The 57,671-nt window shown below is 38.5% G+C and carries 45 protein-coding genes, 1 tRNA gene and 1 rRNA gene (1 of these 47 running past the window's edge); 27 read left to right on the forward strand and 20 right to left on the reverse strand.

Annotated features, from left to right (window positions below; translation table 11 throughout):
- Positions 1–915: ribosomal RNA gene (locus tag HZA77_08530) — 16S ribosomal RNA — on the reverse strand; the annotation flags it as partial.
- Positions 916–1,350: 435 nt separating this feature from the next.
- Positions 1,351–1,422: transfer RNA gene (locus HZA77_08535), tRNA-Asn, on the reverse strand.
- A gap of 114 nt (positions 1,423–1,536) precedes the next feature.
- On the opposite strand from HZA77_08535, the gene HZA77_08540 reads away from it, so the two are divergent.
- Positions 1,537–2,262 (forward strand): hypothetical protein, encoded by a 726-nt coding sequence (locus tag HZA77_08540; protein ID MBI5375468.1) that lies wholly within the window; start codon positions 1,537–1,539, stop codon positions 2,260–2,262.
- 74 nt (positions 2,263–2,336) lie between these two features.
- On the opposite strand, the gene HZA77_08545 is transcribed toward HZA77_08540, so the two are convergent.
- The gene (locus HZA77_08545; GenBank protein ID MBI5375469.1) at positions 2,337–2,810 is read right to left on the reverse strand and encodes a peroxiredoxin; all 474 of its coding nucleotides are present in this window, start codon (positions 2,808–2,810) and stop codon (positions 2,337–2,339) included.
- Between the two features lie 214 nt (positions 2,811–3,024).
- Between HZA77_08545 and HZA77_08550 the strand changes: the two genes are divergently transcribed.
- The 5 genes from HZA77_08550 to HZA77_08570 all read left to right on the forward strand — a co-directional run bounded on the left by HZA77_08550 (position 3,025) and on the right by HZA77_08570 (position 8,892).
- Positions 3,025–4,461 carry a cysteine--tRNA ligase gene (locus HZA77_08550; protein MBI5375470.1) on the forward strand — a complete coding sequence of 479 codons (1,437 nt, stop codon included), beginning with the start codon at positions 3,025–3,027 and terminating at the stop codon, positions 4,459–4,461.
- Positions 4,427–5,224 carry a 23S rRNA (guanosine(2251)-2'-O)-methyltransferase RlmB gene (rlmB, locus tag HZA77_08555; GenBank protein MBI5375471.1) on the forward strand — a complete coding sequence of 266 codons (798 nt, stop codon included), beginning with the start codon at positions 4,427–4,429 and terminating at the stop codon, positions 5,222–5,224. Before HZA77_08550 ends, rlmB begins: the two co-directional genes overlap by 35 nt.
- A gap of 136 nt (positions 5,225–5,360) precedes the next feature.
- Positions 5,361–6,641: an HD-GYP domain-containing protein gene (locus HZA77_08560; protein ID MBI5375472.1), complete on the forward strand. Its 1,281-nt coding sequence runs from the start codon at positions 5,361–5,363 to the stop codon at positions 6,639–6,641.
- A gap of 99 nt (positions 6,642–6,740) precedes the next feature.
- Positions 6,741–7,739: an undecaprenyl/decaprenyl-phosphate alpha-N-acetylglucosaminyl 1-phosphate transferase gene (locus HZA77_08565; protein MBI5375473.1), complete on the forward strand. Its 999-nt coding sequence runs from the start codon at positions 6,741–6,743 to the stop codon at positions 7,737–7,739.
- A complete protein-coding gene (locus HZA77_08570) occupies positions 7,726–8,892 on the forward strand; it encodes a glycosyltransferase family 4 protein (GenBank protein ID MBI5375474.1) in 1,167 nt (388 codons plus the stop codon). Before HZA77_08565 ends, HZA77_08570 begins: the two co-directional genes overlap by 14 nt.
- A gap of 7 nt (positions 8,893–8,899) precedes the next feature.
- Here the strand turns inward: HZA77_08570 and smc are convergent, their stop codons facing one another.
- From smc to ribD, 3 genes are all read right to left on the reverse strand, one after another.
- On the reverse strand, positions 8,900–12,550 hold the full coding sequence (smc, locus tag HZA77_08575; protein ID MBI5375475.1) for a chromosome segregation protein SMC: 3,651 nt from the start codon (positions 12,548–12,550) through the stop codon (positions 8,900–8,902).
- 172 nt (positions 12,551–12,722) lie between these two features.
- Positions 12,723–14,276 carry an L-aspartate oxidase gene (nadB, locus tag HZA77_08580; protein MBI5375476.1) on the reverse strand — a complete coding sequence of 518 codons (1,554 nt, stop codon included), beginning with the start codon at positions 14,274–14,276 and terminating at the stop codon, positions 12,723–12,725.
- Positions 14,276–15,409: a bifunctional diaminohydroxyphosphoribosylaminopyrimidine deaminase/5-amino-6-(5-phosphoribosylamino)uracil reductase RibD gene (gene ribD / locus HZA77_08585; protein ID MBI5375477.1), complete on the reverse strand. Its 1,134-nt coding sequence runs from the start codon at positions 15,407–15,409 to the stop codon at positions 14,276–14,278. The genes nadB and ribD overlap by 1 nt, the downstream gene beginning before the upstream one ends.
- A gap of 298 nt (positions 15,410–15,707) precedes the next feature.
- Between ribD and sppA the strand changes: the two genes are divergently transcribed.
- The 4 genes from sppA to rsmI are packed head-to-tail and all read left to right on the forward strand — an operon-like array spanning position 15,708 to position 18,920.
- Positions 15,708–16,703, forward strand: coding sequence for a signal peptide peptidase SppA (gene sppA / locus HZA77_08590; protein ID MBI5375478.1), 996 nt, complete (start codon positions 15,708–15,710; stop codon positions 16,701–16,703).
- A gap of 15 nt (positions 16,704–16,718) precedes the next feature.
- Positions 16,719–17,288 carry a YIP1 family protein gene (locus HZA77_08595; GenBank protein ID MBI5375479.1) on the forward strand — a complete coding sequence of 190 codons (570 nt, stop codon included), beginning with the start codon at positions 16,719–16,721 and terminating at the stop codon, positions 17,286–17,288.
- Between the two features lie 11 nt (positions 17,289–17,299).
- On the forward strand, positions 17,300–18,223 hold the full coding sequence (locus HZA77_08600) for a sugar kinase (GenBank protein MBI5375480.1): 924 nt from the start codon (positions 17,300–17,302) through the stop codon (positions 18,221–18,223).
- Positions 18,210–18,920 carry a 16S rRNA (cytidine(1402)-2'-O)-methyltransferase gene (gene rsmI, locus HZA77_08605; GenBank protein ID MBI5375481.1) on the forward strand — a complete coding sequence of 237 codons (711 nt, stop codon included), beginning with the start codon at positions 18,210–18,212 and terminating at the stop codon, positions 18,918–18,920. The genes HZA77_08600 and rsmI overlap by 14 nt, the downstream gene beginning before the upstream one ends.
- 14 nt (positions 18,921–18,934) lie before the next feature.
- Here rsmI and HZA77_08610 read toward each other — a convergent pair whose 3' ends face one another.
- Positions 18,935–19,087 carry a hypothetical protein gene (locus HZA77_08610; GenBank protein ID MBI5375482.1) on the reverse strand — a complete coding sequence of 51 codons (153 nt, stop codon included), beginning with the start codon at positions 19,085–19,087 and terminating at the stop codon, positions 18,935–18,937.
- 501 nt (positions 19,088–19,588) lie between these two features.
- Between HZA77_08610 and HZA77_08615 the strand changes: the two genes are divergently transcribed.
- On the forward strand, positions 19,589–20,266 hold the full coding sequence (locus HZA77_08615; GenBank protein ID MBI5375483.1) for a hypothetical protein: 678 nt from the start codon (positions 19,589–19,591) through the stop codon (positions 20,264–20,266).
- A gap of 37 nt (positions 20,267–20,303) precedes the next feature.
- Here the strand turns inward: HZA77_08615 and HZA77_08620 are convergent, their stop codons facing one another.
- On the reverse strand, positions 20,304–21,824 hold the full coding sequence (locus tag HZA77_08620) for a YifB family Mg chelatase-like AAA ATPase (protein ID MBI5375484.1): 1,521 nt from the start codon (positions 21,822–21,824) through the stop codon (positions 20,304–20,306).
- Between the two features lie 213 nt (positions 21,825–22,037).
- On the opposite strand from HZA77_08620, the gene feoB reads away from it, so the two are divergent.
- The gene (gene feoB / locus HZA77_08625) at positions 22,038–24,026 is read left to right on the forward strand and encodes a ferrous iron transport protein B (protein ID MBI5375485.1); all 1,989 of its coding nucleotides are present in this window, start codon (positions 22,038–22,040) and stop codon (positions 24,024–24,026) included.
- 74 nt (positions 24,027–24,100) lie between these two features.
- Positions 24,101–24,757: a FeoA domain-containing protein gene (locus HZA77_08630; GenBank protein ID MBI5375486.1), complete on the forward strand. Its 657-nt coding sequence runs from the start codon at positions 24,101–24,103 to the stop codon at positions 24,755–24,757.
- Positions 24,758–24,776: 19 nt separating this feature from the next.
- On the opposite strand, the gene HZA77_08635 is transcribed toward HZA77_08630, so the two are convergent.
- Positions 24,777–25,217 carry a C-GCAxxG-C-C family protein gene (locus HZA77_08635; protein MBI5375487.1) on the reverse strand — a complete coding sequence of 147 codons (441 nt, stop codon included), beginning with the start codon at positions 25,215–25,217 and terminating at the stop codon, positions 24,777–24,779.
- A gap of 210 nt (positions 25,218–25,427) precedes the next feature.
- Between HZA77_08635 and HZA77_08640 the strand changes: the two genes are divergently transcribed.
- The gene (locus HZA77_08640) at positions 25,428–25,895 is read left to right on the forward strand and encodes a response regulator (protein ID MBI5375488.1); all 468 of its coding nucleotides are present in this window, start codon (positions 25,428–25,430) and stop codon (positions 25,893–25,895) included.
- A gap of 9 nt (positions 25,896–25,904) precedes the next feature.
- Here the strand turns inward: HZA77_08640 and HZA77_08645 are convergent, their stop codons facing one another.
- From HZA77_08645 to HZA77_08655, 3 genes are read right to left on the reverse strand one after another with little or no spacing between them, the layout of a single operon-like run.
- Entirely contained in the window at positions 25,905–27,665 is a 1,761-nt protein-coding gene (locus HZA77_08645) for a glycosyltransferase family 39 protein (GenBank protein MBI5375489.1), read from the reverse strand.
- Positions 27,666–27,672: 7 nt separating this feature from the next.
- Complete coding sequence (locus tag HZA77_08650; GenBank protein ID MBI5375490.1) at positions 27,673–28,422, reverse strand: class I SAM-dependent methyltransferase; 750 nt, start codon at positions 28,420–28,422, stop codon at positions 27,673–27,675.
- A gap of 59 nt (positions 28,423–28,481) precedes the next feature.
- Positions 28,482–29,810, reverse strand: coding sequence for an MFS transporter (locus tag HZA77_08655; protein MBI5375491.1), 1,329 nt, complete (start codon positions 29,808–29,810; stop codon positions 28,482–28,484).
- Between the two features lie 211 nt (positions 29,811–30,021).
- On the opposite strand from HZA77_08655, the gene ndk reads away from it, so the two are divergent.
- Positions 30,022–30,444 carry a nucleoside-diphosphate kinase gene (ndk, locus tag HZA77_08660; GenBank protein MBI5375492.1) on the forward strand — a complete coding sequence of 141 codons (423 nt, stop codon included), beginning with the start codon at positions 30,022–30,024 and terminating at the stop codon, positions 30,442–30,444.
- A 36-nt stretch (positions 30,445–30,480) separates the two neighbouring features.
- Here ndk and HZA77_08665 read toward each other — a convergent pair whose 3' ends face one another.
- Together HZA77_08665 and HZA77_08670 are read right to left on the reverse strand one after the other, a co-directional pair.
- A complete protein-coding gene (locus tag HZA77_08665; GenBank protein ID MBI5375493.1) occupies positions 30,481–31,299 on the reverse strand; it encodes a menaquinone biosynthesis protein in 819 nt (272 codons plus the stop codon).
- On the reverse strand, positions 31,296–32,741 hold the full coding sequence (locus HZA77_08670; protein MBI5375494.1) for a menaquinone biosynthesis decarboxylase: 1,446 nt from the start codon (positions 32,739–32,741) through the stop codon (positions 31,296–31,298). Before HZA77_08670 ends, HZA77_08665 begins: the two co-directional genes overlap by 4 nt.
- 117 nt (positions 32,742–32,858) lie before the next feature.
- Here HZA77_08670 and HZA77_08675 point away from each other — a divergent pair, with 117 nt between their 5' ends.
- Both HZA77_08675 and HZA77_08680 read left to right on the forward strand, forming a co-directional pair.
- Positions 32,859–33,641, forward strand: a complete 783-nt coding sequence (locus HZA77_08675) for a class I SAM-dependent methyltransferase (protein ID MBI5375495.1) — start codon at positions 32,859–32,861, stop codon at positions 33,639–33,641.
- Between the two features lie 172 nt (positions 33,642–33,813).
- Entirely contained in the window at positions 33,814–34,383 is a 570-nt protein-coding gene (locus HZA77_08680) for a DUF2059 domain-containing protein (GenBank protein ID MBI5375496.1), read from the forward strand.
- 5 nt (positions 34,384–34,388) lie between these two features.
- Here HZA77_08680 and rnz read toward each other — a convergent pair whose 3' ends face one another.
- The gene (rnz, locus tag HZA77_08685; protein ID MBI5375497.1) at positions 34,389–35,315 is read right to left on the reverse strand and encodes a ribonuclease Z; all 927 of its coding nucleotides are present in this window, start codon (positions 35,313–35,315) and stop codon (positions 34,389–34,391) included.
- Positions 35,316–35,459: 144 nt separating this feature from the next.
- Between rnz and cofG the strand changes: the two genes are divergently transcribed.
- Complete coding sequence (gene cofG, locus HZA77_08690) at positions 35,460–36,449, forward strand: 7,8-didemethyl-8-hydroxy-5-deazariboflavin synthase subunit CofG (GenBank protein MBI5375498.1); 990 nt, start codon at positions 35,460–35,462, stop codon at positions 36,447–36,449.
- Here cofG and HZA77_08695 read toward each other — a convergent pair.
- The 3 genes from HZA77_08695 to carA are packed head-to-tail and all read right to left on the reverse strand — an operon-like array spanning position 36,433 to position 39,758.
- Positions 36,433–37,989 (reverse strand): hypothetical protein, encoded by a 1,557-nt coding sequence (locus HZA77_08695; protein MBI5375499.1) that lies wholly within the window; start codon positions 37,987–37,989, stop codon positions 36,433–36,435. The two genes, cofG and HZA77_08695, sit on opposite strands and share 17 nt — an antisense overlap.
- A gap of 12 nt (positions 37,990–38,001) precedes the next feature.
- Entirely contained in the window at positions 38,002–38,625 is a 624-nt protein-coding gene (locus HZA77_08700; GenBank protein MBI5375500.1) for a 1-acyl-sn-glycerol-3-phosphate acyltransferase, read from the reverse strand.
- A complete protein-coding gene (gene carA, locus HZA77_08705; GenBank protein ID MBI5375501.1) occupies positions 38,622–39,758 on the reverse strand; it encodes a glutamine-hydrolyzing carbamoyl-phosphate synthase small subunit in 1,137 nt (378 codons plus the stop codon). Before carA ends, HZA77_08700 begins: the two co-directional genes overlap by 4 nt.
- Before the next feature lie 165 nt (positions 39,759–39,923).
- Between carA and HZA77_08710 the strand changes: the two genes are divergently transcribed.
- Positions 39,924–40,439 (forward strand): hypothetical protein, encoded by a 516-nt coding sequence (locus tag HZA77_08710; GenBank protein ID MBI5375502.1) that lies wholly within the window; start codon positions 39,924–39,926, stop codon positions 40,437–40,439.
- 56 nt (positions 40,440–40,495) lie between these two features.
- On the opposite strand, the gene HZA77_08715 is transcribed toward HZA77_08710, so the two are convergent.
- Entirely contained in the window at positions 40,496–42,106 is a 1,611-nt protein-coding gene (locus tag HZA77_08715; protein MBI5375503.1) for a sensor domain-containing diguanylate cyclase, read from the reverse strand.
- Between the two features lie 220 nt (positions 42,107–42,326).
- Here HZA77_08715 and HZA77_08720 point away from each other — a divergent pair, with 220 nt between their 5' ends.
- From HZA77_08720 to cadA, 8 genes are read left to right on the forward strand one after another with little or no spacing between them, the layout of a single operon-like run.
- The gene (locus HZA77_08720; protein ID MBI5375504.1) at positions 42,327–42,785 is read left to right on the forward strand and encodes a MarR family transcriptional regulator; all 459 of its coding nucleotides are present in this window, start codon (positions 42,327–42,329) and stop codon (positions 42,783–42,785) included.
- 43 nt (positions 42,786–42,828) lie between these two features.
- Complete coding sequence (gene bchH, locus HZA77_08725; GenBank protein MBI5375505.1) at positions 42,829–46,728, forward strand: magnesium chelatase subunit H; 3,900 nt, start codon at positions 42,829–42,831, stop codon at positions 46,726–46,728.
- A gap of 25 nt (positions 46,729–46,753) precedes the next feature.
- Positions 46,754–48,181, forward strand: coding sequence for an MATE family efflux transporter (locus HZA77_08730; GenBank protein MBI5375506.1), 1,428 nt, complete (start codon positions 46,754–46,756; stop codon positions 48,179–48,181).
- 35 nt (positions 48,182–48,216) lie between these two features.
- Positions 48,217–49,302 carry an ATP-binding protein gene (locus HZA77_08735; protein ID MBI5375507.1) on the forward strand — a complete coding sequence of 362 codons (1,086 nt, stop codon included), beginning with the start codon at positions 48,217–48,219 and terminating at the stop codon, positions 49,300–49,302.
- A gap of 1 nt (position 49,303) precedes the next feature.
- A complete protein-coding gene (gene bchD, locus HZA77_08740) occupies positions 49,304–51,355 on the forward strand; it encodes a magnesium chelatase ATPase subunit D (protein MBI5375508.1) in 2,052 nt (683 codons plus the stop codon).
- A 13-nt stretch (positions 51,356–51,368) separates the two neighbouring features.
- A complete protein-coding gene (locus HZA77_08745) occupies positions 51,369–52,520 on the forward strand; it encodes an ATP-binding protein (GenBank protein MBI5375509.1) in 1,152 nt (383 codons plus the stop codon).
- 34 nt (positions 52,521–52,554) lie between these two features.
- Positions 52,555–53,409 carry a hypothetical protein gene (locus HZA77_08750; GenBank protein ID MBI5375510.1) on the forward strand — a complete coding sequence of 285 codons (855 nt, stop codon included), beginning with the start codon at positions 52,555–52,557 and terminating at the stop codon, positions 53,407–53,409.
- A 3-nt stretch (positions 53,410–53,412) separates the two neighbouring features.
- Entirely contained in the window at positions 53,413–55,350 is a 1,938-nt protein-coding gene (cadA, locus tag HZA77_08755) for a cadmium-translocating P-type ATPase (GenBank protein MBI5375511.1), read from the forward strand.
- A 19-nt stretch (positions 55,351–55,369) separates the two neighbouring features.
- Here cadA and HZA77_08760 read toward each other — a convergent pair whose 3' ends face one another.
- Positions 55,370–57,671, reverse strand: partial view of a right-handed parallel beta-helix repeat-containing protein gene (locus HZA77_08760; protein MBI5375512.1) — the 3' portion only. It continues 170 nt past the right edge of the window; the window shows 2,302 of its 2,472 coding nt (coding positions 171–2,472); its start codon lies off the right edge, out of view; the stop codon is at positions 55,370–55,372.

The raw sequence follows: 57,671 nt of genomic DNA on the forward strand, positions 1-57,671 counted from the left end.
CTTGCGGCCGTACTTCCCAGGCGGTCAACTTGACGCGTTAGCTTCGCGACAGAAAGGGTTGAAGCTTCCTACACCTAGTACCCATCGTTTACAGCGTGGACTACCGGGGTATCTAATCCCGTTTGCTCCCCACGCTTTCGCGCCTCAGCGTCAGTATCAGTCCAGAGAGTCGCCTTCGCCACCGGTGTTCCTCCCAATATCTACGCATTTCACCGCTACACTGGGAATTCCACTCTCCTCTCCTGAACTCTAGCTAAACAGTTTCATGCGCCATTCCACGGTTAAGCCGTGGGATTTCACGCCTGACTTATTCAACCGCCTACGCGCGCTTTACGCCCAATAATTCCGAACAACGCTTGCCCCCTCCGTATTACCGCGGCTGCTGGCACGGAGTTAGCCGGGGCTTTTTCTGGCGGTACCGTCAAACCATCTAAATATTTTCTAGATAGTGATTCGTCTCACCTAAAAGGAGTTTACAACCCGAAGGCCTTCATCCTCCACGCGGCGTCGCTGCGTCAGGGTTTCCCCCATTGCGCAAAATTCCCCACTGCTGCCTCCCGTAGGAGTTTGGGCCGTATCTCAGTCCCAATGTGGCCGATCACCCTCTCAGGTCGGCTAACCATCGTTGCCTTGGTAGGCCATTACCCCACCAACAAGCTAATGGTGCGCGAGCTCATCTACAAGTGATAGCTTGCAAGCCTATGCCATCTTTAACCTCTGTACTTTTGTACTGTGGTCTTATGAGGTATTAGCTTCGCTTTCGCAAAGTTATCCCTCTCTCGTAGGTAGATTACTCACGTGTTACTCACCCGTCCGCCACTTTACTCCCCAGATTGCTCCGGGTTTCTCGTTCGACTTGCATGTGTTAGGCACGCCGCCAGCGTTCGTTCTGAGCCAGGATCAAACTCTCCACTTGAAAAACTTAACCTGCATAAGCAGGTAACTACTTTTTAACGCTTTGAGTTCTCTCGCAGGCTAAAAGATCTTACAACTAGATTATCAAAGAACAGTTCGTATATATAAATTTAGATAATCATTCTTGATTTTCAAGAGTCCAAGAACAGACAGATTTACTGTGGGGAGCTATATAGAAGTATTGGATGTAATTGTCAAGAAAAAAAAACCAACAACTGATTTTTTTTCACAAATATTAATTATACTTAAAAATTAATGAGTTTCCTGTCTGTCTCTGCCAGAAAACTTTTGGAATAAAAGAAATGTTATGAGTAATATCAGCGAGTGAAATCCAATAGTCGTCTATGGTGTCAGCTAGAGCACATAATACAACAATAAAAACATTACATATTGAGAATTTCTCAGTTACTACTTAGAGAGCTTCAACAATAAAAGCTCCCCGGGCCGGACTTGAACCAGCGACGGGGTGGTTAACAGCCACCTGCTCTACCACTGAGCTACCGGGGATTGAAAAACAGGCGACATATTTATATTCAAAAAAAGATGTTGTCAAGTTGATAATTTCCAGCTACTTAATTCACTATCTAGTATATTAAATCTGAAATAAAGGAGGGGCTCGTAATGGAAAAGGGAAATTCTCATTTCAAGAAATTCTGTTATTGGATGGATCCTGAGGCTGTCGAAACTTTGAAAAAAAGTCTTTCTGCTAAAGGAATAAATCCATTAATAGCAGAAAAACTTCCCTGTGAAGCTTTGAAAGTTGACATTGGCATAGTTGCCCCGGAAGTCTGGGGAAGAAATTGCCAATATGACGCGGCTCCATGGTATAATTCTTCCGAATTCAATGGAAAATTCTTAATTGTTTCAAATTCTGCTCTGTCAGAAAATTTTGAGAAATACCTTGAGACGACAATAAGCTCTTCTGACTTCCAGCCTCAGAACTACCCTGGAAAAAATGAAATAAAAAAACTTGCATTATCAGCAAAATTCAAGAGCTGCGAACCACACGGTTGGCTTGGATTCCCTGTCGAAACAAAAGAACGTCTTGCGCAGGCTTTTAAAAACAACGTGGGAATTCCTGACACGATTGAAGAGATATTTGAGTCATGGGATGCAATTCATGCTAATTTTATGGAAGGGAAAATAGCTTTAACTGATGAAGGTAAAACTATACCTTACACTATAGCTGAAACAAACCGCACAGGCACATGTTGTGTGGAACTTTTCAATATCATCGGGGCAGAATTCAGGGAGAAACTTGTCAAGCCATGCCTTGGCGCTAAGATAATGCAAGCGCTCGAAGCTGACAGGTATTACAAAGTGGAAAGCATAAAAGGGACTAAATAGTTCATCTGACGGCTTATACTTCATCTTTTTGTAATCTCCTGGAATCTATTACCTATATTATTATCATCCATTTATCATTTGACTCCTTCTTTTTCTAACGCCTTCAATTCAGTCTTAATTTCATCCGCATGTTTTGAAACATCTACTTTATTGAATATCTTCCTAATGATACCTTTTTCATCTATAAGGAATGTTACTCTATCTGCTAATTTGAGTATCCCCGGAACATACTCTTTATAAACTCCGTATTTTTTTGAAATTTCTCCATTGTTATCCACCAGCAAAGTAAATGGCAGATTGTACTTTTCCTTGAATTTTTGATGAGATTCCTTGTTATCCAGACTTACTCCGAGAATAGTTGCTCCAGCTTTTTCAATTTCACTAAATCCATCCCTAAAGCTGCATGCTTCCTTAGTGCAACCCGGAGTATCATCTTTTGGGTAAAAATAGAGCACAACCTTTTTGCCGATAAAATCTTTAAGCGATATTATTTCTCCCGTGTCACTAACCGCACTGAATTCAGGAGCCTTATCGCCCTCCTTCAAAATAACTGCTTCATCCGCCTTACAACCCATGGGAACTGCAAATAAAAGCAGCATAAACATTGATACAATAATTAAACTTTTCATTTTTTCCCCTCCAAATAAGTCTACCTATAAATTATTTTATTTAATATTTATATCAAGTAGCTTAAGGACTGGAATCTTGACATTTGATGGCTTTTAACTTACTGATTCCCTGTTTTCTTTGGAGGAGTTTTTAATGTCCATAACGATTTACAATACATTTGCTGGAGACAAAGAGCTTTTTGTCCCTTTAAGTGAGAAAAAGGTAGGGATGTATGTGTGCGGAGTCACTGTTTATGATCTTTGCCACATAGGGCATGCAAGAAGCGCTGTAGCATTCGATATTATAAGAAGATACATGGAATACAAGGGATATGAAGTGACCTTTGTAAAAAATTTTACTGATATAGATGACAAAATAATAAATAAAGCAAAAACTGAAGGCAAAGATTACAGAGAGATATCTGAGTATTACATTGAAGAATATTATAAAGACATGAGAGCATTGGGAGTAAGAGATGCCACAGTAGAACCAAGGGCGACGAAATACATCGCAGGTATGATCCAAATGGTAGCGGGGCTCATAAATAAGGGTGCCGCTTATGAACTGGATGGCAGTGTCTACTTCGAAGTTTCCAAATGCGAAGGTTACGGGAAGCTTTCAGGTAAGCAGATAGCTGATTTAAAAGCTGGTGCAAGAGTTGACATTAATGAAATGAAAAAAGATCCTCTTGATTTTGCCCTCTGGAAGAAATCTGGAGATGATGAACCTGGATGGGAATCCCCATGGGGAAAAGGAAGGCCTGGCTGGCATATAGAATGTTCTGTAATGGCTATGGATCTTTTAGGAGAATCCATAGACATACATGGAGGGGGGAAAGATTTAGTATTCCCGCATCACGAAAATGAAATAGCACAGTCTGAAACTTTCAGCGGAAAGCCATTTGTGCATTATTGGATGCACAATGGATTCGTAAATATAAATGATGAGAAGATGTCAAAATCTCTCGGAAATTTTTTTACCATCAGAGAAATACTTGCCAAATATCATCCTGAAGCAGTAAGACTTTTTCTGCTTACAACACATTACAGGAGTCCCATAAGTTTTTCAGAAGAAAACATAATAAATGCCTCCATAAGCTTGGACAGGATTTATAATACGCTCAAACTTCTTAAAGAGATTGGAATAAATAGTGAAAGTCAGCCTGACAGGAGTAAACATCCTGCCATACAGGAATTTAGGAAAGAATTTGATGAAGCCATGGATGATGATTTCAACACAGCTATGGCATCAGGACGATTTTTTGAGTTTATTAAAGAAGTTAATAAAGTAGCGACAAATTTTGATACCAGGGGAAAATATTTCCTTGAAGATGCGTTTAAGGAAATACTGTTCGTTAGCAGCATATTCGGTATCTGTTGCAATGACCCTTTCGAATGGTTTAAACACAAACGCATAGCAACATCTGATAGCTCTATATCCGAAGATGAAGTTGAACAACTAATATCAGAAAGAAACAAAGCTCGTTCATTAAAAGACTGGGCAGCTTCAGACAAGATAAGAGATGAACTTAAAGAAAAAGGAATAATACTACAAGATGGACCGCAAGGAACAACGTGGAAAAGGGCTTAAAGCATCTATAAGGGATGCAGAGGTCATTTATGGCACAAACCCTGTAAAAGAGATTCTAAAGGCAGGGCGGCGTGAGATTAAATGTATCTATTTACTTGAAAACAGACGCGATCTAATAAAAGAAATCCAAAATCTTTCCAGCAATTTCAGAGTAAAGATAATACATGCTGACAGGGCAACGCTTGACAGGGTCTGTTCAACATCTTTACACCAGGGGATAGCAGCAGTAGTCGCACCTTATACATTTTTCCATATCGATTCACTCATATCTAATTGCAAGCATAAAAAAAACTCTATACTTCTTATGCTTGATGAAATTACGGACCCAATGAATTTTGGATCTATAATCAGAAGCTCTCTTCTTTTTGGTGTTGATGGAATAATAGTTCAGGAAAAACATAGCTGTCCTGTTTCTGCTGTTGTATGCCGGGCTTCGGCTGGTGCAGTAGAGCATACAGATATAGTTAGAACTGTAAATCTGGTAAATACAGTTAAGAAATTAAAGGAGGATGGATTTTGGATTTATGGGGCAGAGTCAACAGCCTCAGATAGTTTTAGCAATATCGATTTTTCGGAAAAAGCAGTCATAGTTATGGGAAGCGAGGGGAAGGGAATAAGTAGGCTCTTAAGAGAAAACTGCGATGTCTTAATTAAAATTCCGACTACAGACATAATAGACTCACTTAACGTATCAGTCGCAACAGGGATAATCCTGTTCAATTGCTTTATGAAAGTCAAATCTACATCATCATTATCAAACTAATTTTTTATTTTTCCCGATCTAAACATGTAGCGTCAAAAATCCTTCTAAATGATTTTGCACTTATAACGAATAACATAATGCACATATTTGATTAAATGAACTTTAATAGCACTTTTCTAAACAATCTTTGAGAGAAATGATAAAAAAAGTAAGAGTTGAAGAACTTGAAACAGGGATGTTCATAGTAGATATAAACGCCCCATGGTGCTATCATCCTTTTTTTACAAACAAAATAAGGGTCAAGGGCACAAAGGAAATAGACAAATTAAAAAAATATCAAATCAATGAAGTTTATATTGATACTGATTTAGGAAAGGATAGTAAGCAAACTGTTCCAATAGAAAAAGCAAACAAAACTATAGAGACTAAAATAAAACTTACTTTTTCTGCGCTATCAGAAAAACCTGCAACAATAGAAAAAGCCATAACAAAAGAAAAAGCACATCCCAATAATGATGAATTGGAATTTGCAAAAGAAACTTATGAAAAAACAAAAAAAACAATAACAGATGAATTACAAAAAATAAGATTAGAGAAATTAGTAACTCCAGAGCATATTGAGCAATCAATTACATTGATCGTTGATTCAATAACACAAAATCCTGAGCCAATGCTTATCATGACGAATTTACAAACAAATGATGAATACACTTTCAAGCATTCAATAAATGTTGCAGTTCTATCAATTCTTTTTGGTACCCACCTGAATTTTTCAAAAAAAGATCTCGAAATAATTGGGATTGGCGGACTTCTTCATGACTGCGGGAAAATGAAAATTCCTCAGGAAATATTGAATAAACCGGGATTGCTCAGCCCTGATGAATTCCTAGAAATAAAGAAACACCCTGATTTTGGGGCCGACTTTCTTGAATCAACCGGTCTTTTTGATAGAAGGTCTGTTTTAGTAGCACTTCAACACCATGAAAAATATTCTGGTGGTGGATATCCTACCGGCAACAGCGGGGACAGAATAAGTATATTTGGCATGATGGTCGCTATTGCCGACGTCTACGACGCACTAACAAGCGATAAGCCATATAAAAAATCCATTTTGCCATTTGAAGCATTAAAAAAATTGTATGAATGGAAAGATGATCATTTTAACCCATCATTGGTTGAACATTTCATCAAAGCTCTAGGAATATATCCTATAGGAAGTCTTGTTAAGCTGAATAACAGATATATGGGGATAGTAATTTCTAACAAAAAGACACCTCTTTTGCAGCCTGAAATACTTTTAGTTTCTGATAACAACAACAGGTTTCTTTCTAATAAAAAAATTATCAATAGAGAAGAACAGGCAAATGATCAACCTGATAACTGGGAAATCTCAGAAGTGTTAAACCCGAATGATTATGGAATAGATATAGATTACTTTTTGAACAACTTAAAAAATATTTTAGGAACTGCTGTTTGACAGAAATTTAATCACTTTAAAATCTTCAAACATTTTAATCTTTTTAAGAGCAATATGCATTGTATTGACACGCATAGGCAAATCAAATAAAAAAGAAAAATGGTTCTTTATTTCTTACTTACCTTCGTTCTCTCGTTTCTACTTTCCATTTATGGCACCCCGGTAGCAATGAAGGCTGCCACAAAATTTGGGATTATAGACAAACCTGATGGGAAGCTAAAAACCCAGGGCAAACCAGTGCCATATTTGGGAGGGTTATCCGTTTACCTTTCTTTTCTCCTTTCCATTGGAATGACACTTGGATTTTCACGAGAGGTGCTTGGGATGGTTCTTTCAGGGACGATAGTTCTGCTGCTGGGATTGATCGACGACTTAGGCGCTCTAAGTCCCGGAGTAAAATTCATTGGCCAGCTCATAGCAATCTTTGTGTTAATTAAATCAGGAGTCATGATATCCGTTGTTATTCTTCCTTATTGGCTTTGTGTTTTGTTTACAATCCTATGGATAGTAGGGATAACAAATGGATTTAATTTAATTGATATTATGGATGGTTTATCAGCAGGAACAGCATTCTTCGCATCGATCTTTTTTTTCATAATCTCAATCATCAATAACAATCTTTCGACTGCAACCATCAGTGCAGCGCTTGCCGGAAGCCTTCTTGGATTTCTTTATTTCAACTTTGAACCCGCAAGAATTTATCTCGGAGACACGGGAAGTATGTTTATAGGATTAACTTTAGGAACTCTGGCAATGACAGGAAAATACAGCACTCACAATCAAGTGGGATTTCTTGCTCCTCTAATTGCACTGGGAGTTCCAATTTTCGACACCTTCTTAGTCAGCTATATCAGAGCACTCAGGAGAAGATCTATTTTTATAGGGAGCAGAGACCATTTTGCTATAAGGCTAAGACACTGGGCATTATCAGTTAAATCTACGGTCCTACTGAGCTATGGCGTAGCCGTAATCCTTGGGATCATTGGGATTTTGATTACATACACTGACAACATGACATCACTGTCCATAGTTTCAGTTATTTTGCTTGCATTTATCCTAATAACTTACTGGTTAAAAAAAATAGATGTCGAAAATTGACCAGAGAATAAAGATAATTCATATAATAACCAAACTCGAATTAGGCGGTGCTCAATTAAATACCATATATACACTTCAGCATTTAGATAGGGGATTGTTCGAACCTATACTGATAACAGGAGCTGAAGGGAAGCTCCTGCCCGAAGCTTTTAACATTAATGCACTTAATATTCACATTATTGATGATCTTGTCAGGGAATTAAAGCCTGTTAAAGATTTCAAGGCCTTCATTAGTATAATGAAGATATTAAGAAATATTGTAAAAACATCTGATGGAAAGAAAGTCATTGTCCATACACACAGTTCAAAAGCCGGTATTATAGGAAGATGGGCTGCTTGTTTTTCCGCAGCAACAATTATTATTCATACTTTTCACGGCTTTGGCTTCAATGATTACCAAAATTATTGTAAAAGAAAATTATTCATATATCTCGAAAGAATTTCTGCTAAAATTTCAGACAAACTTATTGTAGTAAGCAAAGCAAATATGATTAAAGCTCTAAAGCTTAGGATAGGAATGGAAAATCAATATACTCTAATAAGGAGCGGGATAAAAATTATAGATTTTTCAGAAGCTAAAGTGAGCAAGCAAGAAGCCAGAAAAAGTATTAATGTGACTGATGAATCACCATTGATTGGATGTATTTCATGCTTCAAACCTCAAAAGAACCTTATAAGCTTCATTCAAATAGCAAAAGAAGTTAATAAAAAACTCCCGGACACTAAATTTGTTCTTGTCGGTGATGGAGAACAACGTGGACAAATTGAATATGAAATAAAAAAACTTGGACTCGAAAATTCATTTCTTCTTCTTGGGTGGAGAAAGGATATTCCAATGATAATGCGCGCAATAGATATGCTTGTGCATACTTCTTTATGGGAAGGACTACCTAGGGTTTTCCCTGAAGCTATGGCGAGCGGTGTGCCTATAATAGCAACCAGAGTTGACGGCGCTGAAGAAGCTATAGAAAATGGGAAAAACGGATATCTTTTCTTACCAGAAGAAAAAATAATAATGGCAGAAAAAATTGTTGAACTAATTAATCATCCTGAACTGCTTCATGAACTTGGCAATGCAGGTAGAAACATGGTACATAAGTTTTGCATCGATGCTATGGTTAGAGAACAGGAACAGCTGTACCTTTCTTTTTAAACCCAAATCAAGCTAATGCCCCTTCTGTTGTCCCGTAGTTCATATCCATAGTTGTATCAATATCTTCTTCTATTTTATTCAAGTTTGTTTCTGCTCCTTTCAGTTTGACAGAAACCAATCTTGATACACCAGCCTCTTCCATAGTCACACCATAAAGAATGTCAGCAACTTCCATAGTTCTTGTTGCATGAGTGATAACCAAGAATTGTGTATTGTTAGACATCTTTTTTAGGAATTTCCCTAATCTCATGACATTTGCTTCATCAAGAGGAGCATCAACTTCATCAAGAAGGCAGAACGGGCTGGGTTTAACAAGAAAAACCGCAAAAAGAAGTGAAATAAATGTCATAGCCTTTTCTCCGCCAGACAACAGATTTACATTCTGCAGCCTTCTTCCAGGGGGTCTCGCAATTATCTCAATCCCAGCTTCAAGAGATTCTGTTTCATCAACCATTCTCATTTCAGCGTGACCACCGGAAAAGAACTCGTTGAATACTTCGTTGAATTTTTCATTGACCTTGTCAAAGGTCTCCTTAAATTTTTCTCTCGAAACTTTATTTAATTTTTTGAGATTATTGGATAATGACTCAATTGAATCAACAATATCCTTCTTCTGTTTTTCAAGAAACTCAAGTCTTTCACTCTCTTTCTGATAAGCATCCAATGCTTCAAGATTAACAAGGCCAATCTTCTCAACCTTTACCCTGGTTTTCTCAAGTTCTGCTTTCAAATCATCAACTTCAGCTTCTGCAATCGTGTCAAGCAGTTCCATTAATGGGATATTACATCTGCTATTGAAATTAGTTATCTGATTTTCGTATCTGGCATCAAGTTCTGTCTTACGTCTGTCAAGCAGTGTAACCTTTTCGCTAACATTTTCAAAAACAGCTTTTATTTCTTTTCTCTTATGGTCTGACTCGGTTATGATGTAATTCTTATCATTGATTTCCTTGTTTTTTCTCTCTACAAGCTCTTGCTGATAAACTTTCTTTTCATCAAGAGATTTTATTTTTTCAACAGTTTCTTCTATCTCTTTTTTTCTCTCATCAAGCAAGGCTGATGACTTAGCAACGATATTTTTTTCTGAATCCAACCTGGATAGAAGTTCACTTATTGTAGCCCGGTGACTTTCGGCCTGAAATTCAAGTCGTTTTTTCTCCTCCTGTCGTTTGGCAAATTCTATTTTTCTTTCAGTCAACACAGCCTGAGTCTCATTGAGAATTTCCTCAAGCCCTCCCATTTCTTCTCTATATAAAAGTATTGCATGTTCTATTTCAGCTTGGATTTTGCTCATTTCTGCAACCTTTTGCTCATATTGCTCCATCTTCCCGGCTATTTCTTGACTCTCATATTCAAGTTGTTCAATTTCAAACTTAACTTCTTCAACTTTCTCTGCCATTCTCTTCATTTCTTCAACTTTTATGGCAAATTCTTTGTCAAGATTGATTTCCCTTTCTTTTGCCTCGGACTCAGATGCAATAAGAATGTCTATGTCTGATTTTTTATTAGAAATATTTTTTAAAATATCATCTATCTGCTGTTTTTTGGCATCTATCTTATTCTCTATATCCTTAATCTCTTCTTTAAGTTCCTTTATACGTGTTTTCTTTAGAAGAAGACCACTACCTGATTGAGAGGAAGATCCACCTCTTACAATACCTTCCGGTGTTATAATATCCCCGTCCAGATCCACCAATGTAAACTTATGACCATTTTCTCTATGAATCTGTATTCCACGTTGAAAATTATCCACAAGAATTACATCTTTAAGCAAGTAAGACAAAAGAACCTTATACTGCTCGTCAAAAGAAACAAAATCAACTGCTCTTCCAAGGACTCCATCTTTTGACAGGATATTTTCTACCATACTTTCTGATTCATCCCTGTATTCTTTAATATGAATTGGGAGAAATACACATCTACCTGAATTTTCTAACTTTAAATATTCAACACCTTCAATCGTAGCTTCTATAGAAGGAACCACAACAGCATCAATATTTTCTTTCAGAACAGACTCTATTGCAGTCTCGTAACCCGGTCTCGCATCAAGGGTTTCTGATAAAGACAGAAAAGCCGGGGTATAGCTTTCCTGTTCGCTTCCTCTGCGGAGAATATTTCTCGGACCATCTGTCAGGCCTTCATGATTTTTATAAAAATCCTCAAGAGAGGTAAATTCAGACTTTGCATATGCAAGTTTTTCCTTAAGGTTTTTTTGCTCTTCACCTTCTATCTCAAATTCTTTTTCAAGATTTTTGAGCTCTTCATTTTTCCTGCCTCTTTCTCCTCTTAATACATTTATTTTTTCTCTGATTTCAGAAAGCAACAATTCAAGCTCTTCTACTCTCTTTCCCAAATTGTCTTTTCTGCTTAAAGCTTCTTCCTTCTCTGCATTTAACCCTTCAATCTTCTTCTGCATCCAATCTAATCTAATTTTCCCTTCCTGTATTAGGTTATTAAGAGTCAGAAGCTCTGATTGGCAGGATTTAAGTTTTGAATTTTGTTCATCAATACGAAACATCTTTCCGGAAAGTTCATCTTTCAGGCGTTCAACTTCTTTTTCTTTCTCCAACATTTCCACGTGCATATTATCTATGGAATTATCAAAACTATGGATTTCTGCTATTGCCTCACTTAATCTTTTTTCACACTCCTGTTTCTGTACCTCTATGATTGTAAGATTCTGAAATGATCTTTCCTTTGAACCTGTAATATGACTTATTTCATTCTCCAATAATTCAACACGGCTATGCAGGTTGTTTACGTCATTTTCTATACCGTAAAGCTCATTCCTCTCATCTTTTAACACACTTTCTTCACTTGACACCGCAAACCGTAGGTTTTCTAGATCGCTTTCTATGGTAGCAAGCTCTGCAGTCACTTTAAGTTTTTCATCAATTGCTAAAGTCAATTCTTCCTGAAGAGGTTCTTTTTCACTCTTTATATTTTTTATTTCTAAAGCAAGAATTTTGCCTTCAAGATCATTAAATAATTGCTTAAGTTTATTGTAAACTTTGGTTTTGGCAGCTTGTCTTTTTAATGAATTTACCTGTTTTCTTACTTCACCAATAATATCTTCAACTCTCTCAAGATTGAGTTGAGTATTCTCCAATTTTTTTTCTATATCTTTTTTCTGTACCTGGAATTTTTCAATACCGGCGGCTTCCTCAATAAGCCGTCTTCTTTGCTCTGGCTGCGATGTCAGCAGTTCGTTTACCTCTCCCTGTTTAATAATAGAACATGCTTTCACCCCCAGGCCTGTATCCAAAAACAGATCGTATATATCCTTTAGTCTGCAGGGAACTTTATTTATAAAGTATTCACTCTCACCTGAACGGAATAACCTGCGTGTTATCATTAGCTGCTTCACATCTCTATAATGTTCACTCAATGATCCATTGTCATTTGAAATAAGGAGATTAACTTCTGCCATTCCCAATGGCTTCCTCTCATCGCTACCATTGAAAATCATGTCTTCCATTTTCTTGCCGCGCAGATGTTTGGAGCTTTGTTCACCCAATACCCAGCTAATTGCATCAGAAATATTGCTTTTCCCGCACCCATTTGGTCCTACTACAGCTGTAATACCGGGTTGAAAAACAACTTCTGCTCTTTCGGCAAATGATTTAAAGCCTATGGCTTCAAGCCTTTCGATCCTCAATTTTAGTCTCCTTATTATAATTACGAGATATGGCAATAGTATAAACAGGTAAAATGGATCGTGTCAAGAAAGAAAACTATATATTGATATTAATTAAGCAGTCGTATACTTTATATTGTGGTTCTAAGGCAAAAGATGAGATGTGAGGTTTCTCTTAAAAAAAGCAGCAATCTCAATCAGTCCGATAATGGCAACCTCTGCTTTTACGGTTAGATCTTGCTGCTGAAAGTATAACCATGGCAGACTGTATCCCATTGCGTAGACCGATAAGTTCATCTGAAAGTATGGCATATCTGTAAAATTCTTCTATTTCGTTGTTGAGTTCAGAAAGAATTTTTTCAGCACGAGCTAATCGTTTACTTGACCTTACAAGGCCAACATAATTCCACATTGTATGCCTTATAGTAAGCCAGTCCTGCATGACAAGAGCAGGATCTACCTGTTCATTTTCATATTTCCATCCCTCCACTCGCGGGAAATCATATTTTTCTTTTTTGCCAGCAATTTTAGTAGATGTATCTTTTCCCGCTAAATAGCCCCATACAAGCCCCTCAAGGAGAGAACTGCTTGCAAGCCTGTTAGCACCATGAATACCAGTACATGAAACTTCTCCCACTGCCTTGAGTCTCCGGATCGATGTCTGGGCATTTTCATCCACAACTATTCCGCCACATAAATAATGAGCAGCTGGGACAACAGGAATAGGCTGTTTGCTTATATCAATATTAAAGGATGCACATTTTTCATAAATGTTGGGAAACCTTTTTTTAATCCAGTCAGGGTTTTTATTTGAAATGTCAAGATACACACACTCGCTGTCATCACGAATCATCTGCTCGTGTATTGCTCGTGCCACAATGTCCCGTGGTGCAAGGGAACCAAGCTTGTGGTACTTATGCATAAAAGGTTCACCTTTCTTGTTTATAAGCTCCGCCCCCTCACCTCGCAGAGACTCTGAAATCAGAAAACGCTCCCCTTCAGGATGATAGAGGGCTGTGGGATGAAATTGAACATACTCCATATTTAAAATTAGGGCTCCAGCCCTGCGCGCCATAGCAATTCCGTCTCCCCTGGCTCCCTTCGGATTTGTAGTATGGAGATACAAAGCACCTATACCACCTGTTGCAATAACAGTTTCCTTTGCTATTAAGGGAATGACTTTTCGCTGTTTCTGGTCAAAGGCATAAGCACCAAAACACTCTGGAGATCTGTAAATATCGAGCGGATCCTTTGAATGATGCGAAAAAGTAAGAAGATCAGTAGCAGTACATCCTGTTTTAACTGTAATATTCTTGCAATCTTTTAGTTTGGCAAGAAGTGCAAGCTCTATGCTTCTTCCTGTCAGGTCTCTTGAATGGATTATTCTTTTTACAGAATGTGCTGCTTCATCAGTTATATGGTACTTTCCAGATTCAGTCTTATCAAACTCTACGTGGAGCTCGTTCATTAAAATATTCTCAATACACCATGGCCCAAGCTTTGAAATAACATCAAGCGCCTTTAAGTTTGAAAGCCCTGCACCTGCTCTGAAAAGATCTTTTTTTAATTTTTCAGGAGAATCACCATTCCCTTTATAAATGATTCCTCCCTGCGCATAGTAGGTATTGCTTTCACGAACTTCCTGACCGTTAGTAATTACTGTAACATTTATACCTTTTTTTGAGGCCACTATGGCAGTAGTTAACCCTGCTATGCCACTGCCAATAACAAGTAAATCTGTCTGCATTACATTCCTCTCTTTTTGGGTTTTCTGCCTATTAAGAGAATATCCCTATTAACCCTTCTAACATTTTCAATTTCGATTTGATAAGCTGATTTAATATTTTCGATCCCCTCTCCTCCAATAATCCCCTTTGCCTTTTCTCCACCAAATAACATTGGAGCGAAAAAGAAATAAAACTTATCTACTATGTCACTTTTTATAGCATCTGCATTTATACTCGACCCACCTTCAATTAGAACAGATGTTATCTCTCTTTTGCCCAACACCCGCATCAATTGGAAAAGACTGACATGTTTGCGGTCATCACCTTTAAAAAAAAGCAATTCAGCACCAAGGTTTTCAAAAAGAATCCCTTTCCTTCTGTTATCACTATTATCAATAGTGGCAATTATAACTTTTCTTTTTCCTTTAGTTTTAAAAATTTCAGATTCAGTGGGAACCGACAGTTTGTTATCTACTATTATTACAGCAGGGTCGCGTTTAGCTGAAACAAGTCTGCAGGTAAGTTGCGGATTATCTTTAATAACAGTATTTGAACCGACAAGGACTGCATCAAAAGTTGCTCTTAATCTGTGGACTATTTTTCTGGAATTTTCAGAAGTAATCCACTTCGATTCTCCATTGTTTGTTGCTATCCTGCCATCAAGGCTTGCAGCTGTTTTTAATACGGTAAAAGGCAACCTCGTAGTGATATATTTAAAAAAAATCTCATTTAAAACCTGTGCTTCTTCTTCTAAAACGCCTTCAGTAACTTTAAGTCCCGATTCTTTCAGTTTCTTGAATCCTTTTCCGCGTACAAGAGGATTTGGATCTTTGGTAGCTGCAACAACTCTAGTTATTCCTGCGTCTTTAATAACATCACAGCATGGTCCTGTTCGTCCACGATGAACGCAAGGCTCAAGATTCACATAAAGAGTTGAACCTTTCGCTCGTTCCCCCGCTTTTTTAATCGCAATAATCTCAGCGTGGTAACTACCAGCCATCTTATGATAGCCAGATGATATTATTTTCCTGTCTTTAACCAGAATAGCACCTACCATAGGATTAGGACTTACTGTCCCGGCCCCTTTTTTAGCAATAGAAAGGACTTTCTTCATGAAATGAATATCATCTTCATTAATAGGCTTTTTCTGCATATATTCTTATGGTAAATAAATGCAATTTTCTCTATACGTAAAAACATTAAAAGTCAATCCAATGAAGCTTGTAGAAATCACATTGAAGTTCTTTCCGGCAGGAGTTGGGGGATTTCAATATATAATTTTTATCATTTTATTATATTTGCTCGCTAATCACTATAGAGGACTCTACGGATTGACTGACTGATTGTATTTACTTTCTATGATGGATTGTAATCATATTTTCCGTTGACATCAATGTGTGATAAACATATGAATATGTCTACAAAACATTGGAGAGGAAATCCTAATAATAATGAACCGTGAGAAATTTATAGCAATTATAATTGTGCTGTTATGCATAATCTCTATTATTATTGGTATATTTCTTCTTACAAAAGAGAAGGTATTGACAAAACCTTGGGATTCGCCGGGTGTTACATCAATTATGGCAGAAGCCAGCGATGCAATAGGAGTTGTCGATCTATATGGGGAGATAGACTTCCAACCTTCTTCATTAGCTTTCGGAGCAAGTTCGGGAGCAGACAGTATAGTTGAAAAAATAAACCGTTTTGTGAAAAACTCCAGAGTTAAGGCAATAATTATAAGGATTAACAGCCCCGGAGGAACTGTCGGTGCGACTCAGGAAATATACGACTCAATTATTCGAGCAAGAAAAAAAGGGATAAAAGTAGTAGCCTCTTTAGGCGACATTGCAGCATCAGGAGGTTATTATGTTGCCTCAGCAAGCGATAAAATTGTAGCCAACCGCGGAACAATTACGGGTAGCATTGGTGTTCTTATAACTTCTCCTAATTTAAAAGATCTATTTGAAAAATATGGGATAAAATACAATGTTATTAAAAGTGGGAAACATAAAGACATACTAGCTTTTTGGAGGGACCTTTCAACAGAAGAACAAGAACTTCTTCAAATTACAATAAACAATGTTTATGAACAATTTGTAAAAGCTGTTTCTGAGGGAAGAAAAATTAAGGTGGAAAAGATTAAGGAAATTGCTGACGGAAGAATTTTCAGTGGAGAACAGGCTTTTGAAATAGGTCTTATTGATGATCTTGGAGGTTTCGAAGAAGCAAAAGACTTAGCCGCACGATTAGCACATATTAAAGGAGAACCTGTAATTTTAAAGGATATCCCCTCACCTTTTGAGAAAATATTTAAGTTGTTAAATACAGAAACAGGAAACAAAATTAGGAATGTCGATATTTTAGATAAAACTCCTTTAAAGTATCTTTATCCTGGAAGTTTAAAACTTGTTGAAAGTTTGATTAATAACAATATTGGGAATTAAGGAAAAGAGAAACTGATGGAGTTGTTTTATAATTTTATCTTTCATCCGCAAAGAGCAGTTAACCAGGGAAAAGAAGATGGTAATATTTTAACTTCTATTTTTCTTCTAATATTTTCAATTTTAAGTCTGGAGATTTCTAATTCATTAATTTTTTCTGCTCAGTCAGGGCTGAGAGAAATACTTTTCTCAACAATATTTTTATTATTATTTACTTTATTTACCATTATTCTTTCTTCCATAGTCATAAACTTTTCAGCTGAAATATTCGGCAAAAGGAAAACAGCTACAAAGCTAATTAAATTAATGATTTTAAGCACCATACCATTGGTATTCCTAACTCCAACAGCAATAATATTAACTGCAATTGGAGGAAATAAAATTTATTTCTTAGTTAAAATGATAATAACAATATGGACCGTTTCGTTACAAGTATACATTTTGAGGGAATATTATGATACGTCATTGATTAAAGCATTCTTAATGTACATATCACCAGTAGCTGCAGGATTTTTTCTAATCGCTCTCATTGGGATACTATTCACATTTTTTATATTTACACAATTAGGTTTTAATTTTTTTATATAAGGGATGAGAAAGTGAATATATTAACTGTAGGCTCAGTAGCACTAGATTCAATAGAAACTCCGGCAGGGACAGTTACAGATGTTTTAGGTGGAAGTGCAGTATATTTTTCAATAGCGGCATCCTATTTTACAAAAGTCAACTTGGTTGCCGTTGCCGGAAAAGATTTTCCAGACAAACATATAAATCTTTTAAGAGACAAGCAGATAGGAATTGAAGGACTTGAAATAGACAACAGAGGAGAAACTTTTAGATGGAAAGGGAAATACGGGGAAAATCTTAATGAAGCATTAACATTAGAAACAAATCTAAACGTTTTTGAAAATTTCATTCCTAAAATTCCATCTTCATATAATGATGCAAAGAATCTTTTTTTAGGGAATATTGACCCTGACTTACAGCTTCATGTCCTTGAACAAGTGAAATCACCAGCAGTAATTGGACTAGACACAATGAATTTCTGGATCAATGGTAAAAACAATGCATTAAAAAAAGTAATACGTAAGGTACATATAGTTCTATTAAACGATAAAGAATCAAAGCTCCTCGCAGAAAGAAACAACATACTTGAAGCAGCAAAAGAAATACTTTCCATGGGGCCGCAATACGTTGTAATAAAAAGGGGAGAATATGGTGCTGTTTTAATTTCAAAAAATAGTCGTTTCTGGGCACCTGCTTACCCAGTCGATATAGTAATTGATCCCACTGGAGCGGGAGACAGCTTTGCAGGAGGATTTATGGGCTGCATAGCATGGAAAAACAAACTTGAAGACGAAATATTAAGACAGGCAGTTATATGTGGAACAGTTATGGCTTCATTTGCTGTCGAAGATTTCAGTATAAGAAAAACTTCTCAACTGAAAAATGAAGATATAAGAAAAAGATACAGAGAGATCAGAACTATTACAGATTTTAAAACTCCTGATGAATTTGCATGATTTCAAAGACCATCAGCAAGAGGGAATTCTATATATTGTATCAACGCCAATCGGGAATCTTGAGGACATTACAATACGAGCTCTTAAAGTTCTTCGAAAAGTTGACATGATTGCCTGTGAAGACACTCGAAAATCATTACGTCTTTTAAATCATTTTAAGATAAAAAAACCGCTTACAAGTTTTTTTTCAGGCAACCAAAGTTACAAGGGCACAAAAATTATAAAATTATTAAAAGAAGGTAAAAATATTGCCCTTGTGTCTGAAGCAGGAACTCCAGGTATTTCCGATCCGGGAACCTCTTTAATAGCAGAAGCTATTCGTAACGATATAAAAATATTCCCTATTGGAGGTGTTTCAGCAGCAATAATAGCACTTTCAAACAGCGGATTTGACACATCAAAGTTTTGTTTTATAGGATTTCTACCCAGGAAAAAAGGTAAAAAAAAGAAAATATTATTAAACTTCAAAGACCGAGATGAAACACTTATTCTTTTTGAATCTCCTCACAGAATTATAGAATTACTTCAGGATTTGCTTGCACTATTTGGTAATCGCGAAATTACTCTTTGTCGTGAAATGACTAAACTTCACGAACAAACCATTCACTCTTCCCTTGAAGATATATTAAAATCAACTGATTCTATCAATTTTCGCGGAGAAATAACTCTCGTTGTTCGAGGCAACAATCAACCATAAAAAAAATATAACATTTAAGCGGCTTGAGAGTTTGCCTTCTTTCTGTTTTCTAAAATAATACCATCAATTATTGTCCCGCAGTTAACACATCTCCACCCTTCAAAACTATAATACCTGTCAAAGAAACGTTGGAGTACCATGATTCCACTACATTTTGGACACCTCATTGGCACCTCCTTTTTTAAAAAGGCTAAATAAATCATACACATAAAAAGATTACGCAAAAATTGTACCAACTTAGAACACATATTATTCAAAACCTATAACATATTGAATTATATTAATATAATAGAAGTGAAAATTAGTTGACAAATGCAATATTTAGGAAATTGGCTTTATAACTTATTAAAAAAACAAGAATTGTTTGTTTGATAAATTTTTTACACTTATTATTCAATATGTTACAATAATAAGGTGAGTCATTAAAATGACATATTTAATGTCGAAAATATGACACATATCCTATTAACATACTGATCTTAAAGTAAATATTACAGCTATTTATTTTAGGAAACACTGCTAGCATTTTTTTCCATATTAATCACCCCGAATTTACATTGTATTAAAAATGCCGATAGACTTTTATAGTAATAATCAATAGAATCAAAATATCAAAACTATAAAAACTTCAAAAAAATCAGTCAGTGAATCTATTAAGTTATGATTTGATGTTAAAGGCTATCAAGCCACGGGCTTTCTGCGTAAGCTATTTTATTTTATATTTTTTCTTAACTTCCTTATTTGAGTTTACAGTTTCTAATCCTAAAGGTTTTCATGCTTGGGGAATAACTTCTTTCGCATCTCTTTTGTTTTTTGCTTTTATATTAATATTTTTTTTACATATAGAAAAACCTGGGAATAAAAAGTTTCTTTCCCTTTTTCTTTCTTTTATTCCTAATTCAACAATTGTATTAATTTTTCTACTTTTAGAAAAGATGCAGGTTGTAAGCCAAACAGATGTAATGTGGCCTTTAGGAACGCTCGGAGGAGCATTTTTTTTAAAATCCGATGATATTTACATACCAATTATATTGATTTTAATATTTTGGGCTCAACAGGAGTTCAATTTTAAAATATCAGAAAAAAACCTCTTACTCCCCCAGATGGCATTTTGGTCATTTTGCTCTTATTGGTTTACAACAGACCTAATGCGTTTCGGAGTACTTAATTACGGGGTAAAATCTGATGGAAGCTGGGCTGTTTCTATATTATTATTTTTTCTAACATCTGTTGCATTTGGAGGAATGCTCTCCTCTAAATATAAAGAAAATGGTATTTTCTGGTCTATAACACTTGCGCATTCTGCATATAGCACCTTTCATTTGATTTACCTGAATACTCAATAAGAAGTTAGCAACTATCTGTAAAAAATATTTTTAGAAATTATTTATCAAGATATCTGTATTGAATGGCTTCAGAAACATGCTCTACCATTATTTTTGGTGAACATTCAAGATCTGCTATTGTTCTTGAAATTTTAAGAATTCGATCATATGAACGTGCTGAAAGAGAAAATTTCTTTATTGCACTACCTAACAAAGTTTTTGAGTCTTCATCAAGCCTGCAAAATTTTTTTATCTCCGATTGTCCCATCATTGCATTAAAATAAATGTTACTACTTGAAAATCTTTCACTTTGAACTTGCCTTGCTTTGTCTACTCTTTTTTTTATCGTATGAGAACTCTCATTCTCAGTATCACTAGTCAACGTGTTAAAGTTTAAGGCAGGAACTTCCATATGAATATCTATCCTGTCGAGAAGAGGACCTGATAACCGAGATAGATATCGCTGAACCTGAAAAGATGAACATACGCATTGTTTTGCTTCGTCGAAGCGGTAACCACATGGACATGGATTCATGGCTGCAACAAGCATAAAACTGGCAGGAAATGCAATTGATCCCGTTACCCTTGATATTATGATTTTCCCATCTTCAATCGGTTGGCGTAGTGTTTCTATAACATTCCTTTTGAATTCTGGTAACTCATCTAAAAATAGAACTCCGTTATGAGCAAGACTAACCTCTCCTGGCATGGGAATTGTACCTCCTCCAATTAGTCCTGCATCAGAGATGGAATGATGTGGATTTCTGAAAGGTCTTTCTGAAATAAAAGGAACTGAGGAATTAACAAATCCCATTACCGAATGAATACGTGTCGTTTCAATTTTTTCATCAAAGCTCATTTCAGGTAAAATAGATGGAAGCCTCTTCGCAAGCATTGTTTTCCCTGCTCCAGGGGAACCAACCATAAGTATATTGTGCCTGCCGGCAGCTGCTATCTCAAGAGCTCTTTTTGCATGCTCTTGACCCTTTACTTCTGAGAAGTCCAATCTATGTAGTTTATTGTTTTCTACAGATGTCGCAATTTCTTCTTTATATGGAGTTATTGTTATATTACCACTTAGAAAAGATGTAGCATCTGAAAGTTTAAAAACAGGGATTATGTCAATTTCACCAACTAGCGAGGCTTCTAAACTGTTTTGAAAGGGGACAATAAATCCCTTCTTCCCAGCTTTTTTACCAGCAATAACCATCGGTAGAATTCCCCTTACCGGACGAACAGTTCCGTCGAGTGAGAGCTCCCCAACTGTAATGTAATCGCTAGATTTTTGAAGTGAACACGCACCGATAGCAGAAATGATACCAAGAGCTATAGGAAGGTCAAAAATAGGTCCCTCTTTCTTCATGTCTGCTGGGGCAAGGTTAACTGTAATCCTGCTAGGAGGGAATGTAAAACCTGAATTAACTATCGCAGCTTTAACCCTTTCTCTGCTCTCCCGAACCGCAGTGTCAGGAAGTCCAACGGTATTATATGATGGCAACCCTCGAGCTACATGCACTTCAACATCGATTATGTGACCATCAATTCCGACAGTCGTGCAACTCGTTATTCTAGAAAGCATTTACAGATCCTGCCATTACTTATTAATATATTTTATTTGCTATTTTTAAATTTATTTATAACTATTGTCAACAAACTTAAGCGAACCCTTCTCATAATTTTTCAATAAGTTAATTGAACAAAAAACTTCATCTTTAGAAACACCTTGACAAACGTTCAACCACATGTATAAATGAGAATGATTCTCAATTTTATTTAATAAGGAAACACCTCCATGACGTCAAACGCCATTTTAAAGTCAAAAGAAGAGACTCCTTGTATTATTCTTGTTGGAAATGCCAATGTTGGAAAGAGTGTTATATTTGGTTCACTAACAGGAACTTATGCTGATGTTTCAAATTATCCTGGAACAACGATTGATATAACTGAAGGAGAAATTCGTTTTACCAATTTGAGTAAGACAGGTTTTGATAAAGCAAGATTAATAGATAGCCCTGGGATAAACAGTCTTATTCCCAAATCAGAAGATGAAAGAGTGACACGTGATCTCCTTATGGAAGAAAATCCCACAGGGATAATTCAGGTAGCTGATGCCAAGAATCTAAAGAGGTCGCTTTTAATAACTTCCCAGCTTGCTGAAATGGGACTTCCCATTCTTCTGGTTTTAAATATGTTTGACGAAGCCATGGAACGCGGAGTTTTAATAGATATCGAAAAACTTTCTTCAATTCTTGGCATCAAAGCTATTCCATCAGTCGCAACTGAAAAAGTAGGAATTACGGAATTAAAAAAAGGTCTTACAGAGTTTTCCGTCCCAGCAATATCGATCATCTATGATAAAGAAATAGAAAGAGGAATAGAAGAAATAATCACATATCTGCCAATAGATATATCAATCTCAAAGCGTTCCATAGCAATAATGCTCATCGCCGGCGACACAATGTTATTGTCCAAATTAACAAAGTTAATGCCATCTTTAAATCAGGAAGCAATAAAAAAAATAATTGAAAAAACAGCTCATAAATTCAGAGCCCCATTAAATTTTGTAATAAACAGGGAACGATACAGGATTGTAAATGAAATATATGACCGCTGTGTAACTACACAAAAAACTTCTGCGGAACATTTCAGAGATAAAATAGGCAATGTAATGATTCATCCTCTTCTCGGACTACCCATTGTAGTGTTTGTTTTATTTATAATGTATGAACTTGTTGGTGTCTTGGGAGCAGGAGTTGTAGTAAATTTCTTAGAAAAAACTGTCTTCGGAAAATATATAATACCATGGTTCCATAACATTCTGCAAACAATAGGCACTCCTGAAATAGTAATGCAGATGCTTACAGGACCCTATGGATTATTCAGCATGGGATTAACCTATGCAGTAGCTATTGTTTTTCCTATTGTAGGTTTCTTCTTTATATTTTTTGGGATATTGGAAGATTCAGGTTATTTACCAAGACTTACAATAATATCAAACAAGCTCTTTAAAAAAATAGGCCTTCAGGGACGAGCTGTATTGCCAATGGTTTTAGGCCTTGGATGCGATACCATGGCAACACTCACTACCAGGATACTCGAAACAAAAAGGGAAAGGATAATAGCTACCTTGCTTCTTGCGCTCGGAGTACCATGCTCAGCACAACTTGGAGTAATTATGGGAATTCTTGGCGGAATTTCAATTAAAGCCCTACTCATTGTGGTCGTAACGGTTATCCTTCAGCTAATCATAGTCGGCTATCTGGCAGCAAAAGTTATACCTGGTAAATCTTCAGATTTCTTAAGCGAAATCCCACCAATAAGAATTCCAAAAATTTACAATATACTCATTAAAACCTATAACCGGGTTATATGGTTTATGAAAGAAGCTGTCCCGCTTTTTATGCTTGGCACATTTTGCCTTTTCCTGCTCGATAAAAGTGGTTTTTTGGTACACATTGAAAATGCTGCAAAACCCATTCTCACCGGAATTCTTAGCCTTCCTCCTGAAACAGCTGAAGCATTTATAGTTGGCTTCTTAAGAAGGGATTTCGGAGCAGCAGGGTTGTTCAGACTCGCAAATAAAGGATATCTGAACATCACCCAGATTACAGTAGCAGTAACTGTAATGGTCCTTTTTATTCCATGTATAGCTCATCTATTTGTTATGATAAAAGAACATGGAATTAAGGTAGCTATGGCAATAGCAGTTTTTGTAATAGTTTATGCTACACTTACAGGAGCAGTTTTAAACATTATATTGAGTGAATTAAATGTGTTTTAATCAATTCATTTGCTGTCATTCCAAGTGATGAACAAAATAAAGTATTTATTACTTTCTAAAATAATGAGGGATTTATGACAAACAATCAGTACGTGGAAGAGATATTACAATTAATTGAAACAATCTCAGAGAGCGCAAAAGTAAAGATTGAAGACCTGAAGAAATATCTTGGAGATACAGAAATAGATGACATATTAAAACAACTGATCGAAGATGAAACAATTCTTATTGATTCAACTAACAATATTTCTCTTACTGTAAAAGGGAAAAAGGAAGCTAGCGAAATAATTAGACGTCACAGACTTGCAGAACGACTCCTCTTTGATGTTCTTGACGTTAAGAATGAAGAGAAAGCAGAAAAACAAGCCTGTGATTTTGAGCATATACTTGACAAAGAAGTAACTGACAACATTTGCACTCTTTTAGGGCACCCAAAATTTTGCCCAGACGGCAAGCCGATTCCACCAGGCGAATGCTGTTCTCAGGGAAGAAAACATATTAGTAGGATAGTTTCACCTCTAAGCGCTTTGTCGGTAGGCGAAAAGGGAAAGATAGCATATATGCTATCAGGCGAACATCAACGTCTTGACAGACTTTTTTCCATGGGATTATTGCCAGGAACAACAGTTCGGATTCACCAAAAAACCCCAAGCTTAGTTATTTGTTTTGAAGAAACAACTCTCGCTATGGATGACGAAATTGCCCATGATATATTTGTGAGGAAAATATAAACATAAAAGAATTTATATTTTAGTTTTTTTGAACCCCCTTATTTTCTTTTATAATCTCATCCAATATAATCGCTGCCTCACCAATTATACTAGAACAAAGTTCCTTATGCCCAGCGCTTTTCCATTCTACTCCTGAAGTTATGTCGCGGCAAATGGCAGTGTTAATTTTTTTTTCAAAACGTTCATAAAATGTTTTTGCCATTTTATATACTTCCGTTGAATTTTCTTCTGGAGTTTCTCTTCCGAATAGTGCGCCCAATACGAGTATCGCACCATTTAGTGCACCACACAAACTTTTGGAACCTCCAATACCACCACCCATGGCTGTTGCCATTCTTTGATTAATATTTAAAGAATACTTCCAGCTAAAAAGAGTAACAATAGCTTCTGCACAGTTGTACCCTTTAAAATAAGTAGAACGCGCTAATTCTCTTAAATTCGAAGAACCTGTGTCATCCATAGCATTACTCCTTAAATCTTCAAAAATTATTTGACGTTGTTTGTCTTCCGGATTTGCAAAAAATCAGGAATTAAGGTAGTAAAATAATATGAAGATTTAAATTATGTCAAGGAGTTAGAGTATTAAAAGTTAATATTGACATTTGTGCTTTTTATACATTAAGTAGTTCAAAAAAAAGAAATAGATTCCTTCAGTATAAGGAGAATAAGCATGAAAGAAGTAAAATCAGTTCTCGTTGTAGATGATGATGAGGTTGCGAGAGAGACGATATGTAATTCACTGGAAGATACCGAATATGAAATAACGACAGCATGTAATGGTACTGAAGCACTGGAAAAGATAGCAACGCATGAGTTTGCTGCAGTTGTATGTGATATCAAAATGCCAGGTATTGATGGGTTTACAGTACTTAGGAAAGCCCGTAAAACTAGGAATATACCATTTATATTCGTAACAGGTTATCCTGGAGATACAGATGAGAACGTTATAATCAATGAGTTGAGGCCATTTGGTTTCCTCAGCAAACCCTTTGATCACAAAGAATTAATTTTGTTAGTAAAAAATGCTGTTGATCATTATAATCTGACAAAGAAAAGAGAATCGTTCATGAAAGAAATGGAAAAGATCTCTGACGCACATATAAAAGAGCTTACCGAGAAGTTGAAATATATTATATAATTAATATCCTCACCGCGAAGGTGAAGTAAGAATATTCGAATTATTATTTAATTCGTAAATTTGCAGTAAAGGCCCGGGATTGGCTATACCTTCAAATCCTTCAAAAGGCAAATAAAATGCATCAAGAGGGTCAAAATAGGACTCCTTTGCCACCTTATTGTAATTGTTGTACGGGCTAAACTCCTTAACAAGATGGAACTTCTTTTTAAGCAGTGGCCTGATCATAAAATTCTGTCCGGAATAATAATCCACAAAATAATCTCCGGTCACAATGTACTTAATATTTTGTTTATCAATATAATTATTGGTAACATCTGTACCAATAAAAACATCAAATGATTTAGTCATTGGGATAATTCTCTTTTCTAAAAGATAGCTATAACTCATAAAATACAGGCTTGAATGGCTTGAAGGAGCATATGCCATAGATTTTTTTAAATATTCCATATCATTGTCAATGGATACTCTCGAGAAATTAAGCTCGGGAAAATAGTATTTGTAGTACCCGAAAAGATATATTGCTGTGCCCGGAGCGACATTTGTTTCAATCCATCTTTTAGCAATAAGCCTGGTATCTTCTTTTGAAATAAGACTATCAAACTTCAAACTTTTCCACAAAGATGGCATAACAATAAAAATAATTACCACAACATAAAGAAATTTTTTATAACTCATTCCTTCGCTGAATTTTGAAAAAAACTTTGCTGCGATTCTCCCCGCAAAAATACAAAAGAAAGGTATTACGGGTATTGCATAGCGCACGAATACACCATAGTTATCCCACATATGGAAATAATAACAGAGAGGAAAACTTAAAATTAGTACATCATCATCAGTATGCTTAATGCAGGCATAGAAAACTCCTATAATTGATAAACAAAAAAGAGGAAACCCCATTCCTATAGGAAGAAGAATCTTAAGAAAATAAGTACGTCCAGGTTCAGGGTTAAAACCATTATATTCTCTTAAGAAATTACTCATAAATATTAATCTTTTCATAAAAGTAGCAAACTCCAAAAAAAGACCTGGAGATGTGATTATAAATGCAAAAATCATAATTACTCCGGAAAGGAGAAGTTTCTTTATATTTATTATTCCCTTCATCCATCCATTTTTTCTGATATTGTAGATAACATGCGCAACTATTATTGGAATGACAAGTATGGCACCATTATATTTTATGCCGGTTGCCAGTCCTGCTAACAGTCCAGAGAGTATGTAACCATTCCCCTCTTTCATTATCTTTCTTATGGCAATTAATGATATTATAACTGCCATTGTAAGAATAATGTCTGTGGTGCCAAAATGCGAATCCCTTACATGGAGGTAGGAAACAGATATGAAAAGCGCTGAGAACAACCCTGCATTTTTCCCATAACAACGAGTGCCAAGCAGATAGACTGCCAATATTGTCAATGTTCCTGCAATAGCAGATAGCACCCTCGGGACAATAAAAAAAATTGAAGGATCAAGAAGATAGTTTTGAATAAAATCAAACGTATTCCCGTAAATTCCTCCAATCCTTCCTGCACAGTAGATCATGAGGTAAACAAAGTAATTCAAATATATAAAAGCATGTGGATAGTAATAAAAATGAGGGTTAAAATCACCTGTAAAAAAATACAAAGCTGCCTCAACAATGCCTTCCTCATCAGGTCTTGCATATTTTAAAGGAAGTCCGAAATCTATCCCCCATAAACGGATGAGAAGACCCCCTACAAAAAGAATAACAAGATAGACTTTTTGATAATTGGTTCTCTCATTATTCATCGCATCATCATTCCTCTTTATGTGCTATAAGGACATAATGAATTGACAGATAATTCATGATACTCTCAGGGAATATATCAAGGATATTTATTATGAAGTTAGAGAAATAGCCTGTAAAGGTCACCTGAAATGTTGTAGGATAATAATCAACTCCATTGAATTTCCCTTTAAGCTTCGACTGTAGCTTCTTTCTAGTGAGTTTCAGGATACCCCGCTCATGTTTCTTCCACGACAGGAAAAGAAACATCGCAGGGTTTAGAATATTAGGCTCAACTACTATGCACCTCCCACCTGGCTTTAATACTCTATATATCTCGTCTATGGATCCTTCTATGTCATCAATATGGTGGAATACTGCAAAAACAAGAACGGAATCAAAAGATGATTCTTTGAAAGGGATCTGACCTGAGAGACTGAGATTGAAATATACGTTTTCAAGTTTTTCTTCCCGCACAAGCTCTACTGCTTTTTTAAGATAAAGCTCGCTTATCTCCGTCGCAAAGATCTTTTGAACGTAGTTCTTTAGTATTTTAAAATAAAATCCGGTCCCGCAGCCTATATCAAGAATGGAATGGCATTTTTTATCAAATATGAGGTTGAAGAGGGACGTAAAACGTTCTCTTACTATCTTCTTCTGGGCTATGAGGCTAGGATGATAACGCTTTGAGAATTCTCCCGTTGCTTCAGAGAACATTTGCTCAAAACATTTTCTTTGAAACTGCCACGAAGTATAGCGGTTTTCTTTTTTTTTAGCCAAAATTATTTATGAAGGCATTTATCTTTGTTATTTTCGTAAAAAGCAATTTGGATATCCACTTATGCAACTCTCTTTTCTCCATACTTAAAGTAAACAACCAGACACCACACCGTTACCACAATATTAACCAAACCTGCAATCAGGAATGGACTTGTATGTCCAAAAGCATCAAAAACTATTCCACCCACTGATGTAAGAACAAAAATACCCAAAGCACCGAATGTGTTAAAACCGCCAAGCACAGAACCAAGAACTTTTTTTGGAGAAAGGTCGGTGGCTAGTGTCATTGATGCAGTCATTGCACCAAACTGCCCTGCACCAATAAAGATAATAAATATTTTCATCAGGCCTCCAAATGGATTGATAATCAGTGTTAACAGCAGGTACCCAATCCCTGTAAAGGCAAGACTCAAAGCAGTGGTCCTCATTCTCCCCCATCTGTCGGTCAATATACCCCAAAGCGGAGCAGTAATCATTCCAAAAATACCTGACAATCCGACTGCCATTCCCCCCAAGGCCAGAGCTTCTCCTGTAGTATGTCCATACTCTTGGGCAACTTTTGCTGTCCATATCATCATCATAGTACCAAGTACGCCAACATTAGCACGGGAAATAAATGCCGCACCATAGCACATCTTTAGAGGTGCGCTGTCTTTCACTATCTGCCATGCTTCCATAAGCAGTTCAAGTTCTCCCTTGCTGTGCTCGCTTTTTTCCCTAACCTTCATCCTGTCAACCACTCCAAAATGTGAAACAGCAGCACTGATGAGTATAATAATACCGCATGTAACAAATGCCGCTAGTACACCGAACTTCTTTGGTATCTGAGATATTACTCCAAAAGCCAACAAAGCTCCAATGGCAGAAGTAAGTCCAATAGCAGCCATTCCCTTCCCACGGCTTGATGCATAAGTATAGTCGCCAATTATAGTAAAAACATGGGGCCATGCGAACTGCAGAAAAATCACAAACAGAGCCCGAAGAATAAAAACAGCGATAATAGGTTCAATACCGGAAAAGTCTGCAATGCTTTTTGAATAGCCAAATATTATATATGTTATACCGCTTGTAACTAACCCAAAAGTCATGATCTTCCGTCTGCCGTATCTGTCAGAAAGAACCCCTACGTATCCTATAAGAAGTATTGATGCCACTTCATTTATCACAACAAGAGCCGTGCTAATTTTCCCGAAGTTCTGCGGAGCTATTCCAATAACATCCTTTAAAAATATTGGTTGTATAACGCTTCCCGATGTAATGGCCATAAGCATAACCATTGAACACCAGAAAAGAGCATAGAAATTATATTTTTTCAGGTCAGGTGGGATCTCAATTCCTGCAATTTTTCCCTTAATCTCATGTTTTTCTTCTGTTACTATCTCTGTCATATCTATTATCCTTTTTTATTGAAAATGCTTTATTACTTTTATAATGCGGCCAAGGAGGAAATCCCCAATTAACAGCATCCTAATAGCAATCACCTTTTTTAATTATGGAATAGATGTAAAACTTTTGTAAAAAACAATAAAGTATTGTAGCTTGACAATGAATAATTAATCAAGTATTGAATGCCGTTTTCAAAAATTAGGGAGGATAAAGATGCCGATTGAAAGAACACTTGTTATGATAAAACCTGACGCTGTGTCTAAAAATGCCATAGGCAACATTGTTGGAAGATTTGAAAAAGCAGGGTTTACTATTCTTGCCCTGAAAGTTAAAAAGCTTTCTATTGACGAGGCAAAGAACTTTTATTTTGTACACCGCGAACGACCATTTTATGACAGCCTTACAAAATTCATGTCATCTGGAAAGATGGTAGCAATCGCTCTTGAAGGGGAGAATGCAATCCCAAGAGTACGGGATATGATGGGGCCAACTGATTCAAAGAAAGCCGCACCCGGTTCAATACGAGGAGATCTTGGAACAGATATCGAGAAGAATGCTGTCCACGGTTCCGATTCTCCTGAATCAGCAAATATAGAGCTGCCATTCTTTTTCAGCGGATTGGAACTTGTAAAATAAAAAGCTTAAAGCCACAAAGTGCTTTGAGAAGAAAAATCAACCCATTGCACCCTGTGGCTTAATATAAATTAATTCTCTTTTTTCCTTTAACCCGCCAATCTCAACAGCTAATTGCTGGAATTTTTGGAACCCCTGAAGTTCTTTTTTCCTAAGACTATAAATTATTTTCTTGCTAAGATAATCATAAGCTTCGCTTTCTCTTATCGCGCAAGATTTATGTTCTTTTCCCGCTATTTCACCTATCAGTTTCATCCCTTTTTTTTTCGACTCATCAAGAAAGTCTAATACTTCCTTAGGCACGATCTTTCCCCTTGAAGCAATTACGGCAAACACAAAAGGAAGCTTTGTCAGCTTGTACCATTCGTAGGACAGGTCAAGATAATATTTATTATCCTCTTCTCTTTTACCGTAGCTTATATGGAGCGCTTCATCTCCTATAAGAAGCCGCGCATCTGCAATAGAGTTTTTTTTCACAGCATCAACAAGCTTTGGTTTTATTCCATATTGCTTTTCAAGGATAATCCTTAAGAGAATAACAGATGTTCTTGAACGCTCATCTACCTGCACAGTTTTAATTTTTTCAATTTTTTTGTCAGTAAGCAAGAGGACACTCATTACTTCTTTGAAGGATGAAATTGAAAATCCGGGAAGCAGAAAAAGATTTTGATTACGTAAAAACTCTATAGAAGGGATAAATCCTATATCAATTTTACCTTTTGAAAGTTCCCCCGCTATTTCAGCCGGTGTACCAAGTACTATTTCAAAGGGAAGATTTTCCGGTTTGATGTTGAGGAGATGTTGAATAAGCGGCCTTGCATTCAAGAATGAATGACAGCCGAATTTCAGCTTTTTCATCTGAAGCCATATTCCTTCCAGCGCTTCGTTACTTTTTCAATGATATCAGCAGACATAATACATTCTTCTGGCCATTCTCTGTCAAAACCTTCTTCCTTCCATTTTCGTGTTGCATCTATCCCCATTTTGGAGCCAAAGGTATGAGCTTCGGAAGCATGATCCAGCGTCTCTGTAGGACCTATAACAAATTCAACATCCCTTTTAGGCGCCATGTTGCTTAATACTTTCCATATTACTTCTTTCGGGTCACGCAGATTCACATTATCTTCAGTTACGACAATAACCTTTGTGTACATCATCTGTCCAAGCCCCCAGAGCCCATGCATAATCTTTCTCGCATGACCGGGATACTTTTTCTTTATTGATACAAGGAGCAGGTTGTGAAAAACTCCCTCAAAAGGAAGGTGCATATCAATGATCTCAGGGAACTGTTTTTTTATCAGAGGAAGGAAAAGACGTTCTATAGCTGTACCCATGTAACAGTCCTCCATAGGAGGCCGACCTACAACTATCGTGCTGTATATGGGATCTTTCCTCATCGTAATAGCAGTAAGATGAAACACCGGATAATCTCCTGCAAGGGAATAAAAACCAGTATGGTCGCCGAATGGTCCCTCTCTCCTTATCTCAGAAGGATCAACATAACCTTCAAGGACTATTTCAGAGCACGCAGGCACCTCAACATTTATTGTCTCGCACTTTACCATCTCAACCGGCGATTTCCTTATGAACCCAGCAAGGATCATCTCATCTATCCCTTCAGGGAGTGGTGTAGTAGCGGCAAATGTCACAGCCGGGTCAGTACCTATACTCACTGCAACCTCCATCTTCTCTCCCCTATCCTTGTATTTCCTGTAAACCGACGCACCATCTTTATGAACATGTATATGCATACCGGTTGTTTTACTGTCATAGACCTGCATTCTGTACATACCGCAATTTCTTCTGCCATTATCAGGGTCACGGACAAATACACAGGGAAGAGTAATAAATTTCCCTGCATCTTCAGGCCAGCATTTAAGAACCGGAAGTTTATCAAGAGATGGACTGTCTTTTATAATTATCTCTTTGCACGGTGCACTGCTCACAGTGCGCGGAAAGAAATCAGCAATTTGCTTCAGCTTGGGAATCATCTTTATTTTTTCAAAAAAACTTTCCGGGGTTTTTATCTCAAGGATATCCGTTATCTCAGAGGCAAGTGAATCTATGGAATCGGTCTCAAGAGCAAGGTTCATCCTATGCTCTGAACTGAAAGCATTAATAAATACTGGCATGTCATAACCTGGCACATTTTCAAATAAAAGTGCCTTTCCTCCGCTCTTACAAACACGGTCTGCTATTTCGCATATTTCAAGTTCAGGAGAAACAGGAGCTGTTATACTGTGAAGTTCCCCTTCCCTTTTCAATCGTGCTATAAATTCTCTTAAGTCTTTGTATGCCATTAGTTATCCTATCTCTCAAATTAGAAATTTTAAATCAATATCAAAATAAATAATGCAAACATACATATTGTTGATAAACTTAGATTACTATTTATCATTAAAATAATCTTATCATTCATGGAAAAGAACGAAAAGTTAAAAAACGTTAAGTCCATCTGGGAAAAAATATCTGAAGATTTGTCTCCGGATGAGTATTTTGCAAGAACGAAAACGAGAAGTTGTGAACTTATAAGCCAATTTATTGAGCAGATTCCGCCTGGCAATTCACCTATTCTCGAGATCGGCTCATATACGGGTTATAATGTGATTGTCCTTAAAGAATTGGGTTATCAAATTCATGCTATTGATTTGCCAGAAGTTGTAGCAAAAGCATCAATAAAAAAAAATTACGATCGCTATCATATTCCTTTTAACCCCTATAGGGTTTCAAAGGAAGAAAAAATCCCTTATCCTGATGGTTTCTTTTCTGCGATCCTCCTTATCGAAGTACTGGAGCACCTTACAGTCAATCCCATTTATCTGCTGAGCGAAATGAAACGGGTACTAAAACCCGGAGGGAAAATCCTGCTTACAACCCCAAACCAGCTAAGATTAAGAGGCCGTATTAAGGTTTTTTTGGGTAAAAGCATGAATGATGATCCTGCGAGGTTTGTACAAAGTTTTCAAAAACAGGGTGACACCGACGATAGCGGCTATCACTGGAAACTTTATACTGCCAAAGAAATAAAGGTTCTCTCATCTGCAACCGGACTTTTACTTAACAATATGAGTTACCGCTGGGTATCCTGTCCTGCACCTGACAACTTTATGGAAAAGATTTGCAGAACATTAGAAAGAACACTTGGGATTTTCTTTCCTTCCTGCAGGGATTGGCTCATATTTTGGTTGCAAAAAAAGTAAAAATGCTTCAACTAAGCTAACAAAATGGGAAAGTATAAGATACTTCTCATATGCTTATTAACTCGAATTGAAGGCTTTTAGTGAATCATTATCAGAAATCGATTAAAGATCCCCTCAGCAGGAGTTTAGAATATTCAGTAAAATATATTTACTAACAATTGAAGGAGAAAAGATGAAAAAAATTTGTATTTCTTTTATTGTTTTATTTTTCAGTTTTATACAAATCGTGAGGTCAGATGAAGCAAATCATCGCAAGCTTGCAGAAGAGCTTCTTGAATTAATGAATGTTAAAAAGCAGTTAACTCAGTCAGTTGAACAGATAAAACAGGTTCAAATCTCAAAAATAAACAAGATGCCTGCAGCTGAAAAATATAAAGATAAAATACCGGAACTCCAAAATCAGATTACTGATTATCTGGCAAAAGAATTAAACTGGGACAGCGTAAAAAATGATTTTCTAACACCCTGCTCTGACACCTTTACAGAAGATGAATTAAAAGAACTGATTGCGTTCTATAATACCCCGATCGGCAAAAAAGTATTAGAGAAATTTCCGGAAATGATGAAAAAAACTTTTACTCTCAGCCAAAAACGAGTATCCGAAGTATTCCCAAAGGCCCAGCAAATGATAAAAGACTGGATTGACAAGCAGGAAAAAGCTGAGCAAAAAGAAACAGCTGCACCGGATTCAGCAGTTCCTGTTACCGGCACAGTAACACCCGAATCTCCAGCTAAGAAATAAGAAACCTAAAACAAAGGAATATCTCTGCTGGAAGGCACATCAACTTCCATCAGGTCGTGTGCGACAATTGTTTTTTCAAATATAGATTTTGCTTCTAAAGCCAATGGTTCGCTTGAGGTATAGCGAGGGCTTATATGGGTCAGAATAAGATTTTTCACCCCAGCTTTGACTCCTACCTGTGCTGCCATTGCTGCGGTTGAATGCCCGCGTTTTAATGCCTCTTCCTTAAGCTCGTTTGAAAACATCCCATCATGGATTAAAAGATCTGCCCCCTTTGAATACTCTGCAACACTATCCAAAGGTCTTGTGTCTATGGAATAGATTACCTTTCTTCCCGGTGTAGGTAAACCTACTACATCATTAGACCTTACAATTTTACCATCAGAAAGCGTTATATCCTCTCCATTTTTAAGCCGTTTAAGGAGAGGCCCGACCGGAACTCCGAGAGCATTGGTTTTGTCAATATCAAGCTTCCCTGGCTTATCATCTTCCATATATCGGAAGCCGAGCGTATAAGTAGTGTGATCCAGAAGAAATGTATCTATCTTATAACCTGCTCCCGCTATGGATGCACCAGCTTCAAGCTCAATTACCTCAATCCTGTAGCCTGCATAAAAATTAAGAATTTTCTTGTTGGAAAATACATAGCTTTTTATACCTGCCGGACCATATATCTCCAGTGGTCTTTCCCTTGATGCATGATTAAGAAGCATCAAAAGCCCGGGAAGCCCTGTTACATGGTCTCCGTGAAGATGAGAGATAAATATCCTTTCTAGTTTCCCAATTCTGATGGAAGCCTTTATTATCTGAATCTGCGTATACTCCCCACAGTCAAAAAGAAGAACACTCCCATCATGAACAAGGGCTACAGACGGAAGATTCCTGTATAGAGTGGGGATAGCACCACTTGTTCCTAGAAATATCACTTTCATATTTTTCTATTTTATCCAAGTATAAGGAAATGCTGCTATTGCCATTATGAAAAATATGATTTACTTATTTGATGATGAACGGGCAAGTCAAGAAGTTTCTCCCTTATACGCCCTGAAAAGATAGACATAGTGAGATTATAAAAAATGCGCAAAACGGTTACATACTCCAAATCATACACTCTTATCTTAACCACCTACTGCTCTAACAACTGTTCCTACTGCGGTTTTAAAAATAACGACAATGGGTTGATAACTGATTCAAAAGTTAAAAAACTCCTTATCTTTGCAAAATCAACCGGTCATTGGGAAATACTAGTCATGTCAGGAGAAAATGCCGGATCTTCTCTAACAATAAAAAAACAACTGCTTGAAAGAGGATACAGTGATTACGTTGATTTTGCTTCTTCTATGTGCAAACTCATATTGGACCATGGTCTTTTGCCGCACACAAACATAGGAGTATTAAAATACGACGAATTGGAAAGACTTCATAATGTTAATGCGTCGATGGGACTCATGCTTGAAGATATAAATAAAGAATTAGGAAGACGTATTCATCCGGGAAAAAATATCGCGGAAAGATTAAGAGTAATTGAAGATGCCGGAAAACTCAAAATACCATTTACTTCGGGAATAATAATGGGATTGGGTGAAACACAGAAGGACAGGATGGAATCGATTAAAGCCTTATTAAGACTTCACGCCAGATACAATCATATCCAGGAAATAATACTTCAGAATTTTGTCCCTAACAGAAATTCAAAAATGAAGCAGACTGCTACTGTTTCAATTGATGATTATAATGAGTTGATAGAGCTTATCAGTAAGAATTCTGACATTGCAGTACAAATACCTCAGAATCTCAATTCATGCTTCAAAGATCTGATGTTAAAAGGTGCAAACGATCTTGGCGGCATCAGCAAAGGCAAAGACCAGATAAACCCGCAAAAAACATGGGGAAATATTCCCTCACTTAAGAGGGAACTGAAATCTTCCGGTATATCTTTGCAACCAAGACTTCCAATCTACTCTAAATATATAAAAATGGGATGGTATACACCGGCGATCGAACCGGTTCTGATGAAGTTACTTTCGCTAAAAATATTTTCACATAACATCATTGCCAGGAATTGAGATAATGATCATACATCCCAATATTCATCTTCAAAATCTCAATCAGCCTCTTTGAATCAAAAAGCCTGCCACGTATGATGATAGATAGTTTGTCATAGAAAGCAGCAAGTTTTTCGTCTTTTATTCTATTCTCTCCTGACTCAAGTGTTTCAAGATAACCTTCAGGTATTTTTCTTTCAAAATGACCTATCCGCCAGACCGAGTCTTTTTTTATTGGGAGCCTTGACCTTAGAGGATCTGCAATGCTCCATAAATCTACAACATACACCCTTGGGCCAGCATAAAAGCCATTAATACCTATAGTGTTCCTTTTAACAACCACCGAAGACTCTTCTCCATTCCATTTTTTCCCGGAATCCCCATAATCTTTAGATAAGCCAGATTCATCCCACCATAATTTTCTGTGAGCAACGAATAATCCTGTACTGTCATAATAATAACCTCTTTCATCTGTGATACCATTTTCATCTTCAAGATCAGTCCATCCGATCCCGTAATCAGCACCGCTGAAGGCTGGAGAATGAGGAGAAATAAAGCCTATAAGCAGTACAGTAAAAAGGACAGGCGCCCAAAATTTTTTTTCACAAATTAAAAAGTTCCTTGCAATGATTATCACTGCACAGATCAAAGGAGCGGTAATAAAACGCCCGCTCATAAAATCACCACCGATTTTGATTATATATAGAAGATACAAAACAATACCGCCTATAACAGGCATGCTTACCATGTCCTTAGCAAGTATGCTGAAGACAATCGACTCTATAATTATTAAAATAGTCAAAGGATCGGTGACAAGGGAGTTTAACAGATAATGGAGCCCTTGCATGGCTAAATCAGATGTTTCGATTCCTGTATTTAACTTTGCATAGGCTGTATTTGGAAAGGCAAATCCATAATAAAAGAGAGAAAAACATTCCCACATGACAAAAGGAATAAACCCCAACAATACTATAAATATTCCCTTTGTTTTATCCTGATGTTTCCACAATGCGTACGACAGAGTTGGCAAAAACAAAAGGGCGGTATCCATTCTGTTAAATACCCCCAAAGAAGCTGTCATTGAGAGTAAAAAAAGCCATTTGCAGCTTAATTGCCTCTTAAAATAGACAATAAAAAAAAGCACTAAGATTAAATGCGTAAGTGGATTTTCAAGACCGGAAGTTGAATAGTCAATAAACGCCTTTGAAAATATCAGGATAGTAATGCCAAGTATGGCAGATGCCGTAGACCTTGCAATATAAAACGAGACTAATAATACTGTTATTAACGAAATAGCTATTGAGAGAAATATACTTGAATAATACATTTCTCTGGACAAATAATAAAGCGCAGAGAGAAGCAACATCCAGAGCGGATTGCTATAAACTTGCACCCTTTCCGCAGTATTCCAGGTCAGGCCATAGCCATTTGTAAAATTATATACTGTTCTGAAAGTTATGTATGCATCATCGCTTAACCATGCGCATCTTACCACAACAGTTGCAAATAATACGACGAAACTTAAGACAATCAACCCGTTATATTTACCTTTGACAAGCATTAAACTAGTTCATCAATCCTTTTTTAACATTTGCGCTATTCTTTCCATTATAACTTTTGTTATCTCTTCTCCCTGTTGTTTTTTTGACCTTCCATCTTCTAAAACAAATTTCAAAGGCTCTCCAAATATAACCTTAATTTTTTTTGGTCTGGGAAAAAGGTAATGTGCCGGATAAGATTCAAAAGTGCCTTTTATAGCAGTTGGAACTACCGGTACACCGGTAATTATGGCAAGCAGGCCTGTACCACTTTTGGGCTCCATAAGTTTACCGTCTCTGGATCGTCCGCCTTCTGGAAAGATACAGAGTACATTTCCGTTACGGAGGTATTTTATTGCTGATTTTATTCCACCCGGTCCAGTCATCTCTTCTGAAACAGGAATGCAGTAAGTTAACCCGGCAAACCAGTGTATGAGAGGCTTATAATAAAACATATCAATTATAACATAACCTACTTTACGATTTATTGCTGCAGCAATGAGAAGAGGATCAATGAAGCTTGCATGGTTCGGAACTATTATAACAGGACCTTGTGCGGGTATATTCTCTGAACCCGATTTCTCAAACCTGAAATATAATTTAAAAAGTAAATTACCAAAAAACTTAAAGAACCAATAAAGGGGAGAGAAGCTTTTCATTTCTCATTTTTTTTAAACTCGATCATCATCTTCCTGAAATCCTGAAAAAGGTAACTCGAATCATGAGGACCTGGAGAAGCCTCCGGATGATACTGCACAGAAAACACCGGGTAATTATTGCACCTGAACCCCTCAACGGTTTGATCATTAAGATTTACATGAGTAAGTGTCACATCCTTCAGTGAATCAATATCAACCGCAAAGCCATGGTTTTGTGATGTGATTTCTACTTTCCCGCTTTCAACCTCTTTTACAGGATGATTAGCTCCATGGTGACCAAATTTCAGCTTATATGTTTTACCACCAAGTGCCAGAGACAGTATCTGATGTCCAAGACAAATGCCAAAAATCGGCTTTTGTCCAATTAAGGTTTTTACTGTATTTATAGCATATGGGACTCCTTCAGGATCACCGGGACCATTCGAAAGAAATATACCATCAGGTTCTTCAGCAAGAATCTCATCAGCTGTTACTGAGGCTGGAAAAACTTTTACTGCACAACCGGACTGAATAAGCATTCTAAGTATATTTGCCTTTATGCCAAAATCCAAAGCTGCCACCTTTAAAATTCCTTCCTTGATTAATGGAATCCCGTGAGAATAACCTGAGGAAAGTGTCCATTCACCTTCTTCCCACTCATAGGATTGATTGCATGTAACCCCATGAACGAGATCTCTTCCAACAAGACCCGGTGCTGACTTCAGTTTTTTCAAAAGATTTTCCACATCGAAATCTGACGTAGATATAATCCCCTGCTGAGCGCCTTTGTCTCTAAGCTTCCTTGTTAGTGCACGAGTATCTATACTGTGGATACCTACAACATTGTTGGATTTCAGATATTCCCCAAGAGTTAAACTTGAACGGAAATTACTGGGATAATCAGAGCACTCTTTAACTATAAAACCTGAAAGGAATATTTTACGCGATTCAACATCCTCTATATTTATTCCATAATTTCCTATTAAAGGATAGGTCATGCAAACAATCTGCCCGAAATAGGAAGGGTCTGTTAATATTTCCTGATATCCAGTCATGCTTGTATTAAAAACTACTTCCCCTACTCCTTCTCCTGCAGCACCGAAGTTTTCACCGGGAAATGATGACCCGTCTTCGAGAACTAAAATTGCCTTCATTATGTTTCTCCTTTTAACTTCGATTATTTACCTCATTTCAATGGCAAGTCAAATCAAAAAGCTGTTATCTATGTGCTATAATTCAAAAAAGCTTGCATGAGTTACTCTTTTATGTCAAAAAATCACATTGTTTTATTTATAACAGCCTAATATTAGGGGAAAAACTTGGAAGGGAAAATCAAGGTTTTGAAAAAAGAGCTTATAAAATTTATTGTTTTTTTTATTATTTCCATTCTTTGTGCATGTTCCCCACATATAATGGTATATGAGAATACTGACCAGGGAGAAGTTTTTATTTCAGAAGCTTCACTTTATGATGCTGTGCCACCTTTTCAACATCCTGTAAAAATTCCAAAAGACACAATAGTAAAAATGATGCGGCAGATGAAATGTGAAAGTTACGATATATTCACAGAACCCGAAATAAAGAATTTTGCCGGTGAAATATCAGCTGGACTGAAAAAAGCACGTAAAAATTCTTTTGTAAGTTTCTACATTTCGGAGCAGATGCTTCGCTATATATCTGGTGGTGAAATATACGTTAAGGACAGTAATGTAATATGGTTCTTCTATCCGGCAAGCGAACTCTATCAGAGAAGCCCTGTGGTAAGTGACAGGGTTAAATGTCTTTCGAACAAAAAATATACCTTCACGCTTACGGGTGAGCAAGTAATTCCTTAATTACATTACTTCTGTATGAAATGATCATGAATTAAAGGTAAAAAGTTTACGGAAAGTTACTTGTCAAAAGAAAGGAATTTTTCTGCAATATATAATTGGGATTTATCTTTGCCTGTTTTTTTAGCATAATAGAGTGCCTGATCAGCTTTTTCCACCAACTCATTACAGGACAATCCATCTTTGGGAAACTCAACAATCCCTGCACTTAGTGTGATAATAGCAGGGATATTAGCACCATTCAGAAAAAATTCTCTATTGCGTGTTACCTCCAGAATTCTGTCTGTTAAAATCAGTGCTTGGGAGCTGTCCGTCCTTGGAAGAAGAAGAGCAAATTCTTCTCCACCGTACCGTGCTACAAAGTCCGATTCTCTGCAATGTTTCTTGAGAATATTGGAAACAGCTATCAACACACGGTCACCAGCTTTATGCCCATATTTGTCATTGACGCTTTTAAAACAATCTATATCAAACATTACAATTGAAAATTTTTGATTATGCCTTTTTGAAACTGATATTTCCTGCTTTAGCCGCTGGTAAAAGAACCTGTGATTATAGGATTCGGTAAGCCCGTCAACACTGCTCATATTTCTAAGCTTCTCAACATACTTTGCATTCTGGAGCGCCACAGAAAAATGTATGGCAAGATCAGATAAAAGTTTCAAATCGTCATCAGTAAAATAATTTACAGCAGGGTCATTCGCGCTAATCACTCCCAGAATTTTGCTTTCAGAAATAATTGGAACGCATAAAAACGATTTAATGTCACGGCATAGTCCACCATAATAAGTGAATCCATCTACTTCTGATACATCCCCTACTAATACGGGTTTACCGGTAGTTGCAACGTTGCCGGATATTCCTTCGCCAAGATTAATTATGACCTTTTTTTCTATTCCTTTAGGAAAACCAACTGCCGTCTTTATTTCCAGTTGAGAAGTCTCTTCATTAACCAAAAAAATGCAAAACCTCTTAAATCCCAGCATCCTCGATATGGTAGAATTAATTTTATTAAAAAACTCATTTAAATCTACGCCGGCACTGCCAATATTCCCTACTTCATTAAGTATTTTCAGCTCGTCCGTTTTAATGGTTAATTCTTTTTTTATTTTATTATATACATCTTTTTCCCTCTCAAGCTTTCTTTCAAGATTGTTTATGTATTTAATGTACTTGTTCTGCCCAACAGATATTTTGCTCATGAAAAAGGGAATTGAAAGAAAAAAACCAATCCTTATGATTATATGAGGTAAATCTATTTCACCACTTGGCTTGTACAGACAGACAGAGCCATAAAGCATCGAATCAAGCAGAGATATCAACATGGCAGTTTTAAAATCAAATGATAACGTACATAATCCAATATAAAAGTAATAAACAAGATATATCTGGCTATTGCCCTTCCCTGTGAAGAATACAAGCAATGTTATGAACAGGCTATCCAGAATAAGAAAAAAAATAGATATGATGATAATCTTTTCCTTGGACTTACAATCCTTCAACATTACGTTTAAGACACTGCTATAAAAAACAAAAGCAACAATAAGCAGTAATTGCTTAGAATAATCACTGATAGAATCTAAAAGAGTGAGAGGCAATAAGGCTATTACTGCAAAAATACGACCTTTTAATGAAAAAATATATTTTGAGCTATTTATCGCTATGTTCATGGTTTTTTTCTGGCATACTTAATCAAAGAAATCAGACAGTTATATATTACTAGTGATTTATCATATCGTTGTCAACTAGGCAAGTCTTAAGAATTACTTTTATTAACATAAACAAGAGAGTTTTAGTAACAGGTAAAAAACGCTTGACAATTAAATTTATAAATCTAATATTTAGGTTATGAAATATTTTTATACCTAAATATAAGGCAATAGAAAAAATATGAAAACTGAAAAAACAGATGAACTGGGAGAACACATTCTCAAGGTTAAGGATTTTTTCATAGAGTTTACCAAGAAGGTCATTTCTCTGGATGGTGCAAAATTGAGCTTTGAACTCAATCTTTCAGAACTCAAAGCACTTACTGCATTCACAGATGATAAAAAGAAGTGCACAATGAGCGAGCTTGCAAGAAACGCCGGTGTAACAATGCCCAGTATGACAGAAGTAATAGACAGTCTAGTTAAAGAGAACATTGTAGAAAGGCAAAGGGATGAAAATGACCGCAGAGTAGTTCTCGTTGAATTAACTGAAAAGGGTAAAAGGATGAGAAAAGAATTTATGGACAGGAGGAGGCTGGAGCTAATAAATATTTTTAACCGTCTTGATAGAAACGAGCGGAAGGAGTTTGTTGAGTCTCTTGAAAAAGTCAGATCCATACTCCAAAAATTAAATATTTAACTAATCTTCTCTTTCAAACAATAAATAATGTGGAGGCGCACAAATGCACTTTACCGCAATAATCGGTGATTATACCTATAGCAAATCTCTGGCCGAAGCATCAGATCTTCTCAAAAAGAAATTTGGAGGGAAGGTAACTTTAGACTATTTCTTCTGTCTTCGTCACCAGAAATTTGAGCGCCGGCAGCTCAGTGAAATTGAAGAAAACGTTAAAAAGGCAGACACCGTAATCGTCAACATGATTTTTGATGATGAAATCATAGAAATTTTGGAAAGGCATAAAAGTGACAATAAAAACTATTTAATACTGGCTTCCATGCCGCGGGGATTAGTACTTACAAAGATCGGTAAATTCAGCCTTTCAAGTATCTCCATGCCTGATAAATCATCAATGCTCGGTAAGGCATTGGGTGTATTGCGGGGACTCATGAGTTCAAGCAAAAGCACTATGGAGGTAAGAAAGCTTCTTGTAATGGCTGATACGATATTGAAAGTATTAAGGTTCGGGAAATGGAAGGATGCAGCAAATTATATAAGAGTATGGAAATATTTTTATGCCGGAGGAATGAACAATATTAAAAACCTTTTTCTCTTCCTCCTTTCAGAATACTACGGATTCAAAACAGAATATGATTTGCCTGAAGAAATTCCACAGGGTGCCATATATCATCCTAAGGCCGGCAAGATCTATGATGACGTAGAAGAGTACCTAAAATGGTACAAAAATTCAGGCCTTCTAAGGACCAACGGCTTCAAGAAAACTCCATATGTGGGGATTTTGTTCTACATGCAGCGTTATCAGACGCAGGACATAAACGATCTCCTTGCAGTTATAGAATCACTCGAAAAGCACGGCGTTGGAGCCATGCCGATTCTTACATCAGGTTCTGAAAACATGAAGAATATGGAGCGTCATTTCACTGTAAAGGGAAAATCACGGGTTGAAGCCATTATAAGTTTCCTCTTCTTCAGGATCGAGGGCGGACCCTTAGGCGGAGACTATGAAGCGTTTATAAACCTTGCAAAGAAGATTAATGTACCGCTGATTAAATATATGAATATGGGTTATACCACTATCGAAGAATGGAAACAAAGGAGCGAAGGAATGGCTCCGCTTGAAACTACCATTACAACAATACTACCTGAGCTCGATGGGCTTATCGAAGGGGTTTTGGTTGCAGGTCATGTAGATTCTACGGAAGACAAAGGAAAAATTATCAGGACAATGGAACCTATCCCGGACAGGGTTGAACGTGCTGTTGAGAGGACAACACGCTGGATAAAGCTGAGGCAGACGGAGAATAAAGACAAGAAGGTCGCTTTTGTACTTTTTAACTATCCTCCAGGAAAAGACAACATTGGAAACGCGGGAAACCTCGACACATTTGAAAGCATAATCCGGTTATTCGACGCCATGAGGAAAGAAGGGTACGATGTCTCAGGCTATCCTAAAACGCGTCAGGAATTCGTAAGACTCATGGTAAAGAAAAATCTCGTTAATCTTAGCGACTGGACAGGTATGCAGAAGATAAAGGAAAATGCTTTTAAAGTGCCTTTATCAACATATCGTAAATGGTTTGAAGAGATTCCAAAGGAAAATCAGGAAGAAGTATCCAAAATGTGGGGAGATATCCCGGGGAAAATCCTGGCTGATGACGAATCTCTCCTTGTCCCCGGCATTACATTTGGTAATATTTTTCTAGGGTTTCAGCCGCCAAGGGGATATTTTGAGGATCCTTCAAAAACCTATCATGACAGCGGGATAGTTCCCCATCACCAGTACCTTGCTTACTACATGTGGCTGCAAAATGAATTCAAGGCAGACCTCCTCGTACACTTTGGAACCCACGGCACACTTGAATTTCTTCCCGGAAAACAGGTTGCCCTCTCACAAAACTGCTATCCGAGCATCCTGATAGGAAACATGCCACACGTTTATTACTATACCTGCTCAAATCCTTCGGAATCGTCAATAGCAAGAAGGAGAAGCCAGGCTACAATGGTCGATTACATGACCCCTCCGATGATAGTATCAGACCTATATGGCAGGCTTGCAGAGCTTGAAAGCGAGATAAACAACTATTTCCAGCAAAAAGACCAGAGCCCTGCCCAGTTAGGAATGATAAAAGAACGCATACTGAACATGGCCAAGGATGAGAACCTTATTGATATTATGGCAGAGGATGTTGATGTAAGCACACTCTATGATTCCCTTATTGAAATGAAGGGAAGTCTTATGACAAAAGGAATTCACGTACTTGGAAATTCCTTAAAGGGAAAAGAGCTTATTGATTATGTCATGGGCATAGTCAGATTCGACAAAGGCGATGTTGTATCTTTATTCAGAATTGTTGCTGCCACTTACGGTATTGACTGGGAAGAAGCGAGGGAAACTCCCTCAAAGATTCATAGCGACGGAAGACCGCTGGGAATTATCCTGAAAGAGACAGAGGAAAAGGGATACCGCATTCTCACCGATTACCTTGAATCATCTTATCCCAATGTTAAGAAGATTGCAGGTAAAGTACTCAATGGAAATCTCAGCTCAGACGACTTGAAGAATCTTGAGAAGACATTGCAGTTTGCAAAGATTGTTGCTGGCAATCTATCCAAGAATACTGAGATAGAAAGTCTCATAGCATCATTTTCAGGAAAATATATAGAGCCTGGCGTTGGCGGCGACCCGGTTAGAAGCCCGAGCGTCATACCAACAGGCAGGAACATTTACCAGTTCAATCCTGACCTCATACCAACCCTTGCTGCTGTCCAGAGAGGTGTCACTGTGGCTGAACAGGTAATCACCGGTTATAAAGAGGAAAACGAAGGCACCACCCCTGAAACAGTCGGAGTAATCCTTTGGGGATTTGAAACAATGAAAACTCAGGGAGAAACTGTGGCGGAAATCTTTCAGTATCTTGGGGTCGAACCAAGATGGTCAGGAACCGGAGATTTTGTCGGGGTAAAGCCTATACCACTTGAAAAACTCGGAAGACCCAGGCTTGATGTAGCAGTCGAAATCTGCGGCATATTCCGTGACACATTCCCTCTGCTCTTGAAGCTCATTGACAGGGCATTCAACATTGTGGCAGACCTCGATGAACCGCATGACAAGAATTACGTACGCAAACATTCAGAGGAAATTTGCAGAACATTAATTGAAAAAGAAGTCCCCAAGGATCAGGCATTGGCACTTTCAAGGGCAAGGATTTTCGGCCCTTCATCAACGAACTACGGAACTGACGTAACGCAGCTCATAGAAACATCCGGCTGGGAGAATTCTGACGAAATAGCCAACCTGCATATTGCAAAAATGTCGCACATATATGGCGACACATTTCACGCTGTTGCAAGCGCAGATACCTTTAAGGCTGTGCTCGACAAAGTTGATGTCGTAGCCCAGGTAAGAAGCAGCGATGAATACGGCATGGCAGATCTTGATCACTATTACGAATTTCTGGGCGGCATGGCAAAGTCCGTTGAAAGTGTAAAAAAGAAAAGTGGCCCTGGCAGGAAAAAAACTAAGCCTACAATACTGGTAGCAGACACCACTAAAGATAACATCAAGACCAAAAACATAAAGACAACCCTCGAATACGAGGCAAAGACAAAGCTATTTAACCCGGAATGGATCAAGGGACAGGTTGACAGCGGCTATCGCGGAGTAAAGAACATAAGCCAGAGAGTTGAACATCTAATTGGCTGGTCGGCAACAGCAGAATCAGTTGATAACTGGGTATGGAGCCAGGTGGCAGAGAAATATCTCTTCGATGAAGCTGTACGAAAGAGCATGATGAAGGAGAACATCTGGGCAGTGGAACACCAGCTCAATCGTCTCATGGAGGCCTTTAACCGGGGAATCTGGGATGCATCAGAAGAAGAAATAGAAAAGCTAAAGAAAATCTATCTCGAGATTGAGTCTGAAATAGAAGAGATGGAAGAATAACATCCTGAAAGGAAACTCACAACAAATGCAAGGATCAAAAAACCAGCAGGGAGAGTCAGAGAACAAAAGTCACGGGCATAGCCACTCTCACGGTCATCCTCATGGAAAGATTTCAATAGATCTCACTGAAGGGAATATATCAAAAAATCTCTGGTCACTGGCATCACCTATGATTATAAGCCAGATAGTACAGACCGTATTCTATATCGCTGACCTCATATTCGTTGGAATGGTCGGTTCAACCGCCATAGCATCGGTATCAATTGCAACTATATTCATGATGACACTTTCAACCGCGGCTCATGGACTCTCTATCGGAACAACCGCCATAATCGCCAGATTAGTAGGGCAAAGAAAGGATGATGAAGCTGCATTTATAGCCGGTCAGTCAATAATGTTATGTTTCCTGCTTGGGGCAGCAATTGGTATACCTGCATATTTCAAAGGAGAAGCCCTTTTCGGTTTTCTTGGCGCAAATGAAGAACTTGTAAAGGTAGGAGTAGGCTATTTCAAGATATCACTGCTTGGCATATTTGCCCTTTTTCTGCAGTTTATAACAAGCTCTATATTCAGGGCAACCGGGGAGGCAAGGATATCCATGCTTCTTACCCTCATGGCAACAGCACTTCACTTTATCTTTGATCCGCTTCTCATATTCGGCATAGGTCCTTTCCCCAAACTTGGCGTGAACGGTGCTGCGTACGCATCAATAATAGCACTGGTCATATCTTCAGCCACCGGTACCATAATGCTTCTTAGCGGATCATACAGGATTAAGGTTGTTGCCAAAGACTTTACTATAAATCTCTCCGCACTATGGAGGATATTTAAAATAGCCATACCTGCAGCTTCAAGAAGACTGATACGCGATGCAGCCAGAATGGTAATGATGAAAATAGTGGCCATCTATGGAACAAGCGCAATCGCCGCCTATGGCATAGGGATGAGACTTGACATGATAGCAATGCTCCCCGGGATGGGTCTCTCTGCTGCAACGTCAACACTGGTAGGACAAAACCTTGGCGCAGGGAAACCGGAAAACTCCGAAAAAAGCACATGGATATCAGTAAAACATCTTAGCCTCATTATGTCAGTGTTCGCGGTGATATTTTTTGTATTTGCTCCTTATATTATTTCAATGTTTGACAGGGCTTCCAATGTAATCTCTGCAGGTACTGAATATATGCATTATATTTCGATATCATACATTTTCGTTGCAATAATAATGGTTATTGGAGGAGCATTTAATGGTGCAGGCGACGCCATGTCCCCTCTTGTGATTTCAGGATCAGCAGCATGGATATTGCAACTTCCTCTGGCAGGTTTACTTGCAACAAAAATGAGTTTCGGCCCTGCGGGAATATGGGGAGCGATCCTGCTCAGTGCAATAATAGAGTCAGCCGCCTTTCTCATCTGGTTTAAGCAGGGCAACTGGAAATTAAAAAAAGTTTAATATCTATTAATATCTAACAGAGCCTGGAGAGATATATGAGTGAAAAAAAGGAAAAAGTAAAAAGGACTCTCTATCCATTTATTTCAATAGTGGGACAGGAGGAAATGAAGCTTGCCCTTGAGCTTAATGCCGTTAATCCTTCTATAGGCGGAGTGCTTATCAGAGGAGAAAAAGGGACTGGAAAATCAACAGCAGTAAGAGCACTTGCCGAGATTCTTCCAGACGTAGCAGTTATAAAGGGATGCCCCTTCAACTGTTCTCCCGACAGCGGAGCATCGCTATGCCCCTATTGCAGGGAAAACTTAGATAAAGCGGATGGGGACATGACAAAGCTTCCGGTTGAACACAGGAAGATGAAGGTTGTTGACCTTCCCCTGGGAGTAACGGAAGACAGATTGCTTGGAAGCCTTGATATAGAAAAGGCAATAAAGGAAGGAAAGAGAGAACTCGAGCCCGGGATACTCGCTGAGGTTAACGGCGGTATTCTTTACGTTGACGAGATAAACCTCCTTGATGACCATGTTGTTGACGTTCTCCTCGATGCTGCAACCTCAGGTGTAAATGTCGTGGAAAGGGAGGGGATATCATTCTCCCATCCTTCAAAATTCATACTCGTAGGAACAATGAACCCGGAAGAAGGGGAACTTCGCCCGCAGCTTCTTGACAGGATTGCAATACACGTCAACGTTGAAGGGCTTCAAAACGTAGATGACAGGGTGAACATAACCCTGCTCAGGAATGAATTTGAAATGGACCCGGTCAAGTTCAACGATAAATACAGGAAGGAGAGCGAAAATCTCTGTAAAAAAATAATTAACGCCGGCAAGCTCATCGACAGCGTGGAAATATCAGAAAAAGCGCTTGGACTTATATGCCGCATATGCCAGGAGCTTTCCGTTGAAGGACACAGGCCTGACTCAATGGTCGCAAAAGCCGCAACAACTCTTGCTGCTTTCAGGGGAAGAAAAAAAGTAACCATTGCAGACATTAAAACAGCTGTTAAATACATCCTCACATTCCGTATCAAACGGGTACCATTCAAATCTGAAGAACATCACGTAACATTCCTTGACGAAGTTGTGGTGAGACTGTCTAAGGAAAAGGGGCTGGAGGTAAACTAATATGGCTATGAACAAGCAAATTAAAGCCTCCCGAGTTCTCTATCCTTTTTCTGCCATGGTCGGGCAGGAAAACATGAAGCTTGCCCTCATCCTGAATGCAATCAACCCCCAGATAGGCGGGGTACTGATAAGAGGTGAGAAAGGGACCGGGAAATCAACCCTGGTCAGAGCCCTTGCAGAAATACTGCCATCCATTGATGTAGTCGAAGGATGCGCCTTTAACTGTAATCCTCACATCTTCACTGAGCTATGCCCCAAATGCCGTACAGATGTTCTCGAGGGGAAAGGCCTCAGGATAAAAAAAACGCAGGTCAAAGTTGTTGACCTTCCACTGGGCTCTACTGAGGACAGGCTCGTAGGCTCCCTCGACATAGAGCAGGCGGTAAAATTCGGCAAAAAAGTTCTTGAACCCGGTATACTTGCAGATGCAAACCAGGGAATACTCTACGTTGACGAGATAAACCTGCTCGACGATCATGTGATAGATGTTCTGCTTGATGTAGCAGCTTCCGGAGTTAACACAGTTGAAAGGGAGGGGATATCATTTTCCCATCCATCAAGATTTATTCTCGTGGGCACCATGAATCCAGAGGAAGGGGAGTTGAGGCACCAGCTCTTAGACCGGATCGCTCTGCATGTTGAGGTTAAAGCCCTTGACTCAATAGATGACCGTGTTTCAGTGACACAGCTCCGCAACCAGTTCGAGAGTACCCCAGATGCTTTCAGGAAAAAATATTCAGTCAAAAGCAGCGATCTTAAAAAGAAAATTGTAGATTCACAGGATTTACTGAAAGAGATAGATATCCCGGACAGGACAATGATGCTTGTATGTAAAATGTGCAGAGAGCTTGACGTTGAAGGCCACAGACCTGATGTGATGATTCTTAAGACGGCTTCTACCATAGCAGCTTACGAAGGACGAAAGGAAATGACGCAGGAGGACGTGAAGAAAGCAGGCGAGCTTATACTCCCCTGCCGTATCCGTTCCCTTCCTTATGGTGAAGAATCTTCAACTGATGAGTTGATAGACCAGCTTGTTGACGAGCTCTCACAAGAGATGGAAGAATTCATGCCTCCCTCTGATAGTGACGCAGAGCTTGAATCAACTGACGAACAGGAAGAAAAAATTGAAGGGCAGATACACCGGATCGGGACCCCTGTTGAAATACCCAAGCAGATGACAAAGAAAAAGGCTGACCGCAAAATGCGTTCAGGCTCAGGAAAAAGAATAAAGTCTATTTCGTCCGGAAGAAAGGGAAGATACATTAAACACAGCATCCCCCAGGATGACATCATTGACATAGCCTTTGATGCGACAGTCCGCGCTGCTGCACCTCACCAGAGAAGCAGAAGGGAAAAGGAACCATCCAAACATGCCCTGTTAATAAAAAAAGATGACATCAGGAGAAAGATACGCCAGAGCAAGGTTTCATCCCTTATCGTTCTTCTTGTTGATGCAAGCGGGACAATGGGAGCACTTGACAGGATGGAATGCGCAAAGGGAGCAGTATTCTCGCTCCTCATGGATGCTTACCAGAGCAGGGACAAGGTAGCAATGGTTGCATTCAGAGGAAATGACGCGCAGGTAATACTTCCGCCGACTAACGGGGTCGAGCTTGCAAGGAAACTCCTCACTGACCTCCCCACAGGAGGGAAAACCCCTCTCGCGCTGGGGATGATGAAGGCATTAAACCTTATAAAAACTGAGAAGAAAAAGGATGACACAATTGTACCGCTCCTCGTTCTTCTCACAGACGGAAGAGCGAACATATCCATAGTAGCGGATGCAGACCCGATGGAGGAGATAAAAAAGTTATCAGAGATGATCGCCTCTGAAGACATATACACAGTAATGATTGACACTGAAGTGACAAAGAAAATGAGGTTCCTGAATTTCTCCTACGGATTTGCAAAGGATATCGCTGAAGCATTGGGAGCAAAATACTACCGAATAGACCAGCTCGACTACCAGAGTCTTGGCTCACTTATTACGATGGAAAAGAAGATGGCATTCGACCAGGTGGAAAGACAACCAACAGTCTCTTTAAGATAAAGGATGATGTGAAATGGCAAAAAAACAAAAACAGACCAAAACAGAAAGCAGTGCCTTTACAACCGGAAGGACTAACTTTCCCTTTGCAGCAATAGTTGGACAGGAAAAGATGAAGATGGCATTAATCCTCAATGCAATCAATCCGCAGATAGGAGGAGTGCTCATAAGGGGAGAAAGAGGGACCGCAAAGACTACCGCAGTAAGAGGACTGGCAGAGATACTCCCCGGAATAGATGTAGTTGACGGGTGCAAGTTCCGCTGTAATCCCTTTGAACCGGGAAAGATGTGTTCCTCCTGCCGTGACGAATACGACAAAAAGAAAAAACTTCCCCATGTAAAACAGAAGATGCACATAGCGGAGCTTCCTGTGGGAGCAACCGAGGACAGGGTCGTAGGAACGCTCAACCTTGAAACAGCAATAAAGGAAGGAATAAAAGCCCTTGAAACAGGAATCCTCGCAGATGCAAACCGTGGGATACTTTACATAGACAACATCAATCTCCTTGATGACCATATTATGGATGTACTTCTTGATTCTGCTGCCATGGGGGTAAACGTGATTGAAAGAGAAGGTGTGTCTGTCTCTCATCCCGCACACTTCATTCTTGTAGGCACAATGAATCCGGAAGAAGGAGAGTTACGGCCGCAGCTTCACGACAGACTCGCCTTCCATGTGGAAGTAAAAGGGATGTCAGACCTTAACTCAAGGGTGCAGATAGCAAAAAGGATAAGGGAGTTTGAAAAAGATCCAATCCTTTTCAAGTCACGCTTTGAAGCACAGAGCAGGGAAATTACTGAAAAGATAATCAGGGCAAGGGACATGATTAACAATGTTAAAATATCAGAATATTTCCTACGAATAATCGCCCGCATGTGCATTGAGCTTGATGTCGACGGCCATCGTCCTGATATTATTATCGCAAGGGGTGCAAAGACCAAAGCAGCATATGATGGAAGACATGAAGTGGTGGAAGAAGATGTAAGGCTTGCAAGCGAATTGACTTTAGGCTTCAGGATGAGGAGAACGCCATTCGAGGATGCAGCCCTTGCTACAGGGAAGTTCCAGCAGGTTCTTGACTATGCAAAACAGATGGAAGATAACGCAGCCAAAGAAAAGAAAAAAGGAAAAAGTAAACAAAAGGCTGACACAGCACCTGCATCCTAAGTACAATAAATCAGTTTTTTAAGGAGCGATTCCAATGCACGACATTAACCGTGATAAATTCTTCGAAAAGATTTCAGCGGAAAAGAAAAAGGGACGCAGCAAACCACAGGGTGGCGAATCCCATACATCATCTCACGGGCACAGCCATGATGATCATGATGAAGAAAAAAATCATACACACGGCAAACATGAACATAGGCACAACGAGCACGAAACAAAGCATTCTCACCAGCATGATGAAGATAATCACCATGAACATGACAAAGACAATGAACATGATCATCACGAACACGATGAACACAAGCACGACGAGCATGACCATGACAAAGCTCACGGGCACCGCCACGACCATGATGAACATGATGAAGACAATGACGAACATTACGGGCATGAACACGACCACGACGAAGATGACCTTGAAGGCCATTCTCATGACGACCACACACATGGCCATGATCACGGCTCATTCGTAGACCGCGCCTATGTGCATGTCCATGGCCATTCCCACAGGATAAAGCATGATCACACCCATGCGCATAGCCCTGAAGGAGAAAGTGTAATACACAAGATTTTCAACAATCCGTTGAGAGACTGGTTTGCACTGATTTTCATGTGTGCACTTTTAGCGGCAAGCCAGCAGTTTGCCATGAGCGACACTCTAAAAGATGGACTATTGATAATAGTAACCGTAACAGGGCTTTTCCCTCTTGTAAAAAACGCATTGCTTCAGGGTCTGATGAAGAAAAAGCTGACCCCTGAATTGCCGGCAGCCCTGTTGCTGATTTTGCTTCTTGCAAATGAAAGATTTTTCATCGCAGCCTTAGCGGCTCTTCTCTTATTTCTGGGAAGTTTCCTTAACCTTGATTTCTCATGGGGAGAAAAGGACTAAAACATGCATGATATAAGCAGAGAATCTATACTACCGGGAAGTGTCGCCGCATCAGTTGGTGAGCACGATCATCATCTGTCAACATTCAATATAGAAAAGGTTGAGACTTTTTTTTCTCCTGTTGTCTCCATAATTCTTATTCTTTCTTCTTTCTTTTCAGGCGGGGATAAAACAAGGCTCGGCATTTACCTTTCCCTTTCAGCATGTGTTTTAAGCGGTTTGCCAATAGTAAAAAATTCGATTCGGGCAATATTTGTGGACGTAAGACTTAACGCCGAGTTCTTAGTCACCTGCGCGCTCACAGCCTCAATATGGGTCGGAGAATACATGGCAGGCGCCATCGTAGTCCTTATGATGAATGTTGGAGAGCTCCTTGAAGACCTGACCATTGCAAAGACCGGCGAGGCAATAAGGAAGTTAATTGCCATCACTCCCCAATCTGCGACAGTCATAAGATACGGAATGGAAGAAAGGGTTGACATAGAAGATGTTATGAAGAACGACCGTGTCCTTGTAAAGCCCGGGGAAAAGATACCTGTTGATGGTTACATCGAGACAGGAAAAGCAGAAATCGAAGAGGCGACTATTACTGGCGAGCCTCTTCCAGTAACAAAAGAGGAAGGGGATAGCGTTTTTGGCGGAACAATAAACAGGAACGGCGTACTTATAATAAGAGCAACAAGGGTCGGCAGGGAAACAACTCTTTCAAAGATAGTGGAAATGGTAAAAAAGGCTCAGGCTGAAAAGCCTCCCATAGAAAGAATAGCAGACCGTTTTTCAAGCTGGTTCACCCCGGCAATTCTGATTTTCAGCGGCGCTGTTTATTTTTTTACAGGCGAGATAATCCGCTCTGTATCCGTACTCGTTGTTGCATGCCCATGTGCTTTAGTAATCGCCACACCAACAGCGGTAGTTGCCGGTATAGGCAACGCTGCCCGGAAAGGGATACTGATTAAAGGTGGGGCTGTCTTAGAAACAATGGGACGTATCACGTCATTCGTATTTGATAAGACAGGCACTCTAACATTCGGAAAACCTATGGTAGAGGAGATTCTCCCTCTCGAAGGTTTTAGCGACAAAGCTGTAATAGAACTCGCCGCAATGGCTGAGAAAAGGTCAATCCATTCCCTTGCGCATGCCATTCTTGAAAAAGCTCAGGAAATGGGGCTTACAATACCGGCACCGGACAATAGTGAAACCATTGTGGGCAGAGGAATCAAGGCAGAGATAGGCGGGGACAAGATAATCTTAGGGAATAAGAAAATATTCACGGATGAGGGAATCCATATCCCTGAGGATTGCCATATTTTCATAGACGGTCATTCCCGGAACGGGAACACTTCAATAATAGTAGGGCTTAATGGAAAGATTGCAGGCATTGTGGCAGTGTCAGACAGGATAAGGGAAGAAGTTGGAGAAACTATCAGTGATCTCAGAAAACTTGGGGCAAAAAACATAGTCATGCTTACAGGTGACAGAAAGGAATCTGCAACAAAGGCTACAGAGGGAATAGACTTTGACAGGATAGAAGCTGAACTTCTCCCCGAAGACAAGGTCATCCATATAACTAGGATGAAGAATTCTGGTGAAAAAGTTGCAATGGTGGGAGACGGGATAAATGATGCCCCTGCCCTTGCCCTTGCTGATGTGGGCATTGCAATGGGAGGAGGCGGAACGGACATAGCCATAGAGTCGGCTGATATCGCCCTAATCTCCGATGATATTTCAAAAATCCCTGAAGGGATTGCCCTTGGAAAGAAAACGATTCAGATCATAAAACAAAGCTTGTTGATGTCTGTGATAATAAATGCGGGAGCGCTGTTCTTTGCCTCCACAGGATATCTAGGTCCTATAGGCGGAGCCATAGTCCACAACATCGGTTCCATATTAGTCGTCGGCAACTCCTCAAGGCTCATCACATACGGGTACAGGAAGAGGTAATTGTATTATTTTTTTTTATCTATGGAGAAGCGGTGGCAGCGGCTTTGCAATCTTTACCGTAAACTACACCTGTCAGGTTGAGTGCGCCGCCGGCCTCAATATCTCCGCTATCATTGCCGCACACATCTCCCTGATTTGCTGTAAGGTCGCCTGAGATTTTTAATCCCTTCCCCTGATTCTTGTTAATCTGGATGTTTGCGAGCACAGCTACCTCACCTTCGCCTGTCACAGTAATACCATGTCTCCCATTTCTACTAACCTCAAGAGAGTCAACGCTGCCTGCAAGAACACTGCTTTCACACCAGATACCTTCTTTTTTGTTATTATTGATTTTAGCCTGCTTGTTAATAACAACCGATGCCGTCGTATAGATTCCCCGTCCTTTGTTATTAAGCATCTCAATGCCGTCAATCTCAATACCACGTCCATCAGTAACTGCGCCGATATTGGAAATTCCTGTTCCTCTATTGGAGCTTATTTCATTCGATATACCGTAGATTGTGAGGCTGCCATCCATCGTGATACCATTTCCTTTGTTCTTATTTACCTTGGCATTCTCCAAAGTAACAACACTGCCTTTAGACTGAACCTTAATACCTATACCTTTATTCCCAATGACCTCAAGAAAATCAACGCCTCCGGCAAGAACACTGCTACCGCACCAGATACCCTCCTTTTTGTTCTCGTTGATTTTAGCTTGTTTGTTGATGACAACCGAAGCTGTTGAATAGATTCCTCTGCCTTTGTTGTTAAGCATCTCAATTCCGTAAATCTCTATTCCACGCCCATCAGTGACTGCACCTATATTGGAAATTCCTGTCCCGCCATTATTGCTGACCTGATTTGCCGTTCCATAAATTGTGAGGGCACCATCCATAGTAATCCCATTCCCTTTGTTCTTGTTAATCTTCACATTCTCAAGAGTAACAACACTCCCCTTATTTTTGGACCAAATACCTGCGCCACCGTTCTTCACTACCTCAAGAGACTGGATTGAGGCTGCAAGGATGCTCCCATGTTGCGTGAAAATGCCTCCATCTTCGTTATGGTTGATCTTGGCACTCGTGAAAATATCTATTGTATTCACTGCATTGATACCAAAACCATTGTTATCAAGTATCTCCACATCTTCAACAGTTATTTCACCTGCACTATATATGCCGTCACCGGAAAAGTTTTTTATTATCATTCCTTTTACTGCTCCATCTATCCCGGAAAAACTTACACCGGTGGCGATCCCTGCATTTATGCCGTCCAGTTCCACTTTACCGCCGGGTTGCATGGTAGCATCTATTGTCTCTGCCTCTTTAAGTACAGGAAGTTTCTTTTTCGGACGAATAACAGGTGCGATAGAACTTGCTTTAGAAGTAGTTCCTCCGCTTATAAAGAAAGTAATTGTATCCTCTCCAACTCGGGCATTTGCTTCCTCCATTGCCGCACGAAGAGTACATTCCGGATCACCACCGGCAGTTGTCTTGCCTGTGTTGCAAGCGCCATCTGTTACATCAGTATCAGAACTATCACCTGTGGAATTGACCACCAATCCGGTTTTCGTCTCTGCCGTGACTGATATATGCACCGGTATCAAATCTATCAGCGGCACACATGCCGAAGGGTTTTCATTGCTGTAATTAGTGACTAGTGGGTTTTGAATCGTAAGATAATAATCACCGTTACTGCCTAAAGACATTGCAAAGTCTTCATATCCCGCATAGGAGTCAGAAATTATTTCTACAGTGCCGTTGTCTTTGTAATTGATTTTCCCAAGAGAGATTCTAGGATTATAATATATCTGTCCTGAATAGTTTTCCGGATTGGTTATTGATGCCTTTACGGTAACCTTGTCCCCTTTTTTTCCGGAAAACTTATAACGAACTATGTCTTTGTCCAAACTTACTGAATAAAAATTCACATCTTTTTCCAGCCCCTTTGACAGCAAAAATTCTTCATCGTATGAATTCAGCATATCATATATTCTGTATTTTATATTTGCGGGAAGAGAATTACATATAGGGCAATATTGCGAAGAGCCGGCGTTATAGTTAACCTCAGGATAGACTTTTAAAATCAATGAAAAATCATTAATATCGTTGGAAGTTGAAGATACCGTCCAATCATAACCACCCGCTTGTGACACGGTAGAAAAATACCCACCGTAATCTAATGTGCAATCAGTACAATCATTTGCCGGCTCTATATATCCATAAATATTTGTTGGTTGTTCAGCGGACAGGAAAATTCCGTATCTTCCTTCAGATTTGTTATCAAGCAGACTTTTAATCCCTACCTCAATGGTAAATGGCACTGTTGCAACAGGCAGG

This window comes from Candidatus Schekmanbacteria bacterium (assembly GCA_016219965.1).
Taxonomy (GTDB): domain Bacteria; phylum Schekmanbacteria; class GWA2-38-11; order GWA2-38-11; family J061; genus JACRJM01.

Coding starts and splice junctions, on each gene's coding strand:
- HZA77_08540 (MBI5375468.1), top strand. CDS start 1,537: ATGGAAAAGGGAAATTCTCATTTCAAGAAATTCTGTTATTGGATGGAT.
- HZA77_08550 (MBI5375470.1), top strand. CDS start 3,025: ATGTCCATAACGATTTACAATACATTTGCTGGAGACAAAGAGCTTTTT.
- rlmB (MBI5375471.1), top strand. CDS start 4,427: ATGGACCGCAAGGAACAACGTGGAAAAGGGCTTAAAGCATCTATAAGG.
- HZA77_08560 (MBI5375472.1), top strand. CDS start 5,361: ATGATAAAAAAAGTAAGAGTTGAAGAACTTGAAACAGGGATGTTCATA.
- HZA77_08565 (MBI5375473.1), top strand. CDS start 6,741: ATGGTTCTTTATTTCTTACTTACCTTCGTTCTCTCGTTTCTACTTTCC.
- HZA77_08570 (MBI5375474.1), top strand. CDS start 7,726: ATGTCGAAAATTGACCAGAGAATAAAGATAATTCATATAATAACCAAA.
- nadB (MBI5375476.1), bottom strand. CDS start 14,276: ATGCAGACAGATTTACTTGTTATTGGCAGTGGCATAGCAGGGTTAACT.
- ribD (MBI5375477.1), bottom strand. CDS start 15,409: ATGCAGAAAAAGCCTATTAATGAAGATGATATTCATTTCATGAAGAAA.
- sppA (MBI5375478.1), top strand. CDS start 15,708: ATGAACCGTGAGAAATTTATAGCAATTATAATTGTGCTGTTATGCATA.
- HZA77_08595 (MBI5375479.1), top strand. CDS start 16,719: ATGGAGTTGTTTTATAATTTTATCTTTCATCCGCAAAGAGCAGTTAAC.
- rsmI (MBI5375481.1), top strand. CDS start 18,210: ATGAATTTGCATGATTTCAAAGACCATCAGCAAGAGGGAATTCTATAT.
- HZA77_08610 (MBI5375482.1), bottom strand. CDS start 19,087: ATGAGGTGTCCAAAATGTAGTGGAATCATGGTACTCCAACGTTTCTTT.
- HZA77_08615 (MBI5375483.1), top strand. CDS start 19,589: ATGTTAAAGGCTATCAAGCCACGGGCTTTCTGCGTAAGCTATTTTATT.
- HZA77_08620 (MBI5375484.1), bottom strand. CDS start 21,824: ATGCTTTCTAGAATAACGAGTTGCACGACTGTCGGAATTGATGGTCAC.
- feoB (MBI5375485.1), top strand. CDS start 22,038: ATGACGTCAAACGCCATTTTAAAGTCAAAAGAAGAGACTCCTTGTATT.
- HZA77_08630 (MBI5375486.1), top strand. CDS start 24,101: ATGACAAACAATCAGTACGTGGAAGAGATATTACAATTAATTGAAACA.
- HZA77_08635 (MBI5375487.1), bottom strand. CDS start 25,217: ATGGATGACACAGGTTCTTCGAATTTAAGAGAATTAGCGCGTTCTACT.
- HZA77_08640 (MBI5375488.1), top strand. CDS start 25,428: ATGAAAGAAGTAAAATCAGTTCTCGTTGTAGATGATGATGAGGTTGCG.
- HZA77_08645 (MBI5375489.1), bottom strand. CDS start 27,665: ATGAATAATGAGAGAACCAATTATCAAAAAGTCTATCTTGTTATTCTT.
- HZA77_08655 (MBI5375491.1), bottom strand. CDS start 29,810: ATGACAGAGATAGTAACAGAAGAAAAACATGAGATTAAGGGAAAAATT.
- ndk (MBI5375492.1), top strand. CDS start 30,022: ATGCCGATTGAAAGAACACTTGTTATGATAAAACCTGACGCTGTGTCT.
- HZA77_08665 (MBI5375493.1), bottom strand. CDS start 31,299: ATGAAAAAGCTGAAATTCGGCTGTCATTCATTCTTGAATGCAAGGCCG.
- HZA77_08670 (MBI5375494.1), bottom strand. CDS start 32,741: ATGGCATACAAAGACTTAAGAGAATTTATAGCACGATTGAAAAGGGAA.
- HZA77_08675 (MBI5375495.1), top strand. CDS start 32,859: ATGGAAAAGAACGAAAAGTTAAAAAACGTTAAGTCCATCTGGGAAAAA.
- HZA77_08680 (MBI5375496.1), top strand. CDS start 33,814: ATGAAAAAAATTTGTATTTCTTTTATTGTTTTATTTTTCAGTTTTATA.
- rnz (MBI5375497.1), bottom strand. CDS start 35,315: ATGAAAGTGATATTTCTAGGAACAAGTGGTGCTATCCCCACTCTATAC.
- cofG (MBI5375498.1), top strand. CDS start 35,460: ATGCGCAAAACGGTTACATACTCCAAATCATACACTCTTATCTTAACC.
- HZA77_08695 (MBI5375499.1), bottom strand. CDS start 37,989: ATGCTTGTCAAAGGTAAATATAACGGGTTGATTGTCTTAAGTTTCGTC.
- HZA77_08700 (MBI5375500.1), bottom strand. CDS start 38,625: ATGAAAAGCTTCTCTCCCCTTTATTGGTTCTTTAAGTTTTTTGGTAAT.
- carA (MBI5375501.1), bottom strand. CDS start 39,758: ATGAAGGCAATTTTAGTTCTCGAAGACGGGTCATCATTTCCCGGTGAA.
- HZA77_08715 (MBI5375503.1), bottom strand. CDS start 42,106: ATGAACATAGCGATAAATAGCTCAAAATATATTTTTTCATTAAAAGGT.
- HZA77_08720 (MBI5375504.1), top strand. CDS start 42,327: ATGAAAACTGAAAAAACAGATGAACTGGGAGAACACATTCTCAAGGTT.
- bchH (MBI5375505.1), top strand. CDS start 42,829: ATGCACTTTACCGCAATAATCGGTGATTATACCTATAGCAAATCTCTG.
- HZA77_08730 (MBI5375506.1), top strand. CDS start 46,754: ATGCAAGGATCAAAAAACCAGCAGGGAGAGTCAGAGAACAAAAGTCAC.
- HZA77_08735 (MBI5375507.1), top strand. CDS start 48,217: ATGAGTGAAAAAAAGGAAAAAGTAAAAAGGACTCTCTATCCATTTATT.
- bchD (MBI5375508.1), top strand. CDS start 49,304: ATGGCTATGAACAAGCAAATTAAAGCCTCCCGAGTTCTCTATCCTTTT.
- HZA77_08745 (MBI5375509.1), top strand. CDS start 51,369: ATGGCAAAAAAACAAAAACAGACCAAAACAGAAAGCAGTGCCTTTACA.
- HZA77_08750 (MBI5375510.1), top strand. CDS start 52,555: ATGCACGACATTAACCGTGATAAATTCTTCGAAAAGATTTCAGCGGAA.
- cadA (MBI5375511.1), top strand. CDS start 53,413: ATGCATGATATAAGCAGAGAATCTATACTACCGGGAAGTGTCGCCGCA.